This is a genomic window from Nostoc sp. LEGE 06077 (assembly GCF_015207705.1).
In the GTDB taxonomy this organism is placed as follows: Bacteria; Cyanobacteriota; Cyanobacteriia; order Cyanobacteriales; family Nostocaceae; genus Nostoc_B.
In genome coordinates this window covers 1-57671 of record NZ_JADEWI010000002.1, presented here as the reverse complement: position 1 = coordinate 57671, position 57671 = coordinate 1, and the positions used below count along the sequence as shown (strand labels likewise).

Here is a 57671-nt window from a genome sequence, read left to right as displayed (position 1 = left end):
AGCTTGAATCTCTGGAGAATAGCGATGGAGAACATTTGGCGGTGTTGCTTTGAGTACTGACTCCAAAAAGCGTGCTGTCTTACCAAATAAACGAGCGATCGCATTTTTTTCTTGAGGTTGTGGCGGTAAAGGAAGAACAATCAATTCACCTACATATTTCCGTAATTCCTCTATCTCGGCTAATGTTGTTTCCTTGTTATTCTGTGTAATCAACGTTACGTCGTGGTTATATTGAAGATATCTCAATAAATTAAAAGTTCTAATTTCTGTTCCTCCACGACTTGGCGGATATGGAAATGTAGACGATAGCATTAATATCCGCATATAATTTTGCTGCTCCTTTTCCTAGTAAATATTGTTATGCAATCATGGTGTTAATCGATAATACTTTAACTTCTATTTTGTTAAATGTAAGCTAATTCATCTCAATTCATTATCAGAATTTCTTCAACCAAGACTCCGCAAATCTATCAGCAAAAAATATGAATAATAAACCGATTCTGTCTATTATTACTCCTACCTTGGGTAAATTTTCAGACTATTGGCTAGAAAATCTTTTAAAAGTAGCAGGTTCTGTCCAATTTATTTTAGTTTATCCACCTAAAGTCAAACCAAGAGCCATAAATGATCCCAGAGTTACAGAAATAATTAGTCCCTATAAAGGCGAGATGCCGCAAAGGTTTGTAGGGTTACTCAATGCTCAAGGAGACTATATTTTAGCCTTAGATGATGATGATTATGTGCATCCCCAGGTGTGCGAATTATTGGCTAAATATTTTCAAAGATTCCCTGAAAGTTGGATTCTGCGGTTACAAAAACTGAATATTGATATGAATGATGAAAAACGTATCCAGCAACCTTGGGCAGAAGTTCCTGATGTTGAGAAATTGGAAATATGCAAAAAAACTCCTGAAAATCCTTATCCTTACCAAAAAGGTAACTATAAAGGCTTATTAGAAGTTCCCATTGCTCCCTTAAATAAAAATTTTGATTGGCGTTATCTTTTCTGGCCATTCTTAACCAGAAAAGACAACGAAGGTTATCATGTAGAAAATTTTAATAACGTTGTTTGGCGCAATGATTTAATTCAGCAAGCACTCCCAGAACTTTCACACGCCACAAAAGTTATGGGAGCCGTGACGTGGATACCCTCAAGTGGATTTGATAGATTATCTGGCTTATTTGTCCAAGCTAACTTTTTTGAGAAAGATGCTATTATCGGTCACTGGATGCCAAAACCAGAACAAATTAGATATATAGACAAAGATCCCACTTTAAAGCCACCAAGATTTCATGTAATTTCTGATGCCTTGTTAATTAAACACTTTCCCCAATATGGTTATTTCTGGAATCTTGTGTTTAGCAAGTTATATGCTGTTCCCAGAACAGCCGGGAAATTAATCAGGTTAAAGTTAGTTAAAAAAGGACAGAAGTAATTAGGACTTACGCAAAAAATCTCTCAAATTCTCATTCCTCTGTGTCCTCTGCGTCTCTGTGGTAGCCTGCGGCAAGCCGCTATCGCGTCTACGTTATTCCGTAACTCGTGCGTAAGTCCTAGTAATTTTGCTATTAACCAATCACTTCTGTCGCTCCAGCAACCAAAATCTTCATCGGCTATGACAATATGAGATAGCTCAAACTTGAAATTGCGATCGCCAGTTAAGCTCCAACTTCAGTATGTTTTGAGAATAACTACTAAAATCTCTGTTCAATCAGCTATAGCTTTTAATTACAAACAGCAGCTATGCTATTTGTTAATTCAGCCACGTATATGTCATGTTCTCTGTTAATGAAGACTTCAGACAATACTTGATAAGCTTCTGTCCAAGCTGCTATAACTTCTTCTGTAGCTACTGTTCCTAATATATCTTTTATCGCTTGCAGCAAACTTTCTCCTACAATAGGATATTGTTCTGGCATAACATGGGTTTGTACATGGCGTTGGGCAATCTTTTCTACCATTGGTGTTAAAGCTGCAAGATTATCAATGTGACTAGCATAACCATAAACTGCTGTAGCTAATTTTGCAGGCTGAGAGCCATTTGCTTGAGCAGACATATCAAATTGTGCTTTAATATCGGGATGATTTTGAAACATAATTTCATACATCCGAGATGTGATTTGCTGACCGTTCCTTTTTAAGATGGGTGCAGTAGATTTAACAATATCGATTGTTTGCTGGCTAATCATAATTTCTTCGCTCATTTGCAATTTAAGTTAAATTCAATTTAGTAAATATTTTGATTAATTACTATGAGCTTGCTCAAAGAAGGGTACCCGTTACTATCATCAACAGAATGCAGGTTTCTCTTTTACCGAGCTATAGGAATCATATTTTATTGTTGAATGAGAGTAGTAGGCGATGCTCTAGGTTGGTAAGTAACGCACTTCATGTTCCCCAAAGGTAAGAATGTAGACGAAGCCTATACCCCTCATGAGATTTTTTCAAAAAACAGATTGCCATACTATATATCTGTCACTGTATAAGTAAAGAAGAAAGCCACTACAACTCAGAGTTGCATGGCTTTCGGTGTGGTATGAGGAGCTTAACTACATATCATGATAGGGTAACTGCCTAGTTTGCTATACCCTCGTAACAATTTTGGTAACAGAAATTTTTGGACAGCATAGCAATCAGTCCCAGATATATAGCAGGGGACAGGGTTAAAAGCTTTGTGGTGTCTAAGTTTTATTATTTATCGATGTCCTAACCAACTTGGATACTGCTATACTCTTGTGATAAAAAATAAAAACCGTAGAAAAATATAATTTCTACGGTTTTATAGTGTGGTGTGAGGAGACTTAACTAATCTCATCATATAACCCCTGGCAAGATTATTTACCCACTCTTAATAAAATTTGCAGCAAGATTATCATTTGATGACATAACCCTACATTCTTAGGTTTTTAACTCTTTCTGTAGTTAATTTTAGATTAAAGCACCACCGCAACTAGAACCACTCCCAGCGGTACAACCATAGCAATAGGCGGCTGTTTGTACTTCCGAAATTAAGTCTAAATTACTAGCTGCTAACAATTGAGTAACTGTTAAGTTTTCCCCCTTGGCGTTTTTCGCTGGTAGATTCATCATTTGGTTAAAATCGCAATCATAAACATTGCCTAAATAATCAATCGAAAGTTCATTACGACACATCAAATGCTCAATGGTGTTGGTATTAAAATGAGATTCTAAAAATTGTAGATAGGGTATATAGAGTTTTTTTCGCTCTAAATACATCTTGGTTCTACCAACTGGTAGATTTGTAATGGTAAACAAATTATTAAATTCAATATTAAAATTGTCTTTTAAAAATCTTTTATAATCTCGCTCTAAATTAGTTTGTTCAGGGGCTAAAGCAAATTTTTCACCTGTGGGTAACTGAGGATTATAAACCAAATCTAAAATTAAGTTAGCTGCTTGTCCATAACCAAATCTATTTAGCCACTGCAATGCTTTAATCGAATCATCAAAAACACCTGCACCGCGCATTTTATCAACATTATCTGCTAAGTAACAGGGTAAAGAGGCAACAATTCTAACTTGATTTTGCGCGAAATATTCTGGTAAATCTCCAAAGCCTTCTGCAAAATAAATAGTCAAATTAGACCGCACAATTATCTGTTTACCAGTTGCTTTTGCCGCTTCTACGAGTGGTTTAAAGCCATAATTCATTTCTGGTGCGCCACCCGTCAAATCAACGATTTCAATTTCGGGGAATTTATAAATTAATTCAATCAACTGTGTGCAGATTTCTGGAGAAAGTTCTTCTGTACGTTTTGGACTGGCTTCAACATGACAATGGGCGCAAGCAAGATTGCAGCGTTTACCTAGGTTAATTTGTAAAACAGTAATTTTCTTTTTGGTTAAAGGAGTATTTAGTTTATGCTTGAATAAAGTGATTGGTGTATTTATTTGGTTAGTTGAGGTAGTTTGCATAAGTTTATCTTCCTAATTGCAAATAAACATCAATATCGGCAGCAGAGAATATCTAGCCTTGCAATAATCTATAGGCGATACCACTAATAATTGCAGTAGTAGGTAAAGTGAAAATCCAGGCAATAATTATTTGCCAGAAAACACGTAAATTAACTTTGTTTTCAGTTAAGCCGACACCAACAATGGAACTAACTGCAACATGAGTTGTCGAAATAGGCAAACTAAAACAAGTAGCGGCGATCGCTAAAAATCCAGTCACTAGATTGGCAGATAAACCTTGAGTAGAATCTATAGTGGTAATTCTTGTACTCATAGTCTCGGCAATTCTTTGGGAGTTGAGTAAACCACCCAGTGCCATTGCCATTGCGATCGTTAACATTCCGCCTTGAATGGAAAAATATTCAATAATTAGAATAATAGAAACTATTTTTGGAGTTTGATTTATGCCTCTCGCAAAGCTGACAACTCCAGCGCTGAGAAAATGCAGGGTATCTAGAATTTTTTGATTAGCCAACAAGTTAAATTGAGAATTACAATATTCAATTAACTTATAAAGTCCGGCGGCCAAGAAAATGGCAATCAGGGGACTAAAGAATAAAGGTATTATAAAAGATTTTACTAATACAGCAAAATTAACTTTGAGACCGATCGCCACTAATCCCGCCCCTAGTAAGCCACCTGTTAAGCTGTGAGTTGTCGAAATTGGGAATCCCGTCAAAGCAGCCATCAACACTGTTGCACCAGATGCGATCGCCACGGCTAAATGAATTTCTGGGACATTAGCAATTTCATCTGGAAAAATCCCTTGCCCAGAAAATTTGTTAACTAATGTACTTGACATAAATATCGAAGCAATTGCACCAGCAAAGGTCATTATAGTCGACCATAGAATTGCTGTTTGGTAGCTAGTTGTACCACAGCCAAACAGCGTTGCTACACCTTTAAAGTTGTCATTTGCTCCATGAGAGTAAGCTAAAAATAACGTAGCCAAAAATAGACTAATAATTAACATTTTGGGGTTTAAGTTTTAACAGCAACCACCACCGTTATAGTGCCAGGTTGAATCAGTTATTATGATTTTCTCTGGGTCTAAAGCCGCCAGTTTAGCCGCAGTTTTATCACAGACTGCTGCGGGAATACCAAGCTGAAGTAGATGACCTGCTCCATCATCTAACAACGATTCTGCACCACAGTAAATAGCCGTCTTGCCAGTGAAAATACAAGCACCATCTTCGGGAATAGCCACTTTAAAAGAAACCGAATCTAGACTTTCTAAAAGGAGGTTTCCTTCTAAGTTGTAAGTTTGAACATCAAGTAACCGATAAGGACGACGGGCGCGAATTTCAATTTGACCAAAGCCAGCGTCAATGATGCGCTGAGTATACTCTTGGTAGGTAAGTGCGCCTGACAAACACATGGCGCGTAGTCGCTCATCTTGTTGAAGATGCACAGGAATCGGACGGGTAGTAATGGGATCACTCATCTGCAACCGTCCACCTGGTTTCAGCACACGATATGCTTCTTTTAAAGCTCTGGTTAAATCTTCTGGTTCAAAAATGTTGAACAGGCAATTCTGCGCGACAATATCTACAGAAGCATTCTCTACAGGCACATTAAAAGCATCACCTGCCCGAATTTCTACAAAATTTGGTTCAAACCAAGTGTTTTCAGTGGCTGCAATTTCTAGGTTGCGTGTAGCAGCCTGTCGCATGGCTGCAACTGGTTCAACAGCAATCACAGCACTAGTACGGCGAGAAAAATAAGCAAATTGTAACGCCTCTAACCCACCACCAACACCAACATAAAGCACAGTTGGTTGGTGCGCGAGTTCTGTAGGGTGAACAGTTGTACCACAACCATAATTCATTTCTTGCATAGGCAAAGGAATTTTCAAGCCAGGTAACTGCAAGGGTGAACTTTGTACACAACAAAGTCCTACTTGTGGTTTTTCTGCAACTTCGCGGTAAAATTCCGCCGCTGTTTCTAGATAAGTCATTCCAGTCTTAATGTTGGGTTTTTTTGCGAATACTCCACTCTGTGCATCTTAATATAACTGCTATTGCCTAAATAAATTTCACTCTAGATAGATAAGTACAGTTAATTAACTTTCCCGAAAGAGGAGAGTAGCAAGTTTATAGTACCGCTTTCTTCAACTCCTTAAATAGGAGTCTGCAACCATAAGCAATGGTTTGAGCGTGCCAATTTTAGATTTTGGATTGTTTTCGGTATAACCCTCAACGCCAGTTCTCTCAACTCAGCAAAGCCACCCACGAGACTGGCTCCTCCTTGTGGCTGGAACAGACTAATTACTAAATTCCTCAAACCTTTCTTAACTAATACTTTTTTGCTAGACTTCTTCACTTATGCAACGCCAAATCGTTATCACACTTAAGTTGGAATATTCTGCGTACCGCTGTGAAGTCAAACAGATGATATGGCAAACTTTTAGATAATTTGAAATGGGTGGTTTATTTACGCCGTGGTGTAAGCTTGTTTGCATTCAAGTTGCACTTTGTCAACCCAAATGACCAATGACCAAGGACGACCTTTCCGGCTGATTCTCTAATTTAGAGGTGTTTTAGCTGACTAGATTTATGTTTCCCAAATGCACCAATGTTAATTGTTGAGATTGGGCGTAAAGGTTGCAGGGCGCAGATTTTTCACTCACACCCATACAGCCTTATACCTTTTTTCTTTATGCAGTGACTTCTGCTTGCTTTTCTTTCGTTTGTAAGGATGCATAAAGTCGATTCAGCGCATTAACATAAGCTTGCGCTGAGGCAACTATGATGTCTGTGTTAGCTGCATGACCAGAAAATACTCTCGATTCATAGCGCAGACGAATTGTGACTTCCCCAATGGCATCAATCCCGCCGGTTACTGACTGCACAGAAAATTCAATTAACTGGTTAGGTACGTTTACTACACGGTTAATTGCTTTATAAACTGCATCAACAGGCCCAGTACCAATGGCTGCATCGGTTAATTCTTCACCATTGGGGGTACGGAGGGTGACTGTAGCGGTGGGACGGGCGTTGCTACCGCAAGAAACTTGCACCAATTCGACACGGAATAAATCGGGCGCTTGTTGAATTTCATCATTAACAATTGCTTCCAAATCCCAATCAGAAATTTCTTTCTTTTTGTCAGCAACTTCTTTAAATCTGACGAAGGCTTTGTTTAATTCAGTTTCTGATAATTCAAAGCCCAATTCTTTCAAGCGGGTGCGGAAAGCATTTCTCCCGGAATGTTTGCCCAAGACGATTTGATTGTCTGTTAACCCAATTAATTGGGCATCCATAATTTCGTAGGTAAGTTTATTTTTTAATACCCCATCTTGGTGGATGCCAGATTCATGGGCGAAGGCATTTGCGCCGACAATTGCTTTATTTGGTTGGACTAACATTCCTGTCAAACTCGAAACTTGACGGGAGGTTTTATAAATTTGTCGGGTGTCAATATTAGTTAATGGTTCTTCTGATTCAACCGGTCTTCCGAGGAAGGGGTTGAAGTATTGACGGCGGACGTGTAAGGCCATGACTAATTCTTCTAAGGCCGCATTACCTGCACGTTCACCAATACCATTGATGGTGCATTCTAATTGGCGTGCGCCATTTTTGACTGCTTCTAAGAAGTTAGCAACTGCTAAACCTAAATCGTTATGTCCGTGAACCGAGATAATTGCTTGATCAATGTTAGGTACATTTTCTCTAATGCCCTTAATTAATCCACCAAATTCGCTGGGAGTTGTATAACCAACGGTATCAGGAATATTAACTGTAGTTGCGCCAGCGGCGATCGCTCGTTCTAATACTTGATACAAAAATTCTGGATCGGAACGTCCCGCATCTTCCGGGGAAAATTCCACATCATCGGTAAAACTTTTGGCATAAGCGACCATTTCTTCCGCGATCGCTATGACTTCTGACTTGGTTTTTTTGAGTTTGTATTGCAGGTGAATATCAGAAGTAGCAATAAATGTATGAATTCTGCCCCGTGCTGCCCCTTTAATTGCTGCTGCGGCTGTTTTAATATCATCGTGTCTAGCTCTAGCTAAACTACAAATTACTGGGCCATCTTCTGTACCTACAGTTTGGGCAATTTTGCTAACTGCTTCAAAATCTCCTGGACTCGCAAAAGCGAAACCTGCTTCAATTATATCCACACCTAAGCGGGCTAATTGTTTGGCGATCGCCAGCTTTTCATCTATATTCAGCGTTGCGCCTGGACATTGTTCGCCATCTCGGAGTGTAGTATCAAAAATGATAATTCGCTCTGGTTTATTCATCTTTTTGGTTTTTGGTTTAGGTGTAGTTCTTTTATTTTAAATATTTGTAACCTTAGTTGTTTTACTCTGATTTTTGTAAATAATTATTGCTAAGGCACTTGACCATCTACTTTTTCTATTTGGTCTCTAATATCGTTTAAATCTATATATCTGTCCGTAGCATTACGCAGTTCTCTGGCAATCATTCCTTCTGTAGACACTACCGTAATATGTGTATTTTTAGATCGTAATAATTCAATAGCTCTTTCAAAATCCCCATCACCACTAAATAAAACTACCCGGTCATACTGGTCTACAGTATTAAACATATCTACAACAATTTCTATATCTAAATTAGCTTTTTGGGAATAGCGACCGGAAGTATCATCATAATATTCTTTGAGGATTTTCGTTCGGACTGTATATCCTAAACTGATGAGAGCATCTCGGAAACCTCGTTGATCTTGTGGGTCTTTTAAACCAGTGTACCAGAAGGCATTAATCAAAGTTGTTTCTGATTGCTCATGTTTGAAATATTCTAATACTCGCCGTGGGTCAAAAAACCAGCCATTTTTTTGTTGAGCATAGAACATATTATTTCCGTCTACAAAAATAGACAGACGATTCATAGGGGAACCCATAAAAATTTACACCTAATATATAGCAATGAATTTAGATTGAACAATAGATTATAGCAACTCTTAAATCATAAATTTGCTAATAGCTGGGAACTAGTTCCTCATGTATAGCCTTTATCTTACCTCTTTCAAAGCATAAATTTGACGCAAACATAAACCCAAGCTGCTGGGTGTTCGATAGTTTAACCTCTAACACTATATAAATAGGTCAGATGATTAAAATCTACCAATAAAGTTGACTGAGTAACAGCATTCTTAGTTATATAACTGTCAATTTTACTCCTAAAGAGGTAAGGCATAGGTCTGAAAGGAGGATATTGGCTGATGCTCATATATCAATAAAGTTGAGTTAAGTAAAGTTATCTGTTAAGGCAAATGTCGAAAGTAGAGGAAACTAGGAAGTGCAGGAGAGATTTCAAGTATATTAATCCACATATAGGTTTTACTGTTAACAACATGGTAGACTTTTTCACAAATGCGACCTTGACACAACAGGTTGAAGTCTTTTCCAATAAAGCTTCCTGGATCATAATTTCTAGGAGGCTCATATTGTGTCTCCAAACGTGAAAATCTCGCCGCAATCCAATGCAGAATGCCTAGATCCTGGCAAGAGGCGATTTTTAACTTAGAGTGGAAACCAAGAAACAAACAAAAAATTTTCTATTTCCTCCACCTTTATACTCTTACACTCTCAAACCAAGTTTCAGCGACATATTTAAAAAACCTCAGCCTGTTAGGTGGGAATTTTCTCAGTTTCAGTCGGGGAAAGGAGCAATTACTACTAAAATTTACTCAGCAAATCATTCAGCCTAGGTTGAGGTTGAAAGCCTCCCAAATTCAGGCTTGTTCAGCAAATTGTGCAGAGTCAGAGAAGATAGATTACAAATGTATAAGATTTTCATTTAAGTTTTATTTCAATATGTTTCTGGGAAAAACGAGACTCAAGACAGCAGATTTCCAGTGAGCGAAGTACATAATTTAATTTTTAGAGCTAGGTAGAAAGCCTATTCTCATTTTGAATTCTGACTTCTGAATTTTGCTGTAAATAAAGTTGTACGTAAACCAATTATTAACACGATATGGCAGAAGAACCTACATCTAGCTTCAGCAAAAAACAAGTCTCTACTGCCAATACAGCTTCTGGCAAACCGACAAAAGTAACTCTAACAGCATCACAGTCTAAGCTTGTGGTTCGCTTGAGTTATTTTTTGGCGGTTGCGTCCACAATCGGGGCAACATTGCTGACTGCTTCTGGTGTGGACTGGGTTAATTTGATGGAGAGTCAGATATTTTCGGCGTTTTTTCAACTGCGTGGAGCGATACCTTTGGCAACGTCTTCTCTTCAAGACGCTACGCGAACAACGAATCCAAGACCAGAAGATATCGTGATTGTAGCAATTGATGACCAGTCAATCTCACTTCCCGAACAGTACTATAAGTCAGACCCCCACCAGTATGCCTACCTAGAACCACTGAAATCTTTTCCATTTAAACGTGCTGCGTACGCACAAATTATCGAAAAGTTAGTGAAAGCCGGAGCAAAGTCGGTTGCTTTAGATGTAGTTTTCGACACACCCAGCAGCTATGGTAGTGAGGACGATCGCCAGTTGCAAGCTGTATTAAAAAAATATGGCAATAAAGTTACCTTAGCCGCACTTTACGAAAATTTTGCCAGCCATCAAGGTACATTCATCCAACTGACTCTACCCCAAGAGATGTTTCAAGTTGGAGGAGTTTCCATTGGTTCAGTAAATTTCCCTGTAGAAGTTGACGGTAAAGTTCACAAATTAGCCAGTGAGTTTCCCAAGCTATTAGCCGCTAATGGGATGTTGATGGAAAAAGTGCCTTCCTTTGATGAAGCTGTTTTAGGTGCAGCACAAATCAAATATCCCCAGCCAAAAGGCGATCGCCTTTATTTTTGGGGGCCGGCGGGAACATTTGATCCGATTCCCTTGTGGTATGTCCTCGATCCACAAAACTGGAGTAACTATTTGCAGCAAGGCAGAGTTTTTCAAGACAAGATAGTGATTATTGGCTCTACAGACAAGTTAAACAATGATTATCATCCCGTCGCGGCTGCTAACGTGTCTGAACGCATGGCTGGCGTAGAGATTCATGCCAATGCGATCGCCACTTTAATGCAGAATAAAGCGATCGCCCCAGCAATTTCTAGTTCAGCTTTGCAAGGATTGTTTGTGTTGGTTTTAGTTGGCGGTACAGTCTACAGTGTCAACAGAATCAAGCATAATTTCAAACGCTTTTTAGTCAGTTTTGCCGTAGCGAGCATTTGGGGAGGAATTAGCTATGTGTGCTTTATACATGGTCAGTTAATTTTCCCAACGGCGATACCAATGATCGCGATCGCCTTTAACGGACTGTCTTATCTGGGAATAGAAGTGGCTAGAGAAAAGTTGAGAACACGCCAATTAGTCACAATTTTTCAAAAATATAAAACCTCTCCGGTTGTCCAAGAAATTATCAGCCAACAAAACGACTTACAAGACTTACTCCAGAAAAGGGATTTAGCCGTATCAGGCAAAATCCTCGCCGGACGCTACAAAATTGTCAAAGTTCTCGGTTCAGGTGGATTTAGCGAAACTTACATTGCTGAAGATATGCACCGTCCTGGTTATCCACACTGCGTCGTCAAGCAACTAAAACCAGCCAACCCCCAATCCAAAGGTTTAGAACTTGCTAGGCGTTTATTTAACTCCGAAGCCGCAACTCTCGAAAGATTAGGAACTCACCCGCAAATTCCGCAATTACTGGCTTATTTTGAACAAGACAATGAATTTTATTTAGTTCAGGAATATGTAGTTGGTCATTCCTTGATTAAAGAATTACCGTCCGGTCAAGGTTTAGGAGAAAATATAGTCATCGGAATTATCCGAGAACTCTTACAAATCTTAGTCTTTGTTCACAAAAACGGTGTAATTCACCGAGATATTAAACCTAGTAATATCATCCGCCGCCATATAGATAACAAGCTGGTATTGATTGACTTTGGTGCAGTCAAAGAAGTATCAGCACCACAAATGGAAAATTCTGCACAAGCCCCTTTTACAATTGGCATTGGAACAAAAGGTTATGCACCTAGTGAACAATGTTTTGGTCGTCCACAATACAGCAGTGACATTTATGCGATCGGGATGATTGGCATTCGTGCCTTAACCGGGATTGCACCCCATGAAATGCTTAGAAATGAAAACGGCGAATGTCAATGGAGATATCAGGCAGTTGTTAGCGATTCCATCGCTGAGATTTTGGAAAAAATGGTGCTAGATGATTTTAAACAACGCTATCAATCAGCATCTGAGGTGTTAGCAATACTTGATGAGTTAGCTATTTATCAAGATATTGACACCTGGCCGCAAAATGATAATTCCGACTTACCTACTACACCTTGGTTAGGAGGTTCAGCAGAAACTTTGTAAGCTGCTAACAAGTTTGGAAATTTATCTTTCGCTGACATCCTCTGGTATTTGTCGCTTTTGTGATATTTTAGCATTTTTATAGCTGCAATTATTGATGAAGATTAATTCAGCAACAACTGCATTTCTTCGACATCTTTAATCATACCTAAATGTTCAAAAGTATCCATCGCTTCTCTAGCAAATTTATCAGATTGTTCCGCACTACCCCATTTTTTTTCCCATTTAGCCTGAGAGCGTTGGTAACGAGCTAAACGCCGCTTATTTTTGCTTCTTTGAGCGACAGTTACACCTTTAGTTAATAACTGTTGAGCGCCATCGCGATCGCCTTGATCAATTGCGATATCCGCCAGCCAATTTTGAGCCGAATTAATAACTCGATACCAGTTAATTTTCTTAGCACATTCCATCACTTCATGGAACAGATTTTTTGCTTCGGAATACTTATTCTCTTTGTGTAAGATAACTGCCCGATGATAAAGTACAGGAATGTAATAACGGATATGTTTCTGCTCAGGTAAATTCGCTTGAGTTACTAACTTCTGTTCTGTATCCAGCCATTTACGTGCTTCTACATAATTTTTTTGTCTGATTTTGAGCCTAGCGATATTTTCAGCTAAGTCAGCTTGATCGCATAAATCTGCATGGTCGCGTAACACCCATGCCCGTTGCAACATTTCTTCTGCTTCTTGAAGACTCTTCTCGGAACATTCCCGAATTAATAGCCAAGTTTTGCGGATGATGAATTTCACCATAAATGACCATTCACCCCGTCTTTCTGATTGTTCCACCAGCCATTGCCACCAGTCTAGGCGATCATCCCAATAAGCATAAAGATTCGCGTAGTGATTCAACAATAAACCTAAATGTCTCACTTCTTCATAATGGTCTTCATCTCTACACCAATAAAGTACAGCCCGTAAATTTACCTCTTCTACTTCTAGCCTTTCGTAATGTTTCGATTTTTCCCAATCTTCTCCAGCGTAACTATTAGCAAAATCTAAATACCACCTTACCCAACACCGCCGTGCTTCTCTAGCAAAATCTGGGTTAGCCGCCAACTCGGACAAAGCATACTCACGAGTCAGAGATAACATTTCATATCGCTTCGTCTCTGGATTTTGATTGACTAAAGAAAGTTGCTGCAAAAGTGCCAAGCCATCATTGATAGAATCAGGTGCATTTGTTAACCCAGCCACCTCAGCCACAGCCGCTTGAGTCGGAGAGTTGGGAAAAATCGCCAGCGACATCAGCAACTTGTGGGCTGGCTGTCCAGCAATTCCTTGCACAGATTGTTCAAAGCAAAAACGAGCCACATCACCACTAGCATTAGTTAGTTTTGCCAATACTGAACTCAGAGAATAACCACTCGATACTTGACCAAGGGCGTAGACAATTGCTAGAGGAATCCCACCAGTGCTTTTGTAGAGTAGCTGAGATTCTTGATCATTGATAGTTATACCTTTTTCTCCAGCTTGTTGCTGAATTAACTGCATCCCATCTTCTACGGTCAAATTTTGCAGGCTAATTGGTAGCAGTGCAATTCGCTCACGGGTAGTAATTACTACTTTGACACAAATCGGTAGATTATAAAGGAACTCAATCACTCCGCTTCTATCTTCTATCGTCTCCATATTGTCCACAATCAATAGTGTGCGCTGTCTAGAGAGAATTTGGCGTACACGGTCAGATTGATCATTGGGAGGAGATTGAATAATTGTCGGGTCGCCAAGTGCATTACCAATCTCTCGAAAAATTTCCCGCAGATTACGTTGTCCCTGCTGTCTTTGCAAAATTCCGTGGGGAATAAGTTCTTGTTGTTTTGCAGAAGTGAAAATAATCGCATCAAATTCAGGTGTAGCATTCAAATTTTCACGAATAGCTTTTAAGCATAGGTAAGCTGCTGCTAAAACTAATGCTGTTTTACCTACCCCACCAATACCATGCACCGTAATCATGTGAGCGCCATGATCTGGCAAAAGGCGTTCTAGCAATATTCTCATATCTGCCTCACGCCCAATGAATTCTGTGTAGGTTGGCGATGGCAGATTATTAATAATTGTGAAGCAATTTTTAGAAGATGGTTCTACACCTTTGCGATAACCATGTTTTTCTAAAATGTAAATTAGGTTACTTGCTCTTACAGTGTTGTCAGATTCTCCTGTCAAAGTTTCAATATCTCGATAAATATTGCTTAATCCGGCTCTGACAACAGCATTATTTTTATGTAAATCTTGACCAATCTTCTTTAAGCTGTGTCCATAAAGTAACCCTAATAATAGGTCTTTTTTAGTATTTTGCCTGTATCGATTTTTGGTTTTGGCTTCTAAGTCAGTCAGTAGACGGTCTATTTCCCAGTCTTTTGTCAGCTTTCGATGCCATGTTTTAGACAGATTCCAACTTTCTGACTGACCTGACATAAATATCACCCTATAACCCTGACAACAATGTCTTAATAGCCACATTGTATCGAAGAAAATTCAGAAGAATTAGCTACGGATATTTTTAGCAACATTGTCAAAACAAAAATATAACAAATCGCTAACAAATTTTTAACTATGTCACTAGCTGAATCACTGGGATTTAGTAGGGTAATTAGTAAGTTATCGATGTTGGTTAGTTAACAAAGTGGGGATATTCAGATATATTCTCATACACGAAAAAACTAACTTGACAATTCTTGTTACATCTTAATCAAAGGGAATTTTGCATGAAGAGAATATTGGAATCCTTAAGTCTTTTGCTTGGTATGAGACAAGATAGACTTTATTTTCCTCAAGAAAAACAAGTCTGTGTCTTTAATAAACGTCCGATACTTTACCGAGACTTTAGCCCCAAGTCTGTGCAGGAATCAATCAACGAGCTGCAAGAACTTTTAAAAGCTAAAGGTTTAGAGATAGAAATCACGGGTAAATTTGATTTACAGACTGATGCAGCAGTCAAAGAATTTCAGCAAGGCAATCATTTTGTCTCCGATGGAGTAGTTGGGCCGTTGACGTGGGCTTGTTTGTTATATCCCAAGCTTTACCGTGGTCAAAAAAAGAATTTAGCTGAATTGAGGGATGCAGTTGAAGAACTACAAAATATTCTCTATAAAGAAGAATTTTTGAAGAAACAACCCAACGGCTATTTTGATTGGGAAACCGAAAGGGCTGTTAAACGCTTTCAAAGAGTTTATGGATTAAAGACAGATGGTATTGTTGGGGCAGCGACTTGGGCTGTTTTATTAGGAATGCGACAAAAAATTGACAAAAGCTTTCCCCAGTTAGTTTATTTTCTGTCTCCTCAGTCTTGGTTTGTTTGGCAGCAATTTTTGATGATCTGCTTTATTTTATTGGGGATTTACTATAGCCCCATACCAGGAGAAGCACCACAAATGAATACAGCTTTAGCAACAGCTTATGGCTTAACTTGTATTGTGCCGTTTTTGATTGAGTGTTTACCACTAAAGCAGCCACAACCCAAGAAATTCCCACTCTTGGAATATGCCCCTTATGTATTAACTGGCTTTTTTTGGAAACCAATTGTGAATTTTTTAGGGATGTTGTTCAATTAATGAGGTTGGTAGACTACTTGCACAAATCTTGATGTTTACAGTTTGGAGCAAGAATTTTGATGCAAGAAGTCTATAAAATGATAGGCGATCGCCAGCTAATAAACCCCCAGAGGCGGGTTTATTTATAAAGTTATATCAATTCATAAAGGCGGGTGCGGGAATTGAACCCGCTAGTCCCCAGAGATGGTGGAGACGTTAACCGATAACCCTACATTCTTCGTCCCCGAAAGGCAAGTTGCGAATAAGGGATAACCCGCCAAGAAGTATGAAGGATGAAATTTCATCCTTCATGTTTTTTACAGTTCACCTGTCGCTAACATTTGGATGATGCGCGGTGTACCAGGGTCAAATCCTGCCAAATCCCAAGACAGTGGATCTTGAGGATCTACTAAGGTAATGCGGTAAGGTGTCAACGTGACGTATACAGCCTTAACATCTGGATTAACTTTTTTGCGGTACTCCTGCAACGCTTGAGAGGGATGTTGATAACCCGCCCAGCTTTCTGAGTCAGTCCAGAAGCAGACTACATCAGCTTTGAACTTATTTTTAATCATCCATTCGTAAGCGACAGAGGCATCTGTACCGCCGAAGTTTTGATTGCTGGCTTTACGCACCGCAGAACTAAAACTATCTTTAGCTGTGATATCTAAGTCCCGAAACTCGTTAGCAAAGCCGCGAATCATGTAGTTTTTCTCGGCTTTGGCTGTAACTAGTGCCATTGTGGTGGCAATTTCACAGCTGCTTAGTCCCATGTCTGCAACTAAGCTTCCCATCGAACCAGAAACGTCTACGGCGTGCATGAAAACTTTACCTGTGGGTTCCACCACATCAAAAGACAACTCAACGGCTTTTTCTAAGATGTCTACGATGCGAGGAACTGGAGTCCAAGTTTTCTTACTGCGTCCCAGTCTTCCCCCAGACTCGTAAGTTTTGAGGGCTTTCAAAACATCGATTGGGTGAATGCGACCTTTACGCAGATGTTCTTTGTTGTTGAGAACTGCTTCCACCCTTAGCAAGTTGGCGCTTTCGTCAGCACGCAACACACCCAGTTCCGTGAGTGAACCCAGGTTACGCAGCATTGCACCGATGGGCATTTCTTGAAATAGCAACTGCCAAGCTTGCTTATCCATATTGCCCACGGGTGCAGCCATTTCGTGGGTTAAGCGTCCTTGCAAAATGGCTTCGTGAGTTTGCCCAGGGTTGCGCTTTAGCCATTCATACCACCAAATCTGCGCCAAAGCTTGCGAGGGTACATCTGTCGGCAATTCCTCCCAACCTCTAACAACCCACTCAAATAACTGACGGTGATTTTCTGTAGGTGGTTTAACGTGGAACAACCGCAAAGCATCGCGGTGGGTGAAGCCTTGGCGTTGTTGATATTTCAACAGTTGGTAAGCTAAACCTTTGACATCTTCCCGTGATAGCCAAGTTTTCCCAGCTTCCCGCACAACTTTACCAAAACCCCGCAAAGATTTGGTGTAGTTCAACCATTCGTAAAAGTGGCTACCTGTGCGGACAACTTGGGGGAAGATTTCCGCAAAGGCTTGTTTGGCTTCTGGTTGTTCACCCATTGATAGCAACACTAAAGCAAGGATAGGTGCGCTGTTATTGATAGCTCGTCCATCGCTGGCATAGATAATTTCTTCTGCAACACGGCGGGGATTTTCGGCAACAGCTTGTTTGGCAACCGCTACAAAATCTTCTGTTAATTCTTGTTTACCAGCATAGTAGGTGCTTTGGGCTGTCCCAACCAAAAGACAACGCCGGAGCATTTTCCATAAACCAGCATCAAACATCCAGCCACCGGAACGTCCTTGAATCATCTCGGCTTCTCGTCCGGGGATGGGCTGATTTTGTGGGGTGGTTTTCTTGTTTTTAGTGAAAAAATTGTAGTTCATGATTTCATCTCCCGGCCCTTGCGGGCAAAAATCAAAGGTGGCAGGGCAGGACTCGAACCTGCGACATCCCGCGTGGAAGGCGATAACCCTCATTCTTCGGCCTTTGCAGGCAAGGGGTGAATAAGGATGTTTAGGCGCTCTACCGACTGAGCTACCTGCCACATGAAAAATTTTGGATTTGAGATTTTGGATTAAATCTCAAATTAGGTTTTGATGGTGGGATAGGATTTGAACCTACAACCCATGAATTAACAATAACCCTCGATTCTTCGGCCTTTTCAGACAAGTTTGTGAAATTAAGGATGTTCATTGCTCTATCAGATTGAGCTACCCACCAGATGATATTGTTTGTTTTGGGTGGCGGAGCAGGATTTGAACCTGCGACCTCTCGAACCCTAATCGATAACCCTCAATTCTTCGGCCTTTGCAGGCAAGGAGTGAATAAGGGTAAAGCGCTCTGCCACTGAGCTACCTGCCACATATAAGATTTTGGATTTTAGATTCAATCTCAAATTAAATTTGGTGTGGCAGGATAGGAATCGAACCTACAGCCCTCCCGATTATGAGTCGATAACCCTCATTCTTCGGCCTTTGCAGGCAAGGAGTGAACAAAGATGATTTTGGCGCTCTACCATTGAGCTACCTGCCACATAAGAATTGTTTTTTACTCAGCACTTTGGTTGGGTGTAGCGGAGCAGGATTTTCACCTGCACCTCCAGAATTTTTTCTCAAGGATGTTAAGTTATTTGCGATAACCCTCGATATGTCGGCCTTTACAGGCAAGGGGGGCGCTCTGGTATTTGAGCTATCCGCTACTGAGGCTAACTCCTTTGGGAAAATCAGCTTGTAACATTAATGTAGTATATGTAATTTTGAATGTCAAGGGGAAGAGAGGGATATATTTTTAAACGCAGAGGGGCGAGGAGGTTGAAGGAATTTGAGTAGGGAAATATTTCTTAATGTTTATGTAAAAATTTTGTTTTTGCTGGAGAGAGTTTGGGAGGGAAAATCTTTTTGCCTATTTTTGCCGAAAATCTAGATTGGTTGGGTGTTAAGTAGTTCAGATTAGCGATCGCACTTGAAGATTTTTCCGTAATTTTGCCAAACGATACAAAAACACGTCCCAATTTTTGCCAATATAATAAATTATTTCCCAAAAAATTCGCTTGGCAAAAATCGGCATGAGTGAAAAAACAATGGAAAGTAGCGGGAAGGGTTTTCTCGTTCTACTTTTGCCAATATCGTTTTTAATAATTTTCCTGGTTTCTACCTGGAGATTTTTGCTGGCGCTGGTTGTTTTGATTATTGGTTTCAATATCTGGCAACAATATCAATGGCAACAATGGTGTCAGCGAGTTAACCCGGTTTTCCATCAGTTAGTTCGGGAAAACCAGGGCAAAATTACACCAATGGATTTGGCAATTCGCGGTAGTTTTCCTGGCCCCACGGCAAAACGTTACCTCGATGGCAAAGCTTCAGAGTTTGGTGCAAGTATAGTCAATGCTGGTTCTGGCAGTGAAGTTTATTACTTTATTACAGCCAGTATTTTGGGTAATATTCTTGACAGTAGCGAGCCTGTCAAAACTCTGTCTGCTCAACCTGTCACAACAGCTGCGCGATCGCTTTTAGCGCCGCCAGTAGCTCAAGCAGTATCAGCAGAATTAGAACCAGAGGTTGAATTAGCACCCCCAGCAACTCATACAGAAGTTAAACCAAATTTAGCAAAACAGTTAATTTTTGGTTCGCTGATTCAATCGGAATTAGCGAAACGACTTAATGTTTATTCCAGCACTGTCTACAAGCGTCGCAATGATCCAGAGTTTCCCGAATGGACTCGCAGCCGCGATCCTGATGGTATAGCTTGGAGTTTCTCGGAAAAAACTAAGGAGTTCTTTCCCTTAGAAGAGTCATGAAGTATGAAGTGTGAAGTATGAAAGATAAATTTCATTCTTTGTCCTAGCAAGCTGCTACGCATCTATACTTTTCAGACTTCATACTTTAGCCTTCATACTTTTAATCCAATCGCTTCGGTGATGGAATTTAATTTGTTTTGCTCTAACTTAGATAGCAAACCATTCAAAATTCGGCTTACCATCATTGGGCCTTCATAAATCCAGCCTGTATAAACTTGAATTAGACTGGCTCCCGCAGTGATTTTTTCCCAAGCGTCTTCTGGGGAAAATATGCCACCAACCCCGATAATGGGAATTTGCCCTTGGGTTTGCTGCCAAATAAACTTAATTACTTCTGTGGAGCGATCGCGCAATGGCGCACCACTAATTCCGCCAGCTTCTTCTTGCGGTGGTTTACCAGTTGGGTGAATTACCTGGGTTTTCAGTCCATCACGGCGAATGGTGGTGTTTGTGGCGATGATTCCTGCGAGTTGGTAGGTTTTAGCCAAGCCAATAATGTCGGCGATCGCTTCCCATTCTAAATCTGGCGCTATCTTGACAAATACTGGTTTTTGTGGAGTGTTTTCTGTTTGTAGTACGTCCAAGATAGCACTGAGCATAGAGGCATCTTGGAGCGATCGCAATCCTGGTGTATTGGGTGAAGATACATTCACTACAAAATAATCGCCTAATTCTTTCAGCAAGCGAAAACTATTGAGATAATCTGCGGCGGCGGCTTCTAACGGGGTAATTTTGGATTTCCCTAGATTTATGCCGATGGGTATTGTGTGCGTAACATCTTTTTGTGCTGCTAACCTAGCGGCCATAACTGCTGCACCTTGATTATTAAAACCCATCCTGTTAAGAACAGCTTGATCTAAAGGTAAGCGAAATAACCGGGGTTGAGGATTTCCCGGTTGGGGGTGGAAAGTCACAGTTCCCAACTCAGCGAAACCAAAACCAAAGTTAGACCAAATTTTTGCGCCTACCCCATCCTTATCAAAACCCGCTGCTAAACCCAGGGGGTTAGGGAAATTTAGCCCAAATAAATTTTGTTCCAGACGGCGATCGCACACAGACAAAGACTGCTGTAAGCTTTGATTGACCAAGCCAGCCGGAGCATTATTTGTCTGTGATAACCAGTCTAAACTGCGAATAGCCTGATAATGTAGCCACTCTGCATCCGTTTTCAGTACGTTGAACAGTAGTGGACGAAGAGCAACTTGATAAATATCCATGTGAATCAGGGAATGGGGCGTGGTGAGTAGGGATGAGAGATGACAAAATGACCATTGACTCTTTACCCATAACTTTAATTTTGCCTAACCGCATATAACTTAGGCTGCTTTTCTGGGCATCTTATATATAAAAATCGATGTCAACGCAAAATCCAATGGGGCAGCCACAAAGACCAATAGCCGCCGAACAACCAATCATTGCTTTGGGACGTGTCCTCCAAACGATTAGGGAAGAGGATAATGTTGATGTTTTGATTGATACTACTATTTCTTATATTAGAGAACAGTTTGACTACAATCTGATTTGGATTGCTTTATATGACCTGCCAAAACATACATTAATTGGTAAAGGTGGTGTGGCACCTGATGGTGACAGCAAATTTTTACGCAAACAGGTAGCACTGAATCCTGGTGGACTTTTAGAACAGGTAGTCATTGAACAGCGTCCTTTGGGTGTGGCAGATTTGCGCCTGGAACCCCGCGCAGCGGAATGGCAAGAAATTGGCAAAAAATTTAATATTCAAGGAACTATTGTTTTACCTATTCGCTATAGAGACCGTTTTTTAGGTTTATTATTATTTGGTTCCGAACGTTGGGGATATTTGTTACCAGGGGATGCCAAAGCTCGTTTATTAATGGTATTAGGCGAACTGGGGGCAGCGCTTTATCAAAAGGAAGTGAATTTGCAGCAACAGCAAACGAAGCATCTTGATCAGCCAATCTTACACTTATTAGAAAATTTACGTACTCTCAATAACTTAGACCAAAAGCTCAAATCAGTTGTACAGACAACACATCAATTTGTCTCACCTAGCCGCACAAATATTTACTGGTTTGAGCGACAAGGGCGTTATTTTTGGTGTCGGATGAGTAATCAACTAGCCAATATCAATCGCCAGGACAGCAAACAGCAAATAGCAGCGGGGATGACAGTACAGGATTTAAGCGAATTTTATTATGCTTTATCCGTTAATCAAATTGTCTGGATTGGTGATGAGCGTAGTTCCCTAAAAAGTCATTTTACTGCCAAGGTATTACAACGCTTACAAGTGCGATCGCTGTTAGCCGCACCTATTCTTTGGCAAAAGGAACTACTGGGTTTTTTGGCGGTGGAGGCCAATGAACCGCGTATTTGGACAGAGGGGGACAAAAATTTTGTTCAAAGTGCCGCGGGGCTAATTTCTTTAGTTGCACCTACCGAAACTATGGACACTACCATTAAGCAAATTCAAGATGATGCTCAATTAACAAGCCAAGTTGCTCAAGCTATTTATAACGAAGATGATCTGCAAGTAACCTTACGCAACTGTGCAACTAAAGTGTTAACGCGCTTTGCTGCTACGCGCTTTTTCCTCTTACAGTACAACCCGAATCTGCATAGTTATCAAATTATTTTTCAAAGCCAACCACAAAATCGTCGTCCCTTAACATTTACCTTCAATGCGCTCAAAGATATGGATGAGCAGATGTTGAAGTCAGGCACAACGGCAGTAGAAGTGCAGAATATAGAAGAAGATTTGCGGTTTTTTAATTGGCGACCGCTGTTATTAGAACATGGTACGCGATCGCTGTTGGTTTGTAACTGTACTCAAGGTCATATACCCAGCGCACTTTTAGTCATTGCCCACGAAACGAATCGTAGTTGGGCCAGCTTAGAAAAGGAATTGTTATGGGCTGTCAGTCAACAAATTGGTGTAATTATCCGCCAGTGGCAACTACAATCTGATACGGAACAACAGCAGCAAATTCTCTCTAGTATGCAGCAATGCGTCCGTATTCTCCAAAAAGCCCAAAGCGCCACAACGGAGTCTGAAACAAAACATCTCGAACACACAGCCATAGAACAAATCGCCACTGTTCTCAATTCTCCTTTAGTCATGCTGTTATCGTGGTTGCCTGGAGATAATTTTGCGGAAATTATCCCAGGAGTGATTCAAGATAATCGGTTTGGGGTTGTGGCAGACCAACAAATCCCAATCCAAACTGAGGCTATCATTCAGTGGGCATTATCTAAAGATGATTATGTGTGTGTGTATGCCGATGATTTGCCACCAGAAACCAGAAAATGGTTAAATGGGCAAGGTATTGGTCAAGTTTTAGCGATCGCCCTCCGCACCGCTGCTGATTATGCACCCACAGGTGTATTATTAGTTGCAGATCGACGAGAACGACATTGGACACCACAAAGCCTTAATGCTACAGAAACTCTAGTGACACAATTAGCTTGGTCGCGTCGTCAGCAACAAATCACCAAACTACTAGAGTCCACAAACCAAGAATTGCGCCAACTCAATTGGTACAAACATCGTCGCCTAGAGGAAATTCAAAGAACAGCAACACAGTTATTAAGCCAAATTGAAGATGTAGGTATTCCCACCAATGAACTCACACAGACGCGATATAAACTATTACTGCGGCAATTAGATCATACAACAGCGGCCATGACTGCCCTAGTCAAACTTGAGCAGTGGCAATTACATCAGAGTTCGGAAACTATGCCCATCGCCACTTTGTTGAAGCGATCGCTCGAACGAGTCGATAATTTACTTAAACAACGTAAACTTTGGGCAGGGGTACATGGTTTAGGACAATCCGCGACAGATACAGATTCCGGTAACAGTGGGATATTTCTCAAAGGATTGCAACCATCTAGTTATCCATCATCATTAGCGATCGCTGGTGATATCGTCAAATTTGAATTAGTCCTGTATGAATTGTTGGTTGTCGCCTGTAACCGTTCTCAAAGTGGCGGTAGGATAGACATCTGGTGTCGCCGCTTAGAAGAAGGGTTGCTAGAACTTTCCATTACAGATAATGGCGTGATTGAACCGCACCTACTAGCAGCACTGCAAAATCAGACCCCCAAAGATATCCTAGTCACGTCATATCTTAACCAACCACCTGCTTTACACCTGCTTATTTGTCAACAGCTAATGCAGCAGTTAGGTGGAGAGTTACATTTTTATCAATTACCAGATCATCGGGTTGTTAGCCGCTTGTTATTACCTTTAGCTGTGTAGCGCTGTTAAGAATACTGAAGCTACGGGAACAATAAATGTATTAATTTCACAATCAAAATTCTGTACTGAGGAATTGAGAAATGAATACTCCCGTGGATACAACAGTCACAATCCTCGGCTACCAACTAACGGAACAACTCTATGCTGGGTCTAGAACTGTTGTTTACCGAGGTATTCGACAAGCAGACCAACAACCTGTTGTCATCAAATTACTCAACCGCGAGTATCCCACCTTTAGTGAACTCTTACAATTCCACAACCAGTACACAATTACTAAAAACCTCAATTTCCCTGGTATTGTTTGTCCTTTAAGTTTAGAAGTATATCGCAATGGCTATGCCTTAGTCATGGCTGATTTTGGCGGTATCTCATTGCGAGAATATCTGAAAAATCAACAGTTAACAGTGCAGGAGTTTTTGATCATTGCGCTGCAAATGTGTGATATTCTCAACTACCTTTATCAAAATCGGGTCATCCACAAAGATATTAAACCCGCCAACATTTTGATTAATCCCCAAACTCACGAAATTAAACTGATAGATTTTAGTATTGCTTCTCTTTTGCCTAAAGAAACTCAAACTCTGATTAATCCCAATATTTTAGAAGGAACCCTGGCCTATTTATCTCCTGAACAAACTGGACGGATGAACCGTGGGATTGATTATCGCAGTGATTTTTATTCTTTAGGGGTGACATTTTTTGAACTGTTAACAGGAGAATTACCCTTTAACTGTGAAGACTCGATGGAATTGGTGCATTGTCACATTGCGAAAATGCCTGCTTCCGTAAACAGTAAACAGTTAACAGTGAACAGTGAGCAGATTTCGCAAGTGTTGGATAATATGATCCAGAAACTGATGGCGAAGAATGCTGAAGACCGCTATCAGAGTGCTTTAGGGTTAAAACATGATTTAGAAATCTGCCTTTCCCAGCTAAAAGCGACAGGAAGGATTGTTAATTTTGAGATTGGTGAGTGGGATATTTGCGATCGCTTCATCATCCCAGAGAAATTATACGGCAGAGAAACCGAAGTTCAGCAAATACTGGCAGCATTTGCCCGAATTGCCGATATTCAAGACTCACCAGACTCTCGTAGCGAACTAGTTCTGGTAACTGGTTTTTCTGGGATTGGCAAAACTGCTGTTGTCAACGAAGTTCACAAACCGATTGTTAAGCAACGCAGTTATTTTATTAAAGGGAAATTTGACCAATTCAACCGCAATATTCCCTTTTCGGCTTTTGTCCAAGCTTTCGGCGATTTAATCCGGCAGTTATTAACCGAAAGCGATCGCCAACTGCAAAAATGGCAAGCTAAAATTCTCCAAGTTTTAGGCGAAAACGGCCAGGTAATTATTGATGTTATTCCTGAATTAGAGAAAATCATTGGTAAACAACCACCTGTACAAGAATTATTAGGAACAGCAGCACAACATCGCTTTAATTTATTACTCCAAAATTTTATTCAAATATTTGCGACTAAAGCACATCCCTTAGTAATTTTCTTAGATGACTTGCAATGGGCTGATTCTGGTTCTTTACAACTAATTAAATCATTAATTATTCACTCTGATAGTGGTTATTTGCTGTTAATTGGAGCTTACCGAGACAACGAAGTATTTCCTGGGCATCCTTTGATGTTGACCTTGGATGAAATTGTGAGAATTCAGGGCAAAATTAATAGCATCAACTTACAACCTTTAAGTGAATTAACATTGAATCAGTTGGTTGCTGATACTTTGGGTTGTACAGCAGAATTATCTTTACCACTTTCACATCTGGTATATCAGAAAACTCAAGGCAATCCATTTTTTAGCACCCAATTTCTCAAAGGTCTACACCAAGATGGACTGATTTACTTCAATTTTGCCCAAGGATACTGGCAATGTGATATTGCTCAAATCAACCAGCGATCGCTGACTGATGATGTGGTGGAGTTTATGGCATTACAATTGCAAAGACTGCCATCCTCTACGCAAAAAGTATTGCAATTAGCAGCTTGTATCGGAAATCATTTTGATTTAAAAACTTTAGGAGTAGTTTGCCAACAATCAGCTAGAGAAACTGCTGCTGATTTGTGGAATGCTTTACAAGCAGGTTTAATCTTACCTCAAAGTGAGGTTTACAAATTTTATGTAGACCAAGAAAATCAAAATTTAACTGATAAAAATGAGCAATTTGTTACATATAAGTTTCTCCATGACCGCGTTCAGCAAGCTGCATATTCACTGATTCCTGAACAGCAAAAGCAAGCTACACATCTCCAAATTGGCAGACTTTTACTGCAAGATAGTGCTGATGAGCAACAAGAAGAACATTTGTTTGAAATTGTCAGCCAACTGAACTTAGGACAAAGTTTAATTACCGACATAGCCGAAAAACTTTTGCTGGCGGAATATAACTTCAAAGCAAGTCAAAAAGCCCTTGTCGCTACTGCTTATACTAGTGCTTTGGAATATGCCACTAGTGGCTTAGAATTGTTAGGTCAATCTGCCTGGGATGACCAATATTCCCTCACATTGAATCTGCATAATTTAGCTACCGAAGCTGCCTATTTACAAGGCAATCTTGAGGTGATGGAACAATATGCGACAAAGATTCAGCAACAGGCGCAAACCCTGACTGATACTATCAAAATTGCCGAGGTCAAGCTAGAGGCTTACACCAACCAAGGTCAATTTATTTTCGCCATTGAGATGGCCTTAGATGTCCTCAGTCAGTTAGGTATTCATCTGCCGAAACAACCTGTACCAGAAGAAATTCCGGCAGCATTTCAAGCGATCGCCCTGCAACTAAATGGGCGATCGCCAAGTGAATTGCTCAATCTCCCACAGATGATTGATCCAGGTGTCTTAGCTGCTATGCGGATTTTAGTTAAGGTTGGGGCTGCTACCTATGCTTGTAAACCAGAATTATTTCCCCTAGTGACTTTGAAACAAGTAGAATTGTCAATCCAGTACGGTAATGCCAACACTTCTGTTGTTGGTTATGTTGGTTATGGGTTATTGTTATGTGGCATCTTAGAAGACTTCTCGACAGGGTATGAATTTGGACAACTAGCGCTGCAACTGTGCGATCGCTTAAATGAAAAAGAGTTTTATGGACGCACACTAGTTCTCGCCCATTTTTACATTACATTCTGCACAAATCATGCTCAAGAAACCCTAGCGCCCCTCAAGCAAGCTTACCAATGTAGTCTGGAGGGGGGAGACTTAGTGTTTGCTGGTTTTGGCGGGTTTACTTATTGTTTACACTCATATTTGACTGGACAGCCTTTAAATGAATTGATCCAAGACATCAATATATACAGTCATGGAATCCAGCAAATTAGTCAGCAGACAGCTTTAAATTTTACAAAGTCCTGTCAGCAAACAGTTCTAAATTTGCTGGGACAGGTAAATAATCCCGTTGTCTTGACTGGCGCAGCAATGGACGAAGCCAATATGTTGGAAACGTTACATCAAAGTGGCGATCAATCAGGCTTGTGGTTCTTGTTGATAAACAAACTTTGTTTGTGTTTCTGGTTTGGCGAATATTCCCAAACTTTAGATATCGCACAACAGGCTAAACAATACGTAGGAGGCGGGGCTGGTACATTTAATGTACCTTTATTCTATTTTTATGAATCATTGGCACTTTTAGCGACATCAGGTGATTCGGAAATCATCACAGCTAATCTGGAAATTCTCCACAAAAGGGCGCTTTATGCACCGATGAATTTTCAACATAAGTATGACCTAGTGAAAGCCGAGCAGCATCGAGTTTTAGGTCAAAAAACGGAAGCGCTGGAATTATACGATCGCGCTGTTGCTGGAGCCAAAGCTAATGGCTACATTCAAGAAGAAGCCCTCGCCAATGAACTGGCGGCGAAGTTCTATCTGGACTGGGGTAAAGCAACAGTCGCCCAAGCATATATGCAACAAGCATACTACTGCTATGCTCATTGGGGAGCAAAAGCCAAAACAGACGACTTAGAAGCAAAATATCCCCATCTGCTCTCAGCAATTTTGCAACAGCGACAACTTAACCTAAGTCCCCAAGAAACCATCTCTACTGCTACTATTGCCACTTACACCAGCCAAACTTCTAGTTCCAATAGCACCAGCTTTTCTACCAACCTTGATTTCGGCGCTATTCTCAAAGCCTCACGGGCGTTATTGAGCGCAATTAAGTTGGAGGAGTTGATTACAAATTTAATGCAAGTTCTCTTGCAAAATTCTGGGGCGCAGAAAATTGCCCTCATCTTACCAGAAAAGGCAGATTGGACTGTAGCAGCAGTGGCTACCGTTGAAAATTTAGCACAGCCAGTCTTCTCACCCCATCCTCTCGATCGCAGTACTGATGTCCCGATCAAAATGATTTATGCAGTGAAACACACCCTGCAACCAATCATTATTCACGACATGACAAAAGAATATAACTGGGAAGCAGATAGCTATATTCAGCAATATTTACCGAAGAGTACTGTTTGTACCCCCATTGTTAATCAAGGTAAATTGATTGGTGTTTTGTATTTAGAAAATAGTTTAACAACTGAAGTATTTACTAGTGAGCGCATCGAAATTCTCGACTTAATCTGCACTCAAGCGGCGATTTCTTTAGAAAATGCCCGTCTATATCGAGATTCGCAAAACTATGCTCAACAGTTAGAACAATCTTTAGCCCAACAGCAAGCCAGCCAAGTTCAATTTCGCAATCTGGCTAATAACATTCCCGGTGTGGTTTATCAGTTCCGTCTCTCCCCTGATGGTGTAATGTCTGTGCCTTATATTAGCTCTGGTTGTTATGAACTGTATGGTGTAGCTCCAGAAGATGTGATGGCAGGTAGACTAAGCCTTTATACTCTACACCATCCAGAAGATGACCCAGGTATTGCCCAAGCAATTACTGAATCTGCCCAAAATCTGACTCCCTTTGGGCAAGAATGGCGGATTATCCTCTCTTCGGGAAAGATAAAATGGATTCAATCCAATGCTCGACCAGAACTGCAAGCAGACGGCGCAATTATTTGGGATGGGGTGGTAATTGATGTGAGCGATCGCAAACTTGCAGAAGCCATAATCAAACAAAAATCTCAGGAATTAGAACAAGCAATCCATAATTTGCAACAAGCTCAATTACAAATGGTGCAAAATGAAAAAATGTCTGCATTGGGTAATTTAGTTGCTGGGGTAGCTCACGAAATGAATAATCCCCTGGGGTTTATTGTTGCCAGCCTCAAACAAGTTAAACCTACTGTTGTCGATATTTTTGCACACTTGAAAATATATCAAGACAGTTTTCCCAATATTAATGAAAAAATTCTCGATCATGCCGAAGAAATAGACTTAGAATATATCTTAGAAGACTTACCCAAGGTAATAGATGCAATGGTGATTGCCTGCGATCGCCTGAAAAATATTAGCACCAGTCTTCGCACCTTTTCCCGTGCTGATAAAGATTACAAAGTGCCATTTAATATTCATCATGGTATCGATAGTACAATTTTAATTCTCAAGCATCGTCTCAAAGCTAACGAAAAGCGTCCGGCAATAGTAGTAGTTACAGATTACGGTAATATCCCTTCAGTAGATTGTTTTCCCGGACAATTAAATCAGGTATTTATGAATATTCTCGCCAATGCTATTGATGCTTTAGAGGATTCTAATAGCGAGCGTAATTTTGAGGAAATTGAATTAAATCCCAATCAAATTAATATTCAAACTTCTCTGGACAATCAACAGCTAAAAATATCAATTACTGATAATGGTAAGGGAATGAGTGAAGAAATTAAAACCAAAATATTTGACCACTTATTTACTACAAAAGCTGTAGGTAACGGAACAGGTTTAGGACTGGCGATCGCCCGACAAATTGTCGAAGACACCCACGGTGGAAAATTAAGTTGTCACTCTGTTTTGGGTGTAGGAACAGAATTCATCATCAAAATTCCGGGGTAAATTTTTGCTCAGATTATAAAAAACTTAACATAACTGGGAAAACTAAAACTGTAAATCATCAGGATTTAGCAGTATGTTTAGCACCACAGTCAGTATTTCTGGATATCAAGTCACCCAAGAACTCTACAACGGTTCCAGAACCCAGGTTTATCGAGGGTATCGACAAGCTGACTCATTACCTATAGTGATCAAACTGCTGAAAAATCCCTACCCCAGCTTTAGCGAACTGGTACAATTTCGTAACCAATACACCATTGCCAAAAATCTCCACTCTCCTTTAATTATCCAAACCTATAGCCTGGAACCTTACCAAAATGGCTATGTGTTGGTGATGGAGGACTTTGGCGGGATTTCTCTCAAGGAATGGGGAGTTGGAAGTCGGAAGTCGGGAATGGGGGAAAGCTTACAATCTCTACAGGAATTTTTAGAAATAGCGATCGCCTTATGCAACGTTTTGGAAATCCTCTACCGCGATCGCATTATTCATAAAGATATTAAACCCAGCAATATTTTAATTAATCCCGCAACTAAACAAATTAAATTAATTGACTTTAGTATTGCATCTTTATTACCACGGGAAACCCAAGCCCTAGTCAATCCCCAAGTATTAGAAGGAACACTAGCTTATATTTCCCCAGAACAGACCGGGAGAATGAATCGAGGGATTGATTATCGTACAGATTTTTACTCACTTGGTGTAACTTTTTACGAATTGCTGACGGGAGGATTACCATTTCCAGCCAATGACCCAATGGAAGTGGTGCATTCTCATATTGCCAAACTCCCTGAGAAATTGAGTAGTAGAAAAACTAAAATTCCCCAAGTTCTCTGTGATATTGTGATGAAATTGATGGCGAAAAATGCTGAAGACCGCTATCAGAGTGCATTAGGGCTAAAATTTGATTTAGAAACTTGCTGGGATCAGCTAAGAGAAACTGGTAATATCAATAGTTTTGCAATTGCCCAACGGGATGTGTGCGATCGCTTCATCATCCCTGATAAACTTTATGGACGAGAAGCCGAGGTAGAAAAACTACTGCAAGCATTTGAGCGAGTTAGCCTTGGCGCAACAGAAATGATGTTAGTTGCTGGCTTTTCTGGTATTGGGAAAACAGCAGTTGTCAACGAAGTGCATAAACCAATTGTTAAACAACATGGTTATTTTATTAAAGGCAAATTTGACCAGTTTAATCGGAATATTCCTTTTAGTGCTTTCGTCCAAGCCTTCCGAGATTTAATCGGGCAATTATTCACCGAAAGTGATACTCAAATCCAGCAATGGAAAAGTCAGATATTAGATGCTGTTGGTGACAGTGGACAGGTAATTATTGATGTAATTCCCGAATTAGAACGAATTATTGGTGAGCAACCAGCAGTACCAGAACTATCAGGAACAGCCGCAGAAAATAGGTTTTATTTAACATTTCAAAAATTCACTCAAGTTTTTACTAGTAAATCACACCCATTAGTCGTATTTTTAGATGATTTGCAATGGGCAGATTCAGCATCATTAAAGTTAATGCAACTATTAATGGCGGATACAGCCCATCTTTTGTTAATTGGGGCTTATCGTGATCACGAAGTCACTCCCATACATCCATTGATGTTGACTTTGGGTGAGATTGCCAAAACACCAGCAAAAATTAATCACATTCATTTAGCACCGCTGAGTCAAGGGCAAGTTAATCTCTTAGTGGCTGAGACACTTAAATGTCCAGAAAATTTAGCGTGGAATCTTTCACAACTTGTATCTCAAAAAACTCAAGGCAATCCATTTTTCGCTACGCAGTTTCTCAAAGTATTGCATCAAGATAAACTTATTCAATTTAACTTTGATTTAGGCTGTTGGGAATGTGATATTACCCAAATAATTCAGCAAGCAGTTACAGATGATGTCGTGAATTTCATGGCATTTCAATTACAAAGACTGCCATTGGCAACGCAAAATGTATTACAGTTAGCAGCTTATATTGGTAATCAATTTGATTTGGCAACTTTAGCAACTGTGGCGGAAACATCAGAAATTGAAACAGCAGCAGATTTATGGAAAGCATTGCAGGAAGGCTTAATTTTACCAATTACTAATATTTATAAGTTTTCTCAACGAGATGTTAATGATGAATTAGTCAGAAAAAATGACAATGATCAACAATTAGCCAAATACAGATTTTTACACGATCGCATCCAACAAGCAGCTTATTTATTAGTTCCCACAGCACAAAAACAAACAACTCACTACCGCATCGGACAACTACTCTTACAAAAAATTTCCCCCGTCGCCAGAGAAGAACGCATTTTTGAACTGGTAAATCAATTAAATCACGGCACGCATTTAATTACCGAAGTAACCCAACGAGAAGAACTCGCCCAACTCAATCTGATAGCTTGTCGTAAAGCTAAAGTTGCCACCGCATATCAAGCAGCGCGGGAATACGCCACGGTGGGATTGTCACTATTGCAAGAAACAGCTTGGCAACAGCAGTATGACATTACCCTTGGCTTGCATGAATTAGCAGCAGAATTGGCTATGCTGTGCGGTGATTTTGCGGTGATGGAACAGCTTGTTAATCTTGTCCTTGAGCAAGCACAATCCTTAGCTGAACAAGTGAATGTGTACCGCATTAAAATTCAATCTCTCGTCTCCCAGAATAAATTTACCGAAGCCATTGCGATCGCCCAAACAATTTTGCAACAGCTTGGCGTTACCTTTCCTGAAACACCCACACCAAAAGATATTCAACAAGAAATTCAGGCGATCGGGCAACTAATTGGCGACAGAAAGATTGAAGATTTAGTTCATCTCCCCTTGATGACCGACATCACAAAACTGGCAATTGTGCAGATTGCTGGTAGCATCCTACCTGTAACTTACCTTTCTGGCTCTCCTTTATTTCCATTACTGATTGCTTTATTAGTCAACATCTCTATTCAGTACGGAAACACACCAGCTACAGGTTATATCTATTGTTCCTATAGTGTGCTTTTGTGTAATTTTTTGCAAGATATCGACACAGCCACAGAGTTTGGTCAATTAGCACTGCAAGTCACCTCAAAATTAGATGCTAAAGCTGCTAAACCGCAAGTGTGTCTCCTTCTGGGACTATATATTCGCCAACGCAAGTCTCACATCCAAGAAAGCCTGCCACTTTTGCAAGAAGGCTATAGCATTGGGCTAGAAGTTGGCGACTTAGAATTTGCTGGACATAACGCCCACAATTTTTGTTTTTATTCTTTTTGGTGTGGTCAACCTTTAATGACCTTAGAACAGGAGACTCGCGCTTATTACCACGGCTTGATGCAACTGAACCAATTGACTACCGCCAATTATTGCCGCATCTATTGGCAAGCCGTGTTAAATTTGCTGACTTTGACAGAGAAACCCACTATTTTGTCTGGGGAACCCTTACAAGAAGATGAACTTGTTTCCCTGCTGCGGTCTGCCAATGATGGCTATGGGTTATACATTTTCTCTTTGTATAAGCTGATGCTTTGTTTCTTGTTTGCAGAAATAGAAGCAGCGGAAAATTATGCAATTGAGGTCAGACGCTATTTTATGGCTGGTGCGGGACTAGCCAGTGAACCTGCTTTTTATTTTTATGATTCTCTACTTGCCTTGCAGCAACAGCCCGATGAGACATCCACAACCTTACAGCGTGTAGCTGAAAATCAAACCAAACTCCAGCATTGGGCGCACTATGCCCCAATGAATCACCAGCATAAAGTTGATTTAGTCGAAGCCGAAAAATATCGGGTATTAGGCAAGCACTATGCAGCCGGAGATCATTACGATCGCGCCATCTCTTCTGCCAAAGCTAACGGTTACATCCAAGAAGAAGCTTTAGCTAACGAACTTGCAGCTAAGTTCTACCTCAACTGGGGCAAAGAGAAAATTGCCGCAGGTTATATGCAAGAAGCCTACTACTGTTATGCCCGCTGGGGTGCGAAAGCTAAAATCAACGACCTAGAAAACCGCTATCCTCAATTGTTGTATGTAATTCTGCAACAGCAAAAAATTCACCTCAACCCCTTAGAAACTTTTGTAACTCATCAGGTTGCTACATCCACACGCACTTCTAGTAGTGACAGCACCAGTTATTCCGAAATTCTCGATTTTACATCTGTTCTCAAAGCGGCTCAAGCAATTTCTAGTTCTTTAAAATTAGACGAACTCATTGCCAATCTACTCAAAATTATCATCGAAAACTCTGGTGCGAAAAAAGCCATACTGCTGTTGCATCAAAATCATACTTGGCAAGTTCAAGCAATTGGTTTGATTAAGCATGGGAAATTACACACCATTCTTGAGCAACAATTACTAGAAACTTGCCAAGATATTCCCAGAAGAATTATTAATTATGTCAAGAATACCCAAGAAACGCTGGTGATAGACAATTGCCAAACAGATGTACCAGGAGTAATTGGGGAATATATGCTGCAACATCAACCCCAGAGTGTATTGTGTACGCCGATAGTGAATCAAGGAAATTTGGTGGGTTTGCTCTACCTAGAAAATAAATTAACTGCTGGAGTATTTAGCAACGAACGTGTAAAAGTAATTCACCTTTTGGCTTCCCAGGCGGCAATATCCCTAGAAAATGCCCTACTTTTCCAAAAATCACAACAAGCCCAATTACAAATGGTGCAAAGTGAAAAAATGTCTGCGTTGGGTAATTTAGTGGCTGGGGTTGCCCATGAAATGAATAATCCGTTGGGCTTTATTGCAGCTAGTTTAAAACAAGCGCAACCAACAATTGCAGATATTATTGAACACTTAAAACTCTATCAAACAAGTTTGCCTCATCCCAGTGATGAAATCCAAGATCATGCCGAAGATATTGATTTAGACTACAGCTTAGAAGACTTACCCAAGGTCATTGATGCGATGATGTTAGCTTGCGATCGCCTGAAAAATATCAGCACTAGTCTTCGCACTTTCTCCCGTGCTGACCAAGATTATAAAGTGAGTTTTAATATCCACGCAGGTATTGATAGCACAATTTTAATTCTCCGGCATCGCCTCAAAGCCAACGAAAAACGTCCAGCCATAGAAGTCATTACTGACTATGGAGATATACCCTTAATTGAATGTTTTCCTGGGCAACTGAATCAAGTCTTCATGAATATTCTTGCTAATGCTATTGATGCTTTAGAAGAATTAAAGTTGGACAAAAATCAACCGATTCAATATCGGATAAATATTCAAACATCCGTGCAGGATCAATCCGTTGAAATCAAAATTACTGATAGTGGAATGGGGATGAGTGCAGCAGTAAAAGAAAAAATATTTGACAATTTATTTACGACGAAAGCTGTAGGAAAAGGGACAGGTTTGGGCCTGGCGATCGCCCGTCAAATTATTGTCGAAAAACACGGTGGTTCAATCCAATGTAACTCTTCTCTAGGAAAAGGTACAGAATTTGTTATCTTACTTCCTATTCACCAATAAATCAGAGAAAAATTCATGAACAATTCATTGCTTGAACAAGAAATCGCTTTGCTGCGTCAACAAAATGCCGATTTGCAGCAACAGTTAGCAAAATTTACAAGTGAATCTAGCCAACGAATTAGCCAATTAGAACAAGAATTGAGAGAAGCTCAACAACTCTTACAAAGTAATTCCCAAAAAGAACTAGCCCTCAAAGCTTCTGAAGCAGAATTACTCACATTGTTTAATGCCATCCAAGATGTAATTATCGTTGTTGATGCCGAGGGCAGATATCTGAAAATTGCGCCTAGTTGTGCGCCATCACTATACAAACCGCCTACGGAAATTTTAGGTAAAACCGCTCATGAAGTTTTACCTACTGGCCTTGCAGACTATTTTGTGGAATGTATTCAACAGGTACTGAAAACGCAGAAAACTGTCAAAATCGAATATAGCTTGCCCATTGGCAATCAAGAGGTTTGGTTTGAAGGTAGTGTTTCCACGATGAGTGAGAACAGTGTAGTTTGGGTAGCAAGAGATATTAGCGATCGCAAAGCAACTGAAACCGCCCTACGTCAACAAGAAGCCCAATATCGCAGTATTTTCGAGACTGTTAGTGATGGCATCAGTGTGATTGAATTAGATACTGGTAAGCTTGTTGCCGCAAATCCATCTTTGTGCCAAATGCACAATTATTCTCAAGCAGAATTTATGCAATTAAGTCCTCAAGATTACATTCATTCTGATTGTTTTGGCCTATTTGAGGAATTTGTCAATTCAATCAGAGTGGGTGATGAATTTCATACTCAAGCTGTAGATATTCGCAAAGATGGTACTTGCTTTGATATCGAAGTTACAGGCAAACTCTTGAACTACAATGGTAAACCCTATGCACTTTCGGTAGTGCGCGATATTAGCGAACGTAAACAAGCTGAACAAGAACAACGCAGACTATTAGCCATTCTCGAAGCCACCACAGACATCATTGGGATAGCTGATGTGAATGGAAATAATCGCTATCTTAACCAAGCAGGTCAGGAGATTTTAGGCATTCCCCCCTCAGAAATCGATAAGTTTCATATCAGCGAGCTTGTAGAACCCTCAATGTTAGAAAAATTGCAGACAGAGAGCATACCTACTTTACTTGAGAAGGGTGTCTGGTCTGGAGAATCTAGATTACGCAGTCGGAGTGGAGAAGAGTTTCCCGTTTCTCAGGTAATGATTGCCCATAAAAATGAACAGGAAGAGATAGAATTTTTATCCATGATCGCTCGTGATATCCGCGATCGCCAACAAATCGAAGCTCAACTTAGACAACAGGCAAAAGATTTAGCCCAAACTCTAGAAGAACTGCAACGCACCCAAGCACAAATGATTCAAGCTGAAAAAATGTCCAGCCTGGGTCAACTAGTTGCGGGAGTTGCTCATGAAATCAACAACCCTGTCAATTTCATTCACGGTAATCTCACTCATCTTGAAGAACATACCCAAGATTTATTGCAGGTAATTAACTTATGTCAATCTATGAACCTGTCAGAATTCCCAACTTTGTTGGAGGAAATTGACTTAGATTACATTCAACAAGATTTACCCAAAATCTTGCATTCTATGAAAATTGGGACTCAACGTATCCGTCAAATTGTGTTATCACTGCGTACCTTTTCACGCATGGATGAAGCAGAATTTAAAGAAGTAGATATTCATGAAGGCATAGATAGTACTTTAATGATTTTGCAACATCGTCTCAAGGTAAAGCCAGAATTTCCCGAAATTCAAGTGATGAGAGATTATGCTGCGTTACCTTTAGTAGAATGCTACGCCGGACAACTCAATCAGGTATTGATGAATATTCTCACCAATGCCATTGATGCTTTAGAAATGGGAGTTGGGAAAGGCGAACTAGCGAAAATTACAATTCGGACTTCGGTAATTAATTCTGACTGGGTAAAAATTGCGATCGCTGACAATGGTATAGGAATGTCAGAACAAATTCAAAAACAGATTTTTAATCCCTTCTTTACCACCAAGCCTGTGGGTAAGGGAACAGGTATGGGAATGTCCATCAGTTATCAAATTATTACAGAAAAACACGCTGGTAAGTTGGAGTGTTACTCCCAACCAGGACAAGGAACAGAGTTTGCGATTACAATTCCTATTCGGCAGTCAAATTCCTAAATCATGGGTGAAAAGTAACTCATGACCAATGACCAACAACAAAATTATCCCTCCTTTGTAACAAACTGGTTATAATTATTTTCCGTCTCTCTCAGAAATCAACATGATATCTTCACAGTATTTATATGGGGCGCTATCGTTCTAAATCTGACTTACCTACAAAAATCTGCCCAGTATGTCAACGTCCCTTTGCTTGGCGCAAGAAGTGGCAAGATTGCTGGGATGAGGTGAAATACTGTTCAGAACGTTGCCGTCGTCGCCGTTCTGAGGCAAAAACAGAGTAACGGGTAAATTATGAAGTATGAAATATGAAGTGTGAAGTGTAAAATCAACTTTAACTCAGACGCAAATAGCGCAAAAAATTATAGATGCAGTTACAGGTGCAACCAAAATTAATTATTCATGGCGGGGCTGGTAGTTCTCTCCACGGCAAAGGAGGATTAGAGACGGTACGTCGATCGCTCTATGCCGTCATCGAAGAAGTTTATGCTTTGTTATTATCAGGGGCCAACGCTTCCGCCGCCGTGCTGTGCGGTTGTCAACTGTTAGAAGATGAGCCCAGGTTTAATGCTGGTACTGGTTCGGTACTGCAATCTGATGGTCAAATTCGCATGAGTGCTGCCTTAATGAATGGGATGTCGGGGCGTTTTAGTGGTGTGATTAATGTCTCACGAGTGAAAAATCCGATTGAATTAGCGTATTTCTTACAAAATTCCCCTGACCGGGTATTGTCAGATTACGGGTCAGCTGAACTAGCACGAGAGTTACAAGTCCCCAGCTACAATGCTTTAACTGAGTTACGCTTACAAGAATGGATTCAAGAACGTCAAGATAATTTTAAAAGCACAATGGCTGGGGTAGTAGCCGAGCCAGAGTTATTAGAAACCAGCAATGCTGGACGTGGGACAATTGGCGTAGTCGCTTTAGATGCTCATGGTGGACTAGCTGTCGGTACATCCACCGGGGGCAAAGGTTTTGAACGCATTGGCCGGGTAAGTGATTCGGCAATGCCGGCTGGTAATTACGCCACTGGTCATGCGGCTGTTAGCTGTACAGGAATTGGTGAAGATATTATCGATGAGTGTTTAGCACCCAGAATTGTCGTGCGGGTAACTGATGGGATGAGTCTCAAAGATGCCATGCAACGCTCTTTTACTGAATCTAACGAACATCAAAGAGACTTAGGCGCGATCGCCTTAGATGCCAGTGGGGCGATCGCTTGGGGTAAAACTAGTCAAGTTTTACTCGCCGCCTACCACGACGGCGAAAAAGTTGGCGACACTTTAGAATTACCTGTTGGTACGCAAGTCGGCTGTATTGAAGTGTGAAGTGTGTAGACACCCTTTAGGTGGCTTGCCGCAGGCTAGTGTGAAGTGTGAAAATAAATTTCAGACTTCATACTTCAGCCTTCATACTTTCCTCCGCCACCCTTGCTTGACTACCTGACGACTACGGGCAATGACTAAACTATCGTTGGGGACATCTTCGGTGACTGTGGAACCGGCTGCAACATAGACATCATCACCCAAGGTCACTGGTGCTACTAAGACGCTATTAGAACCTGTTTTGGTGCGATCGCCAATTTTAGTCCGGTGTTTTTTCACACCGTCATAATTAGCAGTAATTGTGCCTGCACCAATGTTGACTTGAGTCCCTGCTGTGGCATCGCCCAAATAAGATAGATGGGCTACGTTGGTTTTTTCCCCTAACTGGGTATTTTTTAACTCCACAAAATTACCAACACGGCAATTTACACCCACTTCAGTATGACCACGTAAATGAGCATAAGGGCCAATCCGAGTTCCGGCTTGCACAATACTATCTGTGACTACAGAATATTGAACTGTCACGTTTTCGCCCAATTGGCTATTTTCAATTAAACTTCCCGGCCCAATGCGGCTACCAGTTTTAATAGTGGTATTTCCCCGCAAGTGAGTTTGTGGCTCAATAATCACATCTGATTGTAACTCTACAGTGTCGTCAATTGTAATGCTATGGGGATCGATCAGGGTCACACCTGCAATCAGCCATTTTTCTTTGATGCGCCTTTGCAAAATTTCGTAAGCTGTGGCTAATTGTAGGCGATCGTTAATGCCCAAAATTTCTTGATAATCTGCTACATCCACAGCCATCACTTTCCCTACTTGGGTCACAGCATCTGTGAGGTAATATTCTTTTTGGGCGTTGTTGGCTTCTAAATGAGGTAAGACTTTGGCTAAGTCTGGCCAGCGAAAGCAGTAAACTCCGGCGTTAATCCGGCGATTCTCTCTTTGATCAGGGGTACAATCTTTATCCTCAACCATCTGTTGGACTATGTTTTCCCCATCACAAAAAACTCGCCCATAGCCTTTGGGGTCAGATAACTGAGCAGTCAGGATGGTTGCAGCGTTTTGATTTTGTTGGTGAGTGAGCAATAACTGTTTCAGCGTTTCGGTGCGTAACAGTGGGACATCACCATTAAGCACTAATAAATCTCCCGCGTAGCCTTCAAGATGGGGCAGTAATTGCTGGATGGCGTGTCCTGTCCCCAGTTGTACAGTCTGTTCCACAAACTCTAAGCTGAAGTTTGACTGTATGGCGGCTCTTACTTCTTGGGCTTGATACCCGACAATCACCATTCGTCGTGAGGGTGAAAGCGGTTCTACACTTTCTAAAACTTTCTCTACTAGCGATCGCCCACCCAAAGAATGTAAGACTTTGGGTAAGCTTGATTTCATCCTGGTGCCGCGTCCCGCCGCTAGAATTGCTACAACTACCATAATCAAAAGTATGAAGTATGTTCGCCCGTGAAGTTCCCAAAGGGTAGTATAGCAGGAGGAAGAAGACAGGAGGTGAGACCGTGCGGTCTTGAGGATTGACAGAGTCGCCCAACGAGCGACTACACCCAAAGGTAAAACATTACTTCAGATCGTAAGTGTGAATAAAGTCAGTAAATAGCTGCATAAGTTCGGGATTACGCCAACCTGCTTCAGTTTCTTCCCGCATTACAGATAAAGCTTCTTCTGGGCTAAAAGCTCTTTTATACGGTCGTTCACTAGTCAACGCATCATAAATATCAATGAATTGGAAAACTTGTGCCAGAAAAGGAATCTCACTGCCTTTGAGGCCATCAGGATAGCCTGAACCATTCCATCGCTCATGGTGATGGCGAATAATGGGAATTACACCCCGCATACTGCGTAAAGGTTGACAAATTTTTTCCCCAATTAAAACGTGTTGCTGCATCATCTCCCAATCTTCCAAGGTGAGTTGCTCATTCTTCAGTAGCACTGCATCTGGAATGCCAACTTTACCTATATCGTGAAGATAACCACCCCACATCAAATCTCGCAGTTGAGAACGAGAAAGATGCAAGTATTCTCCAAATGCTTGTCCTAGCTTGACTAACCGTTCACAGTGATCCCCTGTATTTGGATCTCGACTTTCAATCGCTCTAGCTATGGAAAATAAAACTTGTTCTGCGTGGTCTAGGTCTTCGTTTAACCGCTTTTGCCGGACTAAGGACTTCACACGCGCTGCTAGTTCCACACGGTCAAAGGGTTTGGTAAGGAAATCATCGGCTCCTACTTCAATTCCCCGAATGCGCGATCGCCGATCATTTAATGCTGTAATAAAAATTACGGGGATTAATCTCGTATGTTCGTCCTGCTTGAGCAATTGACATACTTCAAAGCCGTCCATTCCTGGCATCATCACATCCAGCAAAATTAAATCTGGTTGTTTCTGTGTTACCAACGCTACAGCAGCTGCACCACTGTCTGCTTCAATCACTTCATAACCTTCCATGGCCAACAATGCCGCAGCGGTCATTCGACTAGCAGCATGGTCGTCAACTACTAAAATTTTTGGTGCTTCAGTATCAAAGAAGCAATTCACTTTGGAGCCTTTGGCTTGTAGATTTCTAGATAATAATGAATTGTAGCCAGCATTAATCTCAGATTTTATCCAAGAAGACTCGGCTTGTCCCTCTTCAATCATTACTTCTTGCTGGGATAAGTTTAGTGGATAGTCCTCTAAGTCCCGCCATTCTAGCTCACTATTTGCATTTCCACTATGCACTTTCTTTTTGGGCTTTGACCCACTAAGACTTTGTTGATTAGAGTTTGTGGAATTAGCACTCCAGTAAATCACAAAGGCACCCCATTTTTCTTTAATTAACAGTTTCTGTCTGCAAAAATCAAGTTTAGCTCTGCAACCATACTCTACTTTGCATTTTTACAAGCTTGCTGTCCTATTTTTAGCCTGCTGGTTTTTATCATGCCGAGGATATTTTTCTTTATAAAAGAATAATTTTACTAAGATAAATTTGCCGCAAACATCCTAAATATCTATTCTAGTATCATAAATTCACCCAAATGTTAAATCAGGTTTTTTACTGAGATTTTTTAACCTTTCAGTATAGCCAGAGTGTTTTGCTCTTACAATTTGTTGCAAAATTTCAATTTCCATTTTGAGTTTTTCTATGAGTTTCAAAATAAACATATATTTCTTGTTGAAAATTTTTGATGATCAGCATATTGAATAAATATTGAATTTGATATTAATCTCCATAGTTTATACATCGAAAAATAAAATATTTTTAACATCATACCTGATTGATTGGTGTGTATTTTAATATCCATTAATTTACCCATTGGTGTTTAAATGGATAAAGTTGTTATGAAGCAATCGCTGGAATTTAAACTTCTATATAACTATTTTTAATTCTTACTTTGTCCAATGGATATGATTTGAATTCTAAATAAATTAGGACTTACGCACTGTAAATTAGGACTTACGCACTGTACAAACTGACTATTTTGTGCATAACGAAAATATGTAATTTCAGACTATTGGCTAAGAGTGCTGGATTAAGTGCGATCGCTGGCTAATAGAGAAAAAATCAAATCTCAATATCAGAAAGTCTGTATGCGTATTTCCTTGCTTTTATCAATATATCAGTTTAATGAATGCCTGATATCAGTTAAAAATGGCCAAGCCATAACAAGGGTTTCCGGCTGTGGTTTAGTCAAGAAATTTAACAATGTTGATGTATTTACGCCTTTTCAGACTCTAATTCACATCAGCCGTATATCTTCGAAAAAGATTCAAGGTTAAATCTATATTTACGGCAAAATCGTACAATATAAATTCGACTATAAGTAAGTTTTATAGCCAATATTAACCTGTAGATGTCAGGTCAGATTAATCAGTTATAATTCGGGGCATCTGTGCAGAAACAGCATAATTTTCTCCTCTGAGCCTTCTGCTTTATTCCTGGTTGGAAATGTAGTCTATATGTTGCAGTAACGGGAAATTCGTTGCTTCAATTACAGGAGAAAATCTAGCGGGGTTTTTGCTGTATTTTGCCAACATAATTTTCAACTCAAGTCAGAACCAACTTCAATAGAGTCAGCTTTTTGGTTTTTCAGTAACCAACGTTTTCGCCAGTGGGATGTAGGTTCTAATGAACAAGCTTGTTGTTCTTGTTGTCGCCGGATCATGATCACATCAGGCGGATCATTCAATTGTGGATCGCGGTAAGGAATTGCAGCACGAGTTAACAAATGTTCTTGTTCTTCAAGAGAAAGAGGAGGAAGTGGTAAGTCTTTGAAACACTCGGAACCTTGAGAATAGGCTGCAACTGTACCAGGCGATCGCCTCCCAACTGGTGGGGTAGAACCTATTTTTAACCCAGCTAATATCAGTGCTGTACGTACAGATGCTGCACAAGAGTAAGTTGCCAGCAAGCCTTTTTTATGTAAACATACTGAGACTTGTTGTAGGAATTCTAAAGTCCATAGGTGAGGACACTGGGGCGGTGAAAAGGGGTCTAAAAAAATGGCATCTGCGCTAAATCCAGCTTGATTTAACGCTTGAATGGAGATTCTCGCATCACCAATGAGTAACTTTGCTTGCAGACGTTCTGTTTTTACTTGCTGCTCAAAAGCAAGTCGGGACAAAATTGGCGTGTATTCGTAATTCCAGTGATCAAATAAATGATTAGCGATCGCAGCTTGCGGTACAGCAGGATTCAGTTCTAAACCAATTAATTCCACATAACAACTAGGATTTACTGCCCAAATAGTCTGTAAAGCTGCTGCTGTGTTGTATCCTAGACCATAACAAATATCTAACAGTCGCACAACTGGTTTGAGCGCCGCTTGAGCCAGTTGAGTTGGTTCCACAAACTTAAAATAACTTTCTTGTTTAGCGCCAAAATGACTGTGAAATAATTCACTAAACTCTTGAGAGAAAAAAGTGAAAGAACCATCTGCTGTTGCTTGTGGGACAAAGTTCTCTGACATTAGGCTTTTTCCAGCAATAGATAGCTAAATAAATATATTTTAAATTTTGAGTTAATTTATGGTTAAAATTCAACGTTTTGTTTCACCAGCCTGGCTTGTCGATCACCTCAATGATTCGCAAGTTGTAATTGTCGATTGTCGTTTTTCTCTGGCTGATCCACAATTGGGACAAAAACAATATCAAATAAGTCACATTCCAGGGTCATATTATCTGGATCTCAATCAGGATCTGTCCAATCCTGTCGGTAAGCATGGTGGTAGACATCCTTTACCTGATACTAACAATCTAGCTAAGAAGTTATCAGCAATTGGGGTCAATTCTCAACAAACTTTGGTTGTAGCTTATGATGACTCCCGCTTGGCTTTTGCGTCTCGTCTGTGGTGGTTACTCCGCTATCTCGGACATGAACAAGTAGTAGTTATGGATGGAGGTTATACTGCATGGCAACAAGCTGGATACCCAGTGACAGATATTATTCCAGAATCCCAGACTGGGCATTTTATTCCTCACATTCAAACTGAACTGTTAGTAGATATAGAAGTTGTTAAAAATCGCCAAGACTCACCAGCAGTAGTTTTGGTAGATTCTAGAGAAAGTGATCGCTATCGCGGTGAAAGGGAACCAATTGATAAAATTGCTGGGCATATTCCAGGTGCAATTAACTATCCTTGGCAAGAAGTTACAGACTCATCAGGTTATATACTTTCTCAACCACAGCAACGTCAAAGATGGGAAAACATCGAAACCGCCCAAGAAATTTTAGTCTATTGTGGTTCTGGTGTCACTGCTTGCGTGAATTTGCTTTCTTTAGAATTAGCTGGCATTCATACAGGTAAACTTTATGCAGGTAGTTGGAGTGATTGGATTAGTTATGAGTCAATAGTTAATACTCAAAAAAGTTAATTCAACTTTTGACCAATTCTAAAACTCACCAATTCTCAAATTGTAATAAACACTCAAAAACCAACTATCAAAATTAATATTTCTATCTGTAGAATCTCCGAAGCTAAAGCCACTTTGTACATTTAAGCTGCTGGAGTCAGATACTCGGTAAATAACATTTCCAAATAGACGGTGATACTGGTCATCTCTTTGTCTTTGCGTAAAATCAGCAAGAGTCAATTGATAGTTAATTCCAACTTGTAGAGGTTCTTGCAAAGAATAACTCAAAGAAACCCAAAAAGAATTAATTAGCCGACTGCGACTATTTGGTTCAGCAAAATTAGCACTAAATTCGTAGAGGCTATCTAGGGATAATCTGGAAGTCAGCGGATCTCGTCTTCCCAAAGATAGTCGAACTGAATTTTCATCTAAAAAGCGATCGCCTGCTTGAAAGCGGCCGACACTATTAGCATAGAAAAACTGTTGGTTATTAAAGTCTAGTTCGGCATACATCCTTGGCGAAAGTTGTTGATAAATTCCCACATTAAAACTTATTTGGTTGTAGTTAAATCTTGATTCCTCTATGTAGCGAATCAAACTCCCATTAATTGAACCATTAATATAAGTTTTAGAACCTAAAGGAAAATAGGTAGAAGCTAGGCTGAGTCCATAAAATATTAAGCCATCTTCTCTGGGAAAAAACTCAGAAGCAAAAATGTTATTTGTGTGAAAGTAACCGACATAAGTCTGGAGGGAACCTATAGGTTTAAACTTAGATACTTTTTTTGGCGGTAAATTTCTGGGACGCACCCTTAGTTCAAGTTCCTGAGAACCATTAGCCTCAGATGTTGGTTGTATTTGGGGTAAAGGCCTTTGTCTAACTCGTAGTTCTAATTCCCGCGGAATGTTGGTTTCTGGATTTGGTTTTTGTCTTTGTTGTAATATCTGCCTGAGTCTTTCTAATTGCTCATTTCTATTTACTGATGGTTTATCCAACAGTTCTTCTATAATCATGGGTGCAGGCTGTGGAAAATCTCTTGGCTGGACTTCTAGTTGTGGCGGATCATTTGAAAGTGGAGGATTACTAGGTGGATTTGGCGGTTGAGGATTAGGTTCAGTATCAGGTTTTGTTCCTGGATTGGTTTGGGCTATGAGTATGTTTGCCACAGATGAATTAAAATTACATAGCTGAGGCTGCCGTAAATCAAAATTAATTACCTGAAACTGACTATTTTGGTAAAATTTACAACTTCTCTGGTTATATGTAAAATATTTTAGCTTGACCTTGTGTTGACCACTAGAGTCATCTAAGTTAGCAACCCATGTTACATCTGCTCCAATGCAACATTTATTTGCACCAATCACAGCTAATAAAGTTGCAAATAAAAGTTTTATCCAGCCTGTGGGTTGCATTAGCATTTATGTTTGATAAACAAAAGAATATAACCATTCAGCCTGATCATTAAACAACAAATATTGTTAACTTTGAAAAATTAATTATTTGATTTTAATATTTTTTGATAATTTTTATTACACTGAGTTATATCAGAGTTTCGCTAAAATTTTCAATAAATCTACTAAAAATTTAGTGCTAAACCTAAAAAAATGATAAGTAAACCTAATATTTAAGAATATATCTTCACTTATTTTGGTCGCAGTTAAATTATCTAGTGTTAAAGCGATGTATTTAAAATTTATTCTCTTGTGGATAATTAGTTTATGGGGAGTGATAGCGATGCCTTTACCTAGGGCGATCGCAGCTACTCCTTTGACTCATGCAGAAATTCAAAATCTGCAAAATATTGTGCAATTGCTTCCTCGGAATAACAAAAAGCGACCAGCACGCAAATTAGATCCGATAATTCCTGGTGATGGGTTGTCTACTGGCAGATCATCTTTGGCCGATTTACGTTTTAACGATGGTTCTTTAGCACGGGTTGGAGAACGGGCTATATTTCAATTCCTACCCAAGACTCGGAATTTCCAACTGTCAAACGGGACAGTGCTGTTACTGATTCCACCAGGAAAAGGACAGACTCGGATACAAACACCAAGTGCCGCTGCGGCTATTCGTGGTTCAGCGTTGTTTGTCCGCTACGACAAGCAAACAGACACCACAATTGTTGGGGCGCTGACAAATAGCGGCATTGAAGTATCTAATCAGGAAGCTTCCCAAAATCAGGTTTTACAAGCTGGACAACTGATGGTCATCGTCAAAGGTGAATTTCAGGGCTTATATGATTTTGATCTGAAAACTTTTTATGAAACCAGTGATTTAGTACAAGGATTAGATTTAACCAAACAAAATAATACATCTAATCCAGATCCAGCGATCGCCAGCGTTCAAGCTGAAATTATCGCAGCTTTAATGGCACAAATACCCATAGTCGGCCAAGGAGTAGTTGAAAATCCATCTTTTATGGAGTTATCGGTTAATTCTTCTAATTTGGTTAACCAAGGTGCAGTCTTAGATAATTCTCCTGTAGATTCTTTTGTAGAGACAGGAGAGGTCATCTCAGATACTACTCGTAATACTAATAATAACGAAAACTCTAACAGTATAAACATAACTCAGCCAACTAATAATGGGAACCCAGGTGGCAATCCCGGTGGCAACCCAGGCGGTAATCCCGGTGGTAATCCTGGTGGTAATCCAGGCGGCAACCCTGGTGGTAATCCAGGCGGCAACCCTGGTGGTAATCCAGGCGGCAACCCTGGTGGTAATCCAGGCGGCAACCCTGGTGGTAATCCAGGCGGCAACCCTGGTGGTAATCCAGGCGGTAATCCCGGTGGTAATCCAGGCGGCAATCCCGATGGTAATCCCGGTGGTAATCCCGATGGTAATCCAGGCGGCAATCCCGATGGTAATCCCGGTGGCAACCCAGGCGGCAATCCAGGCGGCAATCCCGGTGGTGGTGACAACACAGGGGGTAATCACGGTAGCGGTGACAATACAGGTGGTGGTCATTCTGGTGGTGAACCGCTAGAAGGAGACTACCCTGCTCCTTAAACCTCTTCAGGAGCAACAATCATACAAAGTTAAGAATTATGTATTTTTAGTATCTGATTCCTAACTAGAGATTTCATATCCTCAATCATTACAGCCTTGCAATACATTTATCTTCATGGGTTTGCTTCTAGCCCTAAATCTGCTAAAGCCCTGGCTATAGGCAATCGCTTTACTAAAATACAGGTACAGCTAAATATTCCTGATCTAAATACTGGTAATTTTTCTCAGTTGACAATCACGCGTCAACAAAATCAAGTAGCAACAGCATTTCCTCATGATTCTGAACCAGTTACATTAATAGGTTCTAGTTTAGGTGGTTTGGTATCTGCTCATTTGGCGCAGCAACACCAACAAGTGCAACGCTTAATTTTGTTAGCACCCGCTTTTGGGTTTTTATCTCATTGGTTGTCTAAGCTAGGGGGTGAAGCGATTAAGCGTTGGCAACAAGAAAAATATCTCATGGTTTATCACTATGGGGAAGGGCGATCGCTTCCTCTAAGTTACGATTTCATCACAGATGCCGCGCAATACCAAGAGAGTATATTGCAACGTCCGGTGCCAACACTAATTTTGCATGGCATACAAGATGAGGTGATTCCAATTACAGCTAGTCGCAACTTTGCGCGATCGCGTCCTTGGGTGGAGTTAGTAGAACTCGATAGCGATCATGCTTTAGGCAATGTCACCACAGAAATTTGGCAGGCAATTCGCCTCTTTTGTCAGTTACCGTAAAGCGGTAAAATATGAGACTTGCCAACAAGCAATTATCTAAGTCATTTGTTCTATTGACTATTGACTAAAAATTATGCTTCCTTTTATCCGGTCAGATTTAGCCAAATTTACTGCTTACAAACCTCACCCTAGCAGCAATACAGCAGAACCAGTCGCCATCAAGTTTGATCGGCTGGATACAAATGAAAGTCCCTACGATTTACCACCTGAACTAAAAGAAAAATTAGCCTGGACATATCAGCAAGTCATAGAAACAAATCGCTATCCTGATGGTGGACATGAGCAACTCAAAGATGCGATCGCTGAGTATGTGAATGAATCTGCTAATGTTGCTCCATCCCTGTTTACTGCTGCTAATATTTCTGTTGGTAATGGTTCAGATGAACTAATTCGCTCTTTATTAATTGCAACCTGTCTGGGGGGAGAAGGTTCAATTCTAGTTGCCCATCCCACTTTTTCTATGTATGGCATTTTAGCCCAAACCTTGGGTATAAAAGTGGTAACAGTCGGCAGAAATCAAACAAATTTTGCCATAGACATCAAAGCTGCACAAACAGCCATCACCCAAACTCAAAATCCGCTAATTCGTGTAGTTTTTGTAGTACATCCCAATTCTCCCACAGCCAATCTACTCACTGCGGCAGAATTAGCATGGCTGAGAAGTTTACCAGAGGAAATTTTAGTAGTAATTGATGAAGCTTACTTTGAATTTAGCCAAAATAGTTTAGTGAGTGAATTGGCACAGCGCCCCAATTGGATTGTCTTACGGACTTTCTCTAAGGCTTTTCGTTTAGCAGCATTACGTGTAGGTTATTGTATTGCTCATCCAGAAGCGATCGCTATCTTAGAAAAAGTCCGCTTACCTTACAATCTCCCTAGCTTTTCACTAGCCGCAGCATTAGTGGCTTTACAAAACCGTCAACTTTTACTTAGCTCAATTTTACAAACACAAACTGAGCGCGACAAGCTTATAGCAACTTTGGCTCAATATCCAGCCTTACAAGTAGCAGCAAGTGCCGCTAACTTTGTTTATTTACGTCTCCAGCCAAATAATTCTGATGCCAAAGAGGCTAATTTACAAAGCTTACACCAACAACTCAGAAGTGCTGGAACTCTTGTTAGACTCCTGAATGAAGGATTACGAATCACTATTGGAACTACCGAAGAAAATTCCCGTACCTTAGAAAGACTACAAGCTGCTATGACAAATTTTGAATCTTAACTATCTTAAGTAACAAATATTTAGCATTGAGTCATCAAGACCCAAATTTTTTTGATATCTAGTAATTTAATCTACCATCAACTTCACTGCCCAAACGACGTACTGTCCCTACAGTTTGGGGAAACACACCCACTAGAAGGGCAAAGGCGGCATCTGGTAAATCAGCAACCATTTCTGATGGAAAATATTGGTCAAACTGATCTAAAATCTTCTGCACGCGTTGTTGCGGAACTGGATTTTCGGTAATTTGCTTGATCAACCGAATCCATTGTCGGCGAATCAAATAGGCTTTCTGGCGTTCCTCGTATGATTCTGGACTCAATAAAGATAAATTGCCGATAGGCAGAGCCATCTGACAATCGCTGTCGTAATCTCCACCAACCGCTGCTCCCGGGCCAGCAAATTCTGCATGGTAGCGTTTAAAAAGTATTAACCCATTCCGCTTCCGACTATTGACAATAAAAACCTTTCCACTATGTAGAAGTGGCAAGATATCCGAGCCGCATGATTGCTCAGTTCCATCTGGCATTACAAGATGGTCAAGAAAACTTGTGTCAGGGTAATAAGTTGATACCATAGCAGTTTGATAGCGTATATGCTTTTCGCTATCCATGTTTTCTATAACTTTTGAAGAATTTGGTAGTTTTATGCACGTCAAGCAGTAACTTGGTGTGAAATCAAATTAGTTTTTTTGATTATCTTACTATTAAGAACTTTTTGTTCAGCTTAATAATAGAGATGAATTAGAGGCCACTAAGTAGTTATGTAACCATATTTTATGAGATATAGCTGAATTTGTCTTCAAACTAAACTATAAAAAAATTAAAGTTTTTATAAAGATGAATAAATTAAATAAAAAGTTATTATGAGGGAGTTTTTATTTAGCGTAATTTTACCGATGGCTCCACCATAATAGACATTATATATTGAGAAGTTTTGATTATTTTTTTATTAAATAAACTATAAGTAATTATTTTATATAAGTGGAAGATAAATATAGCAGTCTGTGTAGTATTTAGCAACAAATCTATGCTCTAACTTCTCTTCCCTTGTTATATGAAAGATATTTTATAGTGATTTATGTAAAAATGCCTTTAGCTATAGTCAAAAGTTAAGACTAATGTAGTTCAATTTGTTTCGGGATAGTTTTGACAATAAAAAACCAACTTAGACCTTAAACAGTAGGCTAAAAAGCTTATGTGTTTTGCGATCGCCAGACTAGAATGTACTGGCATAAATTTTAGTTAAAACTGCGAGCGCAATCGTTAATCTTGCCAAATAGAAAATTTAGTCAGAGGAATCAAAGCTTAATTGTTTGTGTAAAAAGATTTGACGGGAGCGCTGGAGTAAAAATAAATTCCAATTAGACTCTACTTTATGCATCCTGTAACCTAATTTTAAATACAACTGTCTGGCCTGATGATTATCTTCTAACACATGGAGATATAAGTCTTTAAAGCCCCATTCCTGGCAAAGTTTTTCGCAACTCAGCAGTAACATTGAAGCCACGCCATTCCGGCGATATTTTTGGTCAACAGCTAAATTAGACAGATAAAGGAAACTTCTGCCATTTTGTTTCCATGATTCATGGAAACGCAAGCCCAGTTCTACAGTTCCCACTAAATTATTAGTCCCACTAATAGTAGTATCAACAGCAACTAAACAAATATGGTGGGGTGTAGCCGATGATAAACGAATTCGGAAGTCTTCGTAAATGCCCAAGCGTAACAACGGAAAAGCCCATCCCCAGAAACCAGTTTGAGAGTGAAAGCTTTCGGCAATAATCTGGGAAATACCAGTCAAATCGGTAGGCGTAGCCGCACGAATTTGGAATTGTTGAGAATCATGATGCGCGGCTGATGTCAGAGGTTGTTTGTGAGATGAGTCAAAAAACCAGGATGTCAAGGCTAGTTTATGATTAATTGCACTTTACAAAAATTTTCTCAAATATTCTAAAATACCGTTTGCTACTGTAAATACAATTGTTTTATATACTGTAATGCCAATAAATATTTAGGTATTCTAGGTTCTTCTGTAAGTTAATAACACACTCCGCATCCTTTTGGGTAATTCACAACATCAATTGTCACAACCAATAACATCATCGCAGCAATTATGATCTATCACTACTAAATTCTCCAGATTGGCTGTCAGGAAGAGCATCTAAATCTAGATTTAGTCTGGTTTTAGACGGCTTCTAAAGGAAATTTATGCCTCATACTCTATTAATTTCGCTTCTTCGTTATATGAATAAGTAAAGTTAAGGCTGTCTGATTACCGTAATTATACTGAAAAAACTATGCCGAATATTTTGGGAATAATAGTGTACTTATTGAGCGATCGCCTATATCAACTCAGTACATGCTGTAATAGTTAAAGCAGTATTAATCTGTAACAGCCCCATGCCACTTGTCTAACTGCTAGTTATGATTGCTAAATTAGAATAAATAGTTAGTCTAATAGTATACTTTGCCTTTAACCCTCATAGTTGTGACCTAGCTCACTCCCCCATGACCAACATAAATAAAATTTACTTGCAAATGTTAGTACAACTGTGACAAAGGGCAAACTTAATATGCAGCTTCAGTTAGCTTTTGTCCATCAAACTTGAATGCTGTGTGTAGTCATCAAAAGTTTTTGCAGGAGGTGAAACAACACTTGAAAAGCAAGCATCTACTCTTTAGTACCAAAATTGACCATTCCACCAACTCCGCTGTATCAGAGCAAGTGGCAAACATTACCAGCTATTGAGGCTAATTACTGTGAGTAGATACTCTTACACCAAGCATTTGTGTAGCCACATAACCCAATTGGGCAAAATGCTCTGCTCTTACCTGATTCAGAAAAATTACTTCCTGAGCAGATTATTCTTTATTCAACTGCTGTTGCAGCAGGAAAGCGGTGCATGAAATCTCAAGTAAACAGTAAGCCGAAAATTTTGGTTGTTGATGACGAACCAGACAACCTAGATTTGCTTTACCGTACTTTTTATCGTGATTATAAGGTCTTGCGGGCAACCTCCGGCCCTGCGGCCCTAGAACTGCTGGCAGAAGAAGGCGAGGTTGCCGTGATCATCTCCGATCAGCGGATGCCAATCATGAGTGGTACGGAATTTTTGAGCCTAACAGCAACTCAATATCCAGATATTATCAGGATTATTTTGACTGGCTACACTGATGTCGAAGACTTAGTGGAAGCAATCAACGCTGGTAAGGTATTTAAATATGTCACCAAACCGTGGGAAGCTGAAGAACTCAAAGCCGTGGTACGCCAAGCCTTGGATACCCACAATGTTCTGAAAGCTCGCACCCGCGAACTCACCCGCACACTCCGTCAGGAGTCGTTGCTGAATACTGTTACCAACACAATTCGCAGTGCTTTAGACTATCGGCAAATTTTGCAAGCAATTGTCGATACCGTTGGTCATATGTTGGAGGTAGATGTTTGCCTATTACGTCCTTTTCAAGATGAGCAATTAGTAGATGAAGGATTTATCTACCAAAAATTACCTCAGACTGAAACGGATACAGTCTCAGAGATTTCAGGAGATAAGCCAACAACATCTTTCTTACCTTCGGCTTCTTTATTAGCCCAAACTGTTTGGGAAACCCGTGAAGTTCAGGTAATTTACGATGTCGCCACGGATGAGCGAATTCAAGGAGAAAATCCCGAACTACAAAAAAGAGGAACAGCTTTTACGACTGCGAATATTTGCTCTAGCTTAGTTGTACCGCTAATTTGTCAACAAGAATTGTTAGCAGTATTAGCACTTCATCAGTGTCACCAATCTCGCTTTTGGGGGACTGAGGAAATCCAGCTAGTGACAATGGTGGCAGATCAGGCAGCTTTAGCTTTATCTCAAGCTTATGCTTATGAACAAGTACGCGCTTTAGCGAAGCGAGAAGCATTAATTAATACAATTACAACAGCAATTCGCTCTAGCTTAGACCCACAAGATATTTTTGCTGCTATTACCCACAAATTAGGGCAAGCCTTACAAGTTGATGGTTGTGCATTGTCTTTATGGACAGAAGAAGAAGAATCTGTCCAATGTGTGGGTTTATATGATAGTTTTCAACATTCTGATCATTTGCTCAAGCCAACCCAAAATTATAATTTAAATACTAATCTTGACTTAATATCTCAAAATTTTCCTTACTCCTCGCAAGCTCCTGTAAAAGATAATCCTTTGTTGCAAGAAATTTTGCGGACACAGGAGCCTATAGTAATTACTGATATGAGTGTCTGTCCCTTAGAATTTAAGGGATTTGATTTGCCATTGAAAAAGCCAGCACGATCGCTCATGGTTGTGCCTTTATTAGCTGATGGCAAATGTATTGGGAGTATTACCTTGCGAGAAGGGCGGAAAGTCCGGCGATGGATATCATCTGATATTGAACTCGCCAAAGCAGTGGCTGCACAAGCAGCGATCGCTGTACAGCAGTCACGCCTTTACCAAAAAACCCGTGAACAAGCCGAACGTTTATTGGAACTAGATAAACAAAAAACGGAATTTTTCCAAAATATCTCCCATGAATTCCGCACCCCTATAACCTTGATTCAAGGGCCGTTAGAATCGGCGGTAGCCGCTGGTGAAGGGCTATCTCACGCCCAAAGTGCGATCGCGCTGCGTAACTCTCGCCGTTTGCTGCGACTAGTCAATCAATTACTTGACTTACAACGTCTAGATGCTGGCCGAATGCAGCCGAGCTTTCGTCCTTGTGATCTAGTAGAATTTGTCAGCCAAATTGTTGAGTCATTTCGCCCTTATTGTGAGAAAAAACAACTGCATCTAGCCACTGATTTCAGTGCTTGTCCCAAGGTTTACTTAGATATGGAAAAATTTGACAAAGTGGTTTACAACCTCTTATCAAACGCCATGAAGTTTACACCTGAAGATGGCACAATCAGCGTTACACTGCAAAATCAAGAAGAATACTGCATCCTCCAAGTAAAAGATACAGGAATTGGCATTATTCAAGAACAAATTCCGATGTTATTTGAGCGATTCCGCCAAGCCGAAGGCTCAGAAAACCGTTCCTATGAAGGTAGCGGACTGGGTTTGGCCTTAGTCAAAGAATTGGTGGAACTGCATGGCGGTAAAATCACTGTAGATTCAGTTTATGGTGAAGGAACTACCTTCACATTATGGCTGCTGACTGGGCATGATCACTTACCAATCAACCAAGTATTAGAAACACCTGCGGAATTAAATACGAGCCGCGCCACTGTTGAATTAGCTGATTTAGAACTCATCGAATCAACTACGGAAAAGTGGGAACATACTACAAAAGATTTATCAGCTGTTTCTCCTACTCAAAATTCCGCAAGCAACGTCAGTTCGCGCACTTCAACAGAGCAACCCAGCCAGCAGACTTCTAAGCACTCTATCTTAGTTGTAGACGACAACCCAGATTTACGAACTTACGTATCCGATATCATCCGTCGTAATGGCTATCAAGTCCACACAGCGCGTAATGGTTATGAAGGATTTGGTGTAGTTCAAGAAATGTTACCCAGCTTGATCGTTACAGATTTGATGATGCCTTTGGTAACTGGACTGGAAATGATTCGGATGATTCGCTCTGATGAGAAATTAAAAGGAATTCCGATCATTTTGCTCACAGCCAAAGTTGATGAAGAAACCCGCATTGAAAGTACAGAACATGGTGCAGATGCCTATTTAGCCAAACCATTTAACGACCGAGAACTTCTAGCAGAAGTCAGGAATCTCTTAGCCTTAAAGGAAAATGAACGCCGGGTTGTAGAACTAAATACTTATCTGACAGAATCAGTTCTCAAGCGTTTTTTGCCAACTGTGTTAGTGCAGAAAGCCGCCGCGGGAGATTTAACTTTAGATTTACGTCCAGAACCGCGTTTGATTACAGTTTTGTTTAGTGACATTGTTGGGTTTACCCAATTAGCTAACACTCTTAGATCTCGCAGGGTAGCAGAATTATTAAATGAATATTTAGAATGTATGACCAAAGTTGTGTTTGACAACGGCGGTACTGTAGATAAATTTATGGGAGATGCGATTTTGGCTTTATATGGAGCGCCAGAAGAACTAACTCCCAATGAACAAGTGCGTCGAGCTATCAATACAGCTAGAGCTATGCATCGCTCACTCTCGCAGTTAAATCAGCGTTGGCGAGAGCAAGGGGTATTTGAAAGCGATGGACGTTCTAGTGTCCAGTTTCGCTGTGGTATTCACCAAGGAACAGCAGTTGTGGGTATGTTTGGTAGTGCAGAACGCGCCGACTATACTGCTATTGGGCCAAGTGTGAATATTGCTGCTCGATTGCAAGCAGCTGCTATTCCCGGTACAATCTTGGTTTCAGCGGCTGTGGCAGATTATTTGCAGGATGAAGAAATTACCAAAGGTAGTCCACTAAAACTTAAAGGAGTTGATGAGACAGTTCTGACTTTTGCTGTTTCGCCAGATCTAGTAGTTAATCGCTAAGATCCAAACGGAGTCTTTAAACTTTGCTAAAGACTCTGAATTATCTTTGGCTTTGGTGATATGACAACGCCTGTTGCAGACAAAACTCCTATTCCACCCAAGATTTGGAGACGACATAGCGATCCTCCAAGTTTGTGGATTTTTGTTACTGTTAGTTCAGTTTCCCTACATTTGCTAGTTTTCTGGCTAATGCGATCGTCTAATGTGTTTGGACTGTGGTTTCCACAGCAAAGTCAAGCTATTGTTCCTATTGAGTTGGTGGAAATTTCTCCCACAGCCAAATCAAAATTACCTGCAACAACAGTCTCACCCAAACCAAACATCTCATCCCAACAGACTGTAGCCAGAACTGTGCCAGAAACAGCAAAAAATCTACCTATAAAGCAGGATTCTGGCACAAGTATTTTGAATCAGCAGAAAGTTGTTTCTCCAAAAAGCACCAAACCTTTAGTCAAAAAACCTGTTTCACAGTCCAAACCCAAAGCACAAACAACACCAAAAACCAGTTTTACACCTGGCTTAACTAAATCTACGCCCACTCCCAAACTTAAACCCATAGTTCCTATTGGTAATCTTCCTTGGAATCGCCGACAAAGAATTGTCTTGGGAAAAGGAGAACCATTACCAAGCAGTATTCCTCTAGAACAACCAACAAATTCAACCACGAAAACAGATAATAATCCCCGCACTCCAACAGGAAATCTTTCTCCAGGCTCCACCGATAATCCTTCTAACACGCCTCCTCAACGAAATCCTAATACTTCTCCAAATCCTACAGATAAAACTTCACCCATTCCAACGAGAAATACTCCTCAAACTCCTACAGACAAAAATACCAGCACTTCTGAACAAGCTGGCTCAACAGTCACAATAGTGCCTTTAACTGATCTTGAAATGCGTCAATTAAGCAAAGATTTACCTGATGTTCTGGCTCAATACCAGGGAAGCGGAATCAAAACATTAGCAGCAAATTCCCTCAATGGTGAAATTGGACTTGCACCTGGACAAATTTTAGCCAGTTTCGTAATTGATAAAAATGGTAATTTTCAGCAGGCTATAGTTATAGAAATAGAACCTTCCAGCCTCCAAAGCGAACGGAATATTTACCAACAAGCAATCAACGAACTTTTTAGGAACGAGAAGTTTACCTCTGCCTACAATCAAGATGGCAGTAAACCAGACTTGAGTAATATCTTTGTCAGAATTACAATTCAACCTGCCAATTCTAATTAGATATTTGAATTTTCTGCAAAATAGTGTTAATATGTTTACAATGGAAATTTGCGGGCGTAGTTTAGTGGTAAAACTATAGCCTTCCAAGCTATTAATGCGGGTTCGATTCCCGCCGCCCGCTTAAAAACTGAAACCCTTGTAAGCTATAACTTACAAGGGTCTTTGTGTTTATAGGACTCTTTTTGTAGTATTTTTGTACTAAAAATATACAATGATTTGGGTGTAACCTTAGCGTACAAACTTACTACTAATTATATGTACACCAAAACACCTACAGGTAAAGAACCTAAAGGAAGTGTCTGAACCTATCCCACTAATAAAATTCTGTTAATCCAGATGTGAATTGTGGCAAGAGAGAGAAAACCGTTGAAGCAGGCAGCAATTCTTTCCCATCGAACAACAAGCCGGCGATATTTTCTTTGGAACCA

The 57671-nt window shown here is 40.3% G+C and carries 33 protein-coding genes and 5 tRNA genes (1 of these 38 running past the window's edge); 18 read left to right on the top strand and 20 right to left on the bottom strand.

Annotated elements, in window-relative coordinates; all coding sequences use genetic code 11:
• A protein-coding gene (locus IQ244_RS01725; RefSeq protein ID WP_193889348.1) for a glycosyltransferase family 4 protein crosses the window boundary here: on the bottom strand, positions 1–324 show its 5' end (the start). 909 nt of this gene lie to the left of the window's left edge; 324 of the gene's 1233 nt are visible here — the first part of the coding sequence; its start codon is at positions 322–324; its stop codon lies off the left edge, out of view.
• Between the two features lie 158 nt (positions 325–482).
• Here IQ244_RS01725 and IQ244_RS01720 point away from each other — a divergent pair, with 158 nt between their 5' ends.
• Positions 483–1436, top strand: a complete 954-nt coding sequence (locus IQ244_RS01720) for a glycosyltransferase family A protein (RefSeq protein WP_193889347.1) — start codon at positions 483–485, stop codon at positions 1434–1436.
• A gap of 289 nt (positions 1437–1725) precedes the next feature.
• Here IQ244_RS01720 and IQ244_RS01715 read toward each other — a convergent pair whose 3' ends face one another.
• The 6 genes from IQ244_RS01715 to IQ244_RS01690 form a co-directional block, all read right to left on the bottom strand.
• Positions 1726–2205 (bottom strand): globin domain-containing protein, encoded by a 480-nt coding sequence (locus IQ244_RS01715; protein WP_228058679.1) that lies wholly within the window; start codon positions 2203–2205, stop codon positions 1726–1728.
• A gap of 724 nt (positions 2206–2929) precedes the next feature.
• A complete protein-coding gene (arsS, locus tag IQ244_RS01710) occupies positions 2930–3937 on the bottom strand; it encodes an arsenosugar biosynthesis radical SAM (seleno)protein ArsS (protein WP_193889346.1) in 1008 nt (335 codons plus the stop codon).
• Positions 3938–3989: 52 nt separating this feature from the next.
• Complete coding sequence (locus tag IQ244_RS01705) at positions 3990–4949, bottom strand: inorganic phosphate transporter (RefSeq protein WP_193889345.1); 960 nt, start codon at positions 4947–4949, stop codon at positions 3990–3992.
• A 15-nt stretch (positions 4950–4964) separates the two neighbouring features.
• Complete coding sequence (gene arsM, locus IQ244_RS01700) at positions 4965–5933, bottom strand: arsenosugar biosynthesis arsenite methyltransferase ArsM (protein WP_193889344.1); 969 nt, start codon at positions 5931–5933, stop codon at positions 4965–4967.
• A 699-nt stretch (positions 5934–6632) separates the two neighbouring features.
• The gene (locus IQ244_RS01695) at positions 6633–8225 is read right to left on the bottom strand and encodes a 2-isopropylmalate synthase (RefSeq protein ID WP_193889343.1); all 1593 of its coding nucleotides are present in this window, start codon (positions 8223–8225) and stop codon (positions 6633–6635) included.
• 89 nt (positions 8226–8314) lie between these two features.
• The gene (locus IQ244_RS01690) at positions 8315–8845 is read right to left on the bottom strand and encodes an NYN domain-containing protein (RefSeq protein WP_015114631.1); all 531 of its coding nucleotides are present in this window, start codon (positions 8843–8845) and stop codon (positions 8315–8317) included.
• Between the two features lie 1076 nt (positions 8846–9921).
• Between IQ244_RS01690 and IQ244_RS01685 the strand changes: the two genes are divergently transcribed.
• On the top strand, positions 9922–12276 hold the full coding sequence (locus tag IQ244_RS01685; protein WP_193889342.1) for a CHASE2 domain-containing protein: 2355 nt from the start codon (positions 9922–9924) through the stop codon (positions 12274–12276).
• A 101-nt stretch (positions 12277–12377) separates the two neighbouring features.
• On the opposite strand, the gene IQ244_RS01680 is transcribed toward IQ244_RS01685, so the two are convergent.
• Entirely contained in the window at positions 12378–14693 is a 2316-nt protein-coding gene (locus IQ244_RS01680; RefSeq protein ID WP_193889341.1) for an NB-ARC domain-containing protein, read from the bottom strand.
• A 290-nt stretch (positions 14694–14983) separates the two neighbouring features.
• Here IQ244_RS01680 and IQ244_RS01675 point away from each other — a divergent pair, with 290 nt between their 5' ends.
• A complete protein-coding gene (locus IQ244_RS01675; RefSeq protein ID WP_193889340.1) occupies positions 14984–15829 on the top strand; it encodes a peptidoglycan-binding domain-containing protein in 846 nt (281 codons plus the stop codon).
• Positions 15830–16125: 296 nt separating this feature from the next.
• On the opposite strand, the gene IQ244_RS01670 is transcribed toward IQ244_RS01675, so the two are convergent.
• The 5 genes from IQ244_RS01670 to IQ244_RS01650 all read right to left on the bottom strand — a co-directional run bounded on the left by IQ244_RS01670 (position 16126) and on the right by IQ244_RS01650 (position 18377).
• The gene (locus IQ244_RS01670) at positions 16126–17727 is read right to left on the bottom strand and encodes a TROVE domain-containing protein (protein ID WP_193889339.1); all 1602 of its coding nucleotides are present in this window, start codon (positions 17725–17727) and stop codon (positions 16126–16128) included.
• 37 nt (positions 17728–17764) lie between these two features.
• Positions 17765–17888: transfer RNA gene (locus IQ244_RS01665), tRNA-OTHER, on the bottom strand.
• 52 nt (positions 17889–17940) lie between these two features.
• Positions 17941–18064: transfer RNA gene (locus IQ244_RS01660), tRNA-OTHER, on the bottom strand.
• A 17-nt stretch (positions 18065–18081) separates the two neighbouring features.
• Positions 18082–18205, bottom strand: a tRNA-OTHER gene (locus IQ244_RS01655).
• 42 nt (positions 18206–18247) lie between these two features.
• Positions 18248–18377: transfer RNA gene (locus tag IQ244_RS01650), tRNA-Met, on the bottom strand.
• Between IQ244_RS01650 and IQ244_RS01645 the strand changes: the two genes are divergently transcribed.
• Together IQ244_RS01645 and IQ244_RS01640 are read left to right on the top strand one after the other, a co-directional pair.
• Positions 18332–18577, top strand: a complete 246-nt coding sequence (locus IQ244_RS01645; RefSeq protein ID WP_193889338.1) for a hypothetical protein — start codon at positions 18332–18334, stop codon at positions 18575–18577. The genes IQ244_RS01650 and IQ244_RS01645 overlap by 46 nt on opposite strands.
• 331 nt (positions 18578–18908) lie before the next feature.
• On the top strand, positions 18909–19640 hold the full coding sequence (locus tag IQ244_RS01640) for a hypothetical protein (protein WP_193889337.1): 732 nt from the start codon (positions 18909–18911) through the stop codon (positions 19638–19640).
• Positions 19641–19732: 92 nt separating this feature from the next.
• Here the strand turns inward: IQ244_RS01640 and IQ244_RS01635 are convergent, their stop codons facing one another.
• Positions 19733–20857 (bottom strand): quinone-dependent dihydroorotate dehydrogenase, encoded by a 1125-nt coding sequence (locus tag IQ244_RS01635; RefSeq protein ID WP_193889336.1) that lies wholly within the window; start codon positions 20855–20857, stop codon positions 19733–19735.
• A 155-nt stretch (positions 20858–21012) separates the two neighbouring features.
• On the opposite strand from IQ244_RS01635, the gene IQ244_RS01630 reads away from it, so the two are divergent.
• From IQ244_RS01630 to IQ244_RS01605, 6 genes are all read left to right on the top strand, one after another.
• Positions 21013–23877, top strand: a complete 2865-nt coding sequence (locus IQ244_RS01630; RefSeq protein WP_193889335.1) for a GAF domain-containing protein — start codon at positions 21013–21015, stop codon at positions 23875–23877.
• Positions 23878–23957: 80 nt separating this feature from the next.
• The gene (locus IQ244_RS01625; RefSeq protein WP_193889334.1) at positions 23958–29813 is read left to right on the top strand and encodes an ATP-binding sensor histidine kinase; all 5856 of its coding nucleotides are present in this window, start codon (positions 23958–23960) and stop codon (positions 29811–29813) included.
• Positions 29814–29886: 73 nt separating this feature from the next.
• Positions 29887–35259 (top strand): ATP-binding sensor histidine kinase, encoded by a 5373-nt coding sequence (locus tag IQ244_RS01620; RefSeq protein WP_193889333.1) that lies wholly within the window; start codon positions 29887–29889, stop codon positions 35257–35259.
• 15 nt (positions 35260–35274) lie between these two features.
• Complete coding sequence (locus tag IQ244_RS01615; RefSeq protein ID WP_193889332.1) at positions 35275–37413, top strand: PAS domain-containing sensor histidine kinase; 2139 nt, start codon at positions 35275–35277, stop codon at positions 37411–37413.
• A 125-nt stretch (positions 37414–37538) separates the two neighbouring features.
• Positions 37539–37697, top strand: coding sequence for a DUF2256 domain-containing protein (locus IQ244_RS01610; RefSeq protein ID WP_193889331.1), 159 nt, complete (start codon positions 37539–37541; stop codon positions 37695–37697).
• A gap of 84 nt (positions 37698–37781) precedes the next feature.
• Positions 37782–38741 (top strand): isoaspartyl peptidase/L-asparaginase, encoded by a 960-nt coding sequence (locus IQ244_RS01605; RefSeq protein ID WP_193889330.1) that lies wholly within the window; start codon positions 37782–37784, stop codon positions 38739–38741.
• An 81-nt stretch (positions 38742–38822) separates the two neighbouring features.
• Here IQ244_RS01605 and glmU read toward each other — a convergent pair whose 3' ends face one another.
• The 3 genes from glmU to IQ244_RS01590 form a co-directional block, all read right to left on the bottom strand.
• Complete coding sequence (gene glmU, locus IQ244_RS01600) at positions 38823–40172, bottom strand: bifunctional UDP-N-acetylglucosamine diphosphorylase/glucosamine-1-phosphate N-acetyltransferase GlmU (protein WP_193889329.1); 1350 nt, start codon at positions 40170–40172, stop codon at positions 38823–38825.
• 139 nt (positions 40173–40311) lie between these two features.
• Positions 40312–41472 carry an HD domain-containing phosphohydrolase gene (locus tag IQ244_RS01595; protein ID WP_416209753.1) on the bottom strand — a complete coding sequence of 387 codons (1161 nt, stop codon included), beginning with the start codon at positions 41470–41472 and terminating at the stop codon, positions 40312–40314.
• Between the two features lie 1301 nt (positions 41473–42773).
• A complete protein-coding gene (locus tag IQ244_RS01590; protein WP_193889327.1) occupies positions 42774–43700 on the bottom strand; it encodes a tRNA (5-methylaminomethyl-2-thiouridine)(34)-methyltransferase MnmD in 927 nt (308 codons plus the stop codon).
• A 58-nt stretch (positions 43701–43758) separates the two neighbouring features.
• Here IQ244_RS01590 and IQ244_RS01585 point away from each other — a divergent pair, with 58 nt between their 5' ends.
• The gene (locus IQ244_RS01585) at positions 43759–44604 is read left to right on the top strand and encodes a sulfurtransferase (RefSeq protein WP_193889326.1); all 846 of its coding nucleotides are present in this window, start codon (positions 43759–43761) and stop codon (positions 44602–44604) included.
• 18 nt (positions 44605–44622) lie between these two features.
• On the opposite strand, the gene IQ244_RS01580 is transcribed toward IQ244_RS01585, so the two are convergent.
• Positions 44623–45996 (bottom strand): hypothetical protein, encoded by a 1374-nt coding sequence (locus IQ244_RS01580; protein WP_322746015.1) that lies wholly within the window; start codon positions 45994–45996, stop codon positions 44623–44625.
• 322 nt (positions 45997–46318) lie between these two features.
• Here IQ244_RS01580 and IQ244_RS01575 point away from each other — a divergent pair, with 322 nt between their 5' ends.
• The 3 genes from IQ244_RS01575 to IQ244_RS01565 all read left to right on the top strand — a co-directional run bounded on the left by IQ244_RS01575 (position 46319) and on the right by IQ244_RS01565 (position 49547).
• Positions 46319–47593, top strand: coding sequence for a FecR domain-containing protein (locus IQ244_RS01575; RefSeq protein WP_416209752.1), 1275 nt, complete (start codon positions 46319–46321; stop codon positions 47591–47593).
• A 96-nt stretch (positions 47594–47689) separates the two neighbouring features.
• On the top strand, positions 47690–48325 hold the full coding sequence (locus IQ244_RS01570; protein WP_193889323.1) for a YqiA/YcfP family alpha/beta fold hydrolase: 636 nt from the start codon (positions 47690–47692) through the stop codon (positions 48323–48325).
• Between the two features lie 73 nt (positions 48326–48398).
• The gene (locus IQ244_RS01565; protein ID WP_193889322.1) at positions 48399–49547 is read left to right on the top strand and encodes a histidinol-phosphate transaminase; all 1149 of its coding nucleotides are present in this window, start codon (positions 48399–48401) and stop codon (positions 49545–49547) included.
• Positions 49548–49605: 58 nt separating this feature from the next.
• Here IQ244_RS01565 and IQ244_RS01560 read toward each other — a convergent pair whose 3' ends face one another.
• Positions 49606–50160 carry a hypothetical protein gene (locus IQ244_RS01560; RefSeq protein ID WP_193889321.1) on the bottom strand — a complete coding sequence of 185 codons (555 nt, stop codon included), beginning with the start codon at positions 50158–50160 and terminating at the stop codon, positions 49606–49608.
• A gap of 674 nt (positions 50161–50834) precedes the next feature.
• Positions 50835–51452 carry a GNAT family N-acetyltransferase gene (locus IQ244_RS01555; RefSeq protein ID WP_193889320.1) on the bottom strand — a complete coding sequence of 206 codons (618 nt, stop codon included), beginning with the start codon at positions 51450–51452 and terminating at the stop codon, positions 50835–50837.
• Positions 51453–52452: 1000 nt separating this feature from the next.
• Here IQ244_RS01555 and IQ244_RS01550 point away from each other — a divergent pair.
• The 3 genes from IQ244_RS01550 (at position 52453) to IQ244_RS01540 (ending at position 57364) form a co-directional block, all read left to right on the top strand.
• Complete coding sequence (locus tag IQ244_RS01550) at positions 52453–56010, top strand: response regulator (protein ID WP_193889319.1); 3558 nt, start codon at positions 52453–52455, stop codon at positions 56008–56010.
• 60 nt (positions 56011–56070) lie between these two features.
• Positions 56071–57243, top strand: a complete 1173-nt coding sequence (locus tag IQ244_RS01545; RefSeq protein WP_193889318.1) for a hypothetical protein — start codon at positions 56071–56073, stop codon at positions 57241–57243.
• A gap of 50 nt (positions 57244–57293) precedes the next feature.
• Positions 57294–57364: transfer RNA gene (locus tag IQ244_RS01540), tRNA-Gly, on the top strand.
• The last annotated feature ends 307 nt before the right edge of the window (positions 57365–57671 follow it).

What these genes read in the sequence shown, in the direction of transcription:
- IQ244_RS01605 (WP_193889330.1), top strand. Translation starts at nt 37,782, where the DNA reads ATGCAGTTACAGGTGCAACCAAAATTAATTATTCATGGCGGGGCTGGT.
- IQ244_RS01695 (WP_193889343.1), bottom strand. Translation starts at nt 8,225, where the DNA reads ATGAATAAACCAGAGCGAATTATCATTTTTGATACTACACTCCGAGAT.
- IQ244_RS01550 (WP_193889319.1), top strand. Translation starts at nt 52,453, where the DNA reads ATGAAATCTCAAGTAAACAGTAAGCCGAAAATTTTGGTTGTTGATGAC.
- IQ244_RS01705 (WP_193889345.1), bottom strand. Translation starts at nt 4,949, where the DNA reads ATGTTAATTATTAGTCTATTTTTGGCTACGTTATTTTTAGCTTACTCT.
- IQ244_RS01685 (WP_193889342.1), top strand. Translation starts at nt 9,922, where the DNA reads ATGGCAGAAGAACCTACATCTAGCTTCAGCAAAAAACAAGTCTCTACT.
- IQ244_RS01690 (WP_015114631.1), bottom strand. Translation starts at nt 8,845, where the DNA reads ATGGGTTCCCCTATGAATCGTCTGTCTATTTTTGTAGACGGAAATAAT.
- IQ244_RS01610 (WP_193889331.1), top strand. Translation starts at nt 37,539, where the DNA reads ATGGGGCGCTATCGTTCTAAATCTGACTTACCTACAAAAATCTGCCCA.
- IQ244_RS01640 (WP_193889337.1), top strand. Translation starts at nt 18,909, where the DNA reads ATGAGTGAAAAAACAATGGAAAGTAGCGGGAAGGGTTTTCTCGTTCTA.
- IQ244_RS01615 (WP_193889332.1), top strand. Translation starts at nt 35,275, where the DNA reads ATGAACAATTCATTGCTTGAACAAGAAATCGCTTTGCTGCGTCAACAA.
- IQ244_RS01720 (WP_193889347.1), top strand. Translation starts at nt 483, where the DNA reads ATGAATAATAAACCGATTCTGTCTATTATTACTCCTACCTTGGGTAAA.
- IQ244_RS01545 (WP_193889318.1), top strand. Translation starts at nt 56,071, where the DNA reads ATGACAACGCCTGTTGCAGACAAAACTCCTATTCCACCCAAGATTTGG.
- IQ244_RS01575 (WP_416209752.1), top strand. Translation starts at nt 46,319, where the DNA reads ATGCCTTTACCTAGGGCGATCGCAGCTACTCCTTTGACTCATGCAGAA.
- IQ244_RS01585 (WP_193889326.1), top strand. Translation starts at nt 43,759, where the DNA reads ATGGTTAAAATTCAACGTTTTGTTTCACCAGCCTGGCTTGTCGATCAC.
- IQ244_RS01630 (WP_193889335.1), top strand. Translation starts at nt 21,013, where the DNA reads ATGGGGCAGCCACAAAGACCAATAGCCGCCGAACAACCAATCATTGCT.
- IQ244_RS01635 (WP_193889336.1), bottom strand. Translation starts at nt 20,857, where the DNA reads ATGGATATTTATCAAGTTGCTCTTCGTCCACTACTGTTCAACGTACTG.
- IQ244_RS01565 (WP_193889322.1), top strand. Translation starts at nt 48,399, where the DNA reads ATGCTTCCTTTTATCCGGTCAGATTTAGCCAAATTTACTGCTTACAAA.
- IQ244_RS01680 (WP_193889341.1), bottom strand. Translation starts at nt 14,693, where the DNA reads ATGTCAGGTCAGTCAGAAAGTTGGAATCTGTCTAAAACATGGCATCGA.
- IQ244_RS01620 (WP_193889333.1), top strand. Translation starts at nt 29,887, where the DNA reads ATGTTTAGCACCACAGTCAGTATTTCTGGATATCAAGTCACCCAAGAA.
- IQ244_RS01590 (WP_193889327.1), bottom strand. Translation starts at nt 43,700, where the DNA reads ATGTCAGAGAACTTTGTCCCACAAGCAACAGCAGATGGTTCTTTCACT.
- IQ244_RS01560 (WP_193889321.1), bottom strand. Translation starts at nt 50,160, where the DNA reads ATGGATAGCGAAAAGCATATACGCTATCAAACTGCTATGGTATCAACT.
- IQ244_RS01580 (WP_322746015.1), bottom strand. Translation starts at nt 45,996, where the DNA reads ATGCAACCCACAGGCTGGATAAAACTTTTATTTGCAACTTTATTAGCT.
- IQ244_RS01675 (WP_193889340.1), top strand. Translation starts at nt 14,984, where the DNA reads ATGAAGAGAATATTGGAATCCTTAAGTCTTTTGCTTGGTATGAGACAA.
- IQ244_RS01625 (WP_193889334.1), top strand. Translation starts at nt 23,958, where the DNA reads ATGAATACTCCCGTGGATACAACAGTCACAATCCTCGGCTACCAACTA.
- arsM (WP_193889344.1), bottom strand. Translation starts at nt 5,933, where the DNA reads ATGACTTATCTAGAAACAGCGGCGGAATTTTACCGCGAAGTTGCAGAA.
- glmU (WP_193889329.1), bottom strand. Translation starts at nt 40,172, where the DNA reads ATGGTAGTTGTAGCAATTCTAGCGGCGGGACGCGGCACCAGGATGAAA.
- arsS (WP_193889346.1), bottom strand. Translation starts at nt 3,937, where the DNA reads ATGCAAACTACCTCAACTAACCAAATAAATACACCAATCACTTTATTC.
- IQ244_RS01670 (WP_193889339.1), bottom strand. Translation starts at nt 17,727, where the DNA reads ATGAACTACAATTTTTTCACTAAAAACAAGAAAACCACCCCACAAAAT.
- IQ244_RS01715 (WP_228058679.1), bottom strand. Translation starts at nt 2,205, where the DNA reads ATGAGCGAAGAAATTATGATTAGCCAGCAAACAATCGATATTGTTAAA.